General features: G+C 68.0%; 50 protein-coding genes, 1 tRNA gene and 2 pseudogenes (1 of these 53 only partly in view). 28 read left to right on the forward strand and 25 right to left on the reverse strand.

Translation table 11 applies throughout. The features are described 5' to 3' along the window. Positions 1–251 precede the first annotated feature (251 nt). Together ACWEWT_RS22625 and ACWEWT_RS22630 are read left to right on the forward strand one after the other, a co-directional pair. Complete coding sequence (locus ACWEWT_RS22625) at positions 252–1,574, forward strand: UDP-glucose dehydrogenase family protein (protein WP_452561703.1); 1,323 nt, start codon at positions 252–254, stop codon at positions 1,572–1,574. Between the two features lie 156 nt (positions 1,575–1,730). Next, positions 1,731–3,482 carry an Hsp70 family protein gene (locus ACWEWT_RS22630; protein WP_452561704.1) on the forward strand — a complete coding sequence of 584 codons (1,752 nt, stop codon included), beginning with the start codon at positions 1,731–1,733 and terminating at the stop codon, positions 3,480–3,482. 389 nt (positions 3,483–3,871) lie between these two features. On the opposite strand, the pseudogene ACWEWT_RS22635 reads toward ACWEWT_RS22630, so the two are convergent. From ACWEWT_RS22635 to ACWEWT_RS22645, 3 genes and pseudogenes are all read right to left on the reverse strand, one after another. Next, positions 3,872–5,140 (reverse strand): annotated as a pseudogene (locus tag ACWEWT_RS22635) (YibE/F family protein); the annotation flags it as partial. 321 nt (positions 5,141–5,461) lie between these two features. After that, a complete protein-coding gene (locus ACWEWT_RS22640; RefSeq protein ID WP_452561705.1) occupies positions 5,462–6,715 on the reverse strand; it encodes a pyridoxal phosphate-dependent aminotransferase in 1,254 nt (417 codons plus the stop codon). A 140-nt stretch (positions 6,716–6,855) separates the two neighbouring features. Next, entirely contained in the window at positions 6,856–8,178 is a 1,323-nt protein-coding gene (locus ACWEWT_RS22645; protein WP_452561707.1) for a helix-turn-helix domain-containing protein, read from the reverse strand. 292 nt (positions 8,179–8,470) lie between these two features. Between ACWEWT_RS22645 and ACWEWT_RS22650 the strand changes: the two genes are divergently transcribed. Further along, positions 8,471–8,917: a hypothetical protein gene (locus tag ACWEWT_RS22650; protein ID WP_452561709.1), complete on the forward strand. Its 447-nt coding sequence runs from the start codon at positions 8,471–8,473 to the stop codon at positions 8,915–8,917. Positions 8,918–9,083: 166 nt separating this feature from the next. Here ACWEWT_RS22650 and ACWEWT_RS22655 read toward each other — a convergent pair whose 3' ends face one another. Beyond that, complete coding sequence (locus ACWEWT_RS22655; protein WP_452561711.1) at positions 9,084–9,590, reverse strand: hypothetical protein; 507 nt, start codon at positions 9,588–9,590, stop codon at positions 9,084–9,086. Between the two features lie 95 nt (positions 9,591–9,685). Between ACWEWT_RS22655 and ACWEWT_RS22660 the strand changes: the two genes are divergently transcribed. Continuing rightward, entirely contained in the window at positions 9,686–10,255 is a 570-nt protein-coding gene (locus ACWEWT_RS22660; protein ID WP_452561713.1) for a TetR/AcrR family transcriptional regulator, read from the forward strand. On the opposite strand, the gene ACWEWT_RS22665 is transcribed toward ACWEWT_RS22660, so the two are convergent. Continuing rightward, positions 10,234–10,641 carry a hypothetical protein gene (locus ACWEWT_RS22665; protein WP_452561714.1) on the reverse strand — a complete coding sequence of 136 codons (408 nt, stop codon included), beginning with the start codon at positions 10,639–10,641 and terminating at the stop codon, positions 10,234–10,236. The two genes, ACWEWT_RS22660 and ACWEWT_RS22665, sit on opposite strands and share 22 nt — an antisense overlap. Positions 10,642–10,699: 58 nt before the next feature. Further along, entirely contained in the window at positions 10,700–11,272 is a 573-nt protein-coding gene (dcd, locus tag ACWEWT_RS22670; protein WP_452561715.1) for a dCTP deaminase, read from the reverse strand. A 144-nt stretch (positions 11,273–11,416) separates the two neighbouring features. Between dcd and ACWEWT_RS22675 the strand changes: the two genes are divergently transcribed. Then, positions 11,417–11,788 carry a VOC family protein gene (locus tag ACWEWT_RS22675; RefSeq protein WP_452561717.1) on the forward strand — a complete coding sequence of 124 codons (372 nt, stop codon included), beginning with the start codon at positions 11,417–11,419 and terminating at the stop codon, positions 11,786–11,788. 94 nt (positions 11,789–11,882) lie between these two features. Continuing rightward, positions 11,883–11,956 (forward strand) — tRNA-Gly (locus ACWEWT_RS22680). A gap of 144 nt (positions 11,957–12,100) precedes the next feature. Here ACWEWT_RS22680 and ACWEWT_RS22685 read toward each other — a convergent pair. Continuing rightward, positions 12,101–12,604: a DUF4288 domain-containing protein gene (locus tag ACWEWT_RS22685; RefSeq protein WP_452561718.1), complete on the reverse strand. Its 504-nt coding sequence runs from the start codon at positions 12,602–12,604 to the stop codon at positions 12,101–12,103. 136 nt (positions 12,605–12,740) lie between these two features. On the opposite strand from ACWEWT_RS22685, the gene ACWEWT_RS22690 reads away from it, so the two are divergent. Beyond that, complete coding sequence (locus tag ACWEWT_RS22690) at positions 12,741–13,622, forward strand: class I SAM-dependent methyltransferase (RefSeq protein WP_452561719.1); 882 nt, start codon at positions 12,741–12,743, stop codon at positions 13,620–13,622. A 498-nt stretch (positions 13,623–14,120) separates the two neighbouring features. On the opposite strand, the gene ACWEWT_RS22695 is transcribed toward ACWEWT_RS22690, so the two are convergent. Next, positions 14,121–14,414, reverse strand: coding sequence for a hypothetical protein (locus tag ACWEWT_RS22695; protein ID WP_452561721.1), 294 nt, complete (start codon positions 14,412–14,414; stop codon positions 14,121–14,123). A 72-nt stretch (positions 14,415–14,486) separates the two neighbouring features. Here ACWEWT_RS22695 and ACWEWT_RS22700 point away from each other — a divergent pair, with 72 nt between their 5' ends. Both ACWEWT_RS22700 and ACWEWT_RS22705 read left to right on the forward strand, forming a co-directional pair. Continuing rightward, positions 14,487–15,122 (forward strand): C2 family cysteine protease, encoded by a 636-nt coding sequence (locus ACWEWT_RS22700; RefSeq protein WP_452561723.1) that lies wholly within the window; start codon positions 14,487–14,489, stop codon positions 15,120–15,122. Between the two features lie 399 nt (positions 15,123–15,521). Continuing rightward, positions 15,522–15,872 (forward strand): DUF732 domain-containing protein, encoded by a 351-nt coding sequence (locus ACWEWT_RS22705; RefSeq protein WP_452561725.1) that lies wholly within the window; start codon positions 15,522–15,524, stop codon positions 15,870–15,872. On the opposite strand, the gene ACWEWT_RS22710 is transcribed toward ACWEWT_RS22705, so the two are convergent. The 5 genes and pseudogenes from ACWEWT_RS22710 to ACWEWT_RS22730 form a co-directional block, all read right to left on the reverse strand. Continuing rightward, positions 15,869–16,672 carry an alpha/beta fold hydrolase gene (locus tag ACWEWT_RS22710; RefSeq protein WP_452561727.1) on the reverse strand — a complete coding sequence of 268 codons (804 nt, stop codon included), beginning with the start codon at positions 16,670–16,672 and terminating at the stop codon, positions 15,869–15,871. The genes ACWEWT_RS22705 and ACWEWT_RS22710 overlap by 4 nt on opposite strands. A gap of 156 nt (positions 16,673–16,828) precedes the next feature. Further along, positions 16,829–17,326, reverse strand: a complete 498-nt coding sequence (locus ACWEWT_RS22715) for a flavin reductase family protein (protein ID WP_452561728.1) — start codon at positions 17,324–17,326, stop codon at positions 16,829–16,831. 10 nt (positions 17,327–17,336) lie between these two features. Continuing rightward, entirely contained in the window at positions 17,337–17,846 is a 510-nt protein-coding gene (locus tag ACWEWT_RS22720) for an NADPH-dependent FMN reductase (protein WP_452561730.1), read from the reverse strand. Between the two features lie 483 nt (positions 17,847–18,329). After that, a pseudogene (locus tag ACWEWT_RS22725) lies at positions 18,330–18,476 on the reverse strand (cadherin repeat domain-containing protein); the annotation flags it as partial. A gap of 162 nt (positions 18,477–18,638) precedes the next feature. After that, positions 18,639–18,968 (reverse strand): hypothetical protein, encoded by a 330-nt coding sequence (locus ACWEWT_RS22730; protein WP_452561731.1) that lies wholly within the window; start codon positions 18,966–18,968, stop codon positions 18,639–18,641. 279 nt (positions 18,969–19,247) lie between these two features. On the opposite strand from ACWEWT_RS22730, the gene ACWEWT_RS22735 reads away from it, so the two are divergent. Next, entirely contained in the window at positions 19,248–20,078 is an 831-nt protein-coding gene (locus ACWEWT_RS22735; RefSeq protein ID WP_452561733.1) for an alpha/beta fold hydrolase, read from the forward strand. Between the two features lie 260 nt (positions 20,079–20,338). On the opposite strand, the gene ACWEWT_RS22740 is transcribed toward ACWEWT_RS22735, so the two are convergent. Both ACWEWT_RS22740 and ACWEWT_RS22745 read right to left on the reverse strand, forming a co-directional pair. Continuing rightward, on the reverse strand, positions 20,339–21,103 hold the full coding sequence (locus ACWEWT_RS22740; RefSeq protein WP_452561735.1) for a crotonase/enoyl-CoA hydratase family protein: 765 nt from the start codon (positions 21,101–21,103) through the stop codon (positions 20,339–20,341). Continuing rightward, the gene (locus ACWEWT_RS22745; protein ID WP_452561736.1) at positions 21,103–22,623 is read right to left on the reverse strand and encodes a thiolase C-terminal domain-containing protein; all 1,521 of its coding nucleotides are present in this window, start codon (positions 22,621–22,623) and stop codon (positions 21,103–21,105) included. The genes ACWEWT_RS22740 and ACWEWT_RS22745 overlap by 1 nt, the downstream gene beginning before the upstream one ends. A gap of 308 nt (positions 22,624–22,931) precedes the next feature. Here ACWEWT_RS22745 and ACWEWT_RS22750 point away from each other — a divergent pair, with 308 nt between their 5' ends. The 3 genes from ACWEWT_RS22750 (at position 22,932) to ACWEWT_RS22760 (ending at position 26,090) form a co-directional block, all read left to right on the forward strand. Further along, complete coding sequence (locus tag ACWEWT_RS22750) at positions 22,932–24,035, forward strand: DUF4185 domain-containing protein (RefSeq protein ID WP_452561738.1); 1,104 nt, start codon at positions 22,932–22,934, stop codon at positions 24,033–24,035. 96 nt (positions 24,036–24,131) lie between these two features. Continuing rightward, positions 24,132–25,382 (forward strand): erythromycin esterase family protein, encoded by a 1,251-nt coding sequence (locus ACWEWT_RS22755; RefSeq protein WP_452561740.1) that lies wholly within the window; start codon positions 24,132–24,134, stop codon positions 25,380–25,382. 42 nt (positions 25,383–25,424) lie between these two features. Continuing rightward, positions 25,425–26,090: a class I SAM-dependent methyltransferase gene (locus ACWEWT_RS22760; protein WP_452561742.1), complete on the forward strand. Its 666-nt coding sequence runs from the start codon at positions 25,425–25,427 to the stop codon at positions 26,088–26,090. A 22-nt stretch (positions 26,091–26,112) separates the two neighbouring features. Here the strand turns inward: ACWEWT_RS22760 and ACWEWT_RS22765 are convergent, their stop codons facing one another. Next, complete coding sequence (locus ACWEWT_RS22765) at positions 26,113–26,712, reverse strand: alpha/beta hydrolase family protein (protein ID WP_452561743.1); 600 nt, start codon at positions 26,710–26,712, stop codon at positions 26,113–26,115. A gap of 287 nt (positions 26,713–26,999) precedes the next feature. Between ACWEWT_RS22765 and ACWEWT_RS22770 the strand changes: the two genes are divergently transcribed. The 3 genes from ACWEWT_RS22770 to ACWEWT_RS22780 all read left to right on the forward strand — a co-directional run bounded on the left by ACWEWT_RS22770 (position 27,000) and on the right by ACWEWT_RS22780 (position 30,602). Further along, entirely contained in the window at positions 27,000–28,835 is a 1,836-nt protein-coding gene (locus ACWEWT_RS22770) for an acyl-CoA dehydrogenase (RefSeq protein ID WP_452561830.1), read from the forward strand. A 164-nt stretch (positions 28,836–28,999) separates the two neighbouring features. Continuing rightward, entirely contained in the window at positions 29,000–29,341 is a 342-nt protein-coding gene (locus ACWEWT_RS22775) for a hypothetical protein (protein ID WP_452561744.1), read from the forward strand. Positions 29,342–29,510: 169 nt separating this feature from the next. Further along, positions 29,511–30,602: a DUF4185 domain-containing protein gene (locus ACWEWT_RS22780; protein WP_452561745.1), complete on the forward strand. Its 1,092-nt coding sequence runs from the start codon at positions 29,511–29,513 to the stop codon at positions 30,600–30,602. Between the two features lie 98 nt (positions 30,603–30,700). Here the strand turns inward: ACWEWT_RS22780 and ACWEWT_RS22785 are convergent, their stop codons facing one another. Further along, on the reverse strand, positions 30,701–32,902 hold the full coding sequence (locus ACWEWT_RS22785; protein WP_452561747.1) for a VanW family protein: 2,202 nt from the start codon (positions 32,900–32,902) through the stop codon (positions 30,701–30,703). Between the two features lie 735 nt (positions 32,903–33,637). On the opposite strand from ACWEWT_RS22785, the gene gnd reads away from it, so the two are divergent. Then, positions 33,638–34,669, forward strand: a complete 1,032-nt coding sequence (gene gnd, locus ACWEWT_RS22790) for a phosphogluconate dehydrogenase (NAD(+)-dependent, decarboxylating) (protein ID WP_452561748.1) — start codon at positions 33,638–33,640, stop codon at positions 34,667–34,669. A gap of 308 nt (positions 34,670–34,977) precedes the next feature. On the opposite strand, the gene ACWEWT_RS22795 is transcribed toward gnd, so the two are convergent. After that, on the reverse strand, positions 34,978–36,270 hold the full coding sequence (locus ACWEWT_RS22795) for an acetyl-CoA C-acetyltransferase (protein ID WP_452561750.1): 1,293 nt from the start codon (positions 36,268–36,270) through the stop codon (positions 34,978–34,980). Between the two features lie 287 nt (positions 36,271–36,557). Here ACWEWT_RS22795 and ACWEWT_RS22800 point away from each other — a divergent pair, with 287 nt between their 5' ends. The 5 genes from ACWEWT_RS22800 (at position 36,558) to ACWEWT_RS22820 (ending at position 41,862) form a co-directional block, all read left to right on the forward strand. Beyond that, positions 36,558–37,916 carry a 3-oxoacyl-ACP reductase gene (locus ACWEWT_RS22800; protein ID WP_452561752.1) on the forward strand — a complete coding sequence of 453 codons (1,359 nt, stop codon included), beginning with the start codon at positions 36,558–36,560 and terminating at the stop codon, positions 37,914–37,916. Then, positions 37,916–38,782: a MaoC family dehydratase gene (locus ACWEWT_RS22805; RefSeq protein WP_452561832.1), complete on the forward strand. Its 867-nt coding sequence runs from the start codon at positions 37,916–37,918 to the stop codon at positions 38,780–38,782. Before ACWEWT_RS22800 ends, ACWEWT_RS22805 begins: the two co-directional genes overlap by 1 nt. 492 nt (positions 38,783–39,274) lie before the next feature. Continuing rightward, positions 39,275–40,303 (forward strand): hypothetical protein, encoded by a 1,029-nt coding sequence (locus ACWEWT_RS22810; protein ID WP_452561754.1) that lies wholly within the window; start codon positions 39,275–39,277, stop codon positions 40,301–40,303. A 467-nt stretch (positions 40,304–40,770) separates the two neighbouring features. Beyond that, complete coding sequence (locus tag ACWEWT_RS22815; protein ID WP_452561755.1) at positions 40,771–41,331, forward strand: flavoprotein; 561 nt, start codon at positions 40,771–40,773, stop codon at positions 41,329–41,331. 84 nt (positions 41,332–41,415) lie between these two features. Further along, positions 41,416–41,862, forward strand: a complete 447-nt coding sequence (locus ACWEWT_RS22820) for a hypothetical protein (RefSeq protein ID WP_452561843.1) — start codon at positions 41,416–41,418, stop codon at positions 41,860–41,862. Here ACWEWT_RS22820 and ACWEWT_RS22825 read toward each other — a convergent pair. The 3 genes from ACWEWT_RS22825 to ACWEWT_RS22835 all read right to left on the reverse strand — a co-directional run bounded on the left by ACWEWT_RS22825 (position 41,752) and on the right by ACWEWT_RS22835 (position 45,064). Further along, positions 41,752–42,105 (reverse strand): DUF6915 family protein, encoded by a 354-nt coding sequence (locus ACWEWT_RS22825; protein WP_452561756.1) that lies wholly within the window; start codon positions 42,103–42,105, stop codon positions 41,752–41,754. The two genes, ACWEWT_RS22820 and ACWEWT_RS22825, sit on opposite strands and share 111 nt — an antisense overlap. 68 nt (positions 42,106–42,173) lie before the next feature. Then, on the reverse strand, positions 42,174–43,595 hold the full coding sequence (locus ACWEWT_RS22830; protein ID WP_452561758.1) for an ATP-binding protein: 1,422 nt from the start codon (positions 43,593–43,595) through the stop codon (positions 42,174–42,176). A 287-nt stretch (positions 43,596–43,882) separates the two neighbouring features. Beyond that, complete coding sequence (locus ACWEWT_RS22835) at positions 43,883–45,064, reverse strand: DUF3068 domain-containing protein (protein ID WP_452561760.1); 1,182 nt, start codon at positions 45,062–45,064, stop codon at positions 43,883–43,885. A gap of 203 nt (positions 45,065–45,267) precedes the next feature. Here ACWEWT_RS22835 and ACWEWT_RS22840 point away from each other — a divergent pair, with 203 nt between their 5' ends. Then, positions 45,268–46,512, forward strand: coding sequence for an acyltransferase family protein (locus ACWEWT_RS22840; RefSeq protein WP_452561762.1), 1,245 nt, complete (start codon positions 45,268–45,270; stop codon positions 46,510–46,512). A 9-nt stretch (positions 46,513–46,521) separates the two neighbouring features. Here ACWEWT_RS22840 and ACWEWT_RS22845 read toward each other — a convergent pair whose 3' ends face one another. The 3 genes from ACWEWT_RS22845 to ACWEWT_RS22855 all read right to left on the reverse strand — a co-directional run bounded on the left by ACWEWT_RS22845 (position 46,522) and on the right by ACWEWT_RS22855 (position 49,799). Continuing rightward, the gene (locus tag ACWEWT_RS22845) at positions 46,522–47,709 is read right to left on the reverse strand and encodes a DUF5685 family protein (RefSeq protein ID WP_452561834.1); all 1,188 of its coding nucleotides are present in this window, start codon (positions 47,707–47,709) and stop codon (positions 46,522–46,524) included. 121 nt (positions 47,710–47,830) lie between these two features. Continuing rightward, positions 47,831–48,463, reverse strand: a complete 633-nt coding sequence (locus tag ACWEWT_RS22850) for a TetR/AcrR family transcriptional regulator (RefSeq protein WP_452561764.1) — start codon at positions 48,461–48,463, stop codon at positions 47,831–47,833. 154 nt (positions 48,464–48,617) lie between these two features. After that, positions 48,618–49,799, reverse strand: coding sequence for a glycoside hydrolase family 3 N-terminal domain-containing protein (locus ACWEWT_RS22855; protein ID WP_452561766.1), 1,182 nt, complete (start codon positions 49,797–49,799; stop codon positions 48,618–48,620). Between the two features lie 103 nt (positions 49,800–49,902). On the opposite strand from ACWEWT_RS22855, the gene ACWEWT_RS22860 reads away from it, so the two are divergent. From ACWEWT_RS22860 to ACWEWT_RS22875, 4 genes are all read left to right on the forward strand, one after another. Then, positions 49,903–50,415 (forward strand): universal stress protein, encoded by a 513-nt coding sequence (locus ACWEWT_RS22860; RefSeq protein ID WP_452561768.1) that lies wholly within the window; start codon positions 49,903–49,905, stop codon positions 50,413–50,415. 30 nt (positions 50,416–50,445) lie between these two features. After that, positions 50,446–51,546, forward strand: coding sequence for an isochorismate synthase (locus ACWEWT_RS22865; protein WP_452561770.1), 1,101 nt, complete (start codon positions 50,446–50,448; stop codon positions 51,544–51,546). A 153-nt stretch (positions 51,547–51,699) separates the two neighbouring features. After that, the gene (locus ACWEWT_RS22870; RefSeq protein ID WP_449903731.1) at positions 51,700–51,870 is read left to right on the forward strand and encodes a DUF2613 domain-containing protein; all 171 of its coding nucleotides are present in this window, start codon (positions 51,700–51,702) and stop codon (positions 51,868–51,870) included. Positions 51,871–51,938: 68 nt separating this feature from the next. After that, positions 51,939–56,219 (forward strand): alpha-(1->3)-arabinofuranosyltransferase, encoded by a 4,281-nt coding sequence (locus tag ACWEWT_RS22875; protein ID WP_452561772.1) that lies wholly within the window; start codon positions 51,939–51,941, stop codon positions 56,217–56,219. Here ACWEWT_RS22875 and ACWEWT_RS22880 read toward each other — a convergent pair. Next, the gene (locus tag ACWEWT_RS22880) at positions 56,176–57,390 is read right to left on the reverse strand and encodes a polysaccharide biosynthesis protein (RefSeq protein ID WP_452561836.1); all 1,215 of its coding nucleotides are present in this window, start codon (positions 57,388–57,390) and stop codon (positions 56,176–56,178) included. The genes ACWEWT_RS22875 and ACWEWT_RS22880 overlap by 44 nt on opposite strands. A 113-nt stretch (positions 57,391–57,503) precedes the next feature. Between ACWEWT_RS22880 and ACWEWT_RS22885 the strand changes: the two genes are divergently transcribed. Beyond that, positions 57,504–57,671 carry the start of a hypothetical protein gene (locus ACWEWT_RS22885; protein WP_452561774.1) on the forward strand. Its footprint extends 1,683 nt past the window's final position, so the window shows 168 of its 1,851 coding nt (coding positions 1–168); it begins with the start codon at positions 57,504–57,506; its stop codon lies off the right edge, out of view.

Genomic DNA, 57,671 nt, shown 5'->3' on the forward strand with positions numbered 1-57,671 from the left:
GGTACGCACGGCCGCAGCGAACGCGAAGGTACGCACAACGCGCACGGCCGCAGCGAACGCGAAGGTACGCACAACGCGCACGGCCGCAGCGAACGCGAAGGTACGCACAACGCGCACGGCCGCAGCGAACGCGAAGGTACGCCCTGGTCGCCGCCTTCCGGGGAACCGTGTCGTCGGGTGTACATCTGCTGTTGCCCAGCACCTCGCCTCGGTTTTCTGGTGTGTGCACCGGCGGGGATTACCAATCGATCATGCGATGCACAGTCTTCGGAACCGGGTACCTGGGGGCCACGCACGCAGCGTGTATGGCCGAACTCGGACACGATGTGATCGGAGTTGATATCGACCCGGGTAAGGTCGCGAAACTCTCCGACGGTGTCACTCCCTTCTACGAACCGGGCCTCGAGGCGGTACTGCGCCGCAATCTCGATTCGGGGCGACTCAGGTTCACCACCTCCTACACCGAGGCCGCCGAGCACGCCGACCTCCATTTCCTCGGCGTCGGAACTCCGCAGAAGAAAGGCGAGTACGCCGCCGACCTGAAATACGTGCACGCCGTCGTGGATAGGCTCGCGCCGCTCATCACTCGTCCCTCGGTGATCGTCGGCAAATCCACCGTCCCGGTGGGTACCGCCGCCGACCTGGGGCGCCGCGCCCGCGCCCTGGCCCCGGTGGATATCGAGGTGGCCTGGAATCCGGAATTCCTGCGCGAGGGCTTCGCGGTGAAGGACACCCTGCGACCGGACCGCCTGGTGCTCGGTGTGGATCAGGAGCGGGAGCGGTCGGCCTGGGTGCGTGAGGTCGTCGAGGAGCTCTACGCGGATCTGCTCGCCGCCGAGGTCCCGTTCCTGCTCACCGATCTGGCCACCGCGGAGCTGGTCAAAGTGTCGGCGAACGCGTTCCTGGCCACCAAGATCTCGTTCATCAACGCGGTTTCCGAGGTCTGTGAGGCCACCGGCGCCGATGTCACGGTGCTGGCCGACGCACTCGGCTACGACGCCCGTATCGGCCGCCGCTTCCTCAACGCCGGAGTCGGTTTCGGCGGCGGCTGTCTGCCCAAGGACATTCGGGCCTTCATGGCGCGGGCGGGGGAACTGGGGGCCGACCATGCCCTGGCCTTTCTGCGGGAGGTCGACAACATCAATATGCGCCGCCGCACGAAAATGGTGGATATGGCGGCCCGCGCCTGCGGGGGCTCCCTACTGGGCGCGAATGTGGCGGTGCTCGGCGCCGCCTTCAAACCCGAATCCGACGATGTGCGCGATTCCCCCGCGTTGAACGTGGCCGGCATGATCCAGCTGCACGGTGCCGTCGTCACCGTCTACGATCCGAAGGCCCTGGAGAATTCCCGTCGCGTCTTCCCCACCCTGAACTACGCCACCTCGGTGGTGGAGGCCTGTGAACGCGCCGATGTGGTGCTGGTGCTCACCGAATGGAACGAATTCGTGGAGTTGCGGCCGCGGGATCTGGACGGTGTGGTGCGAGCCCGCTCTGTCATCGACGGTCGCAATTGTCTCGATCGGGCCGCCTGGCGCTCGGCCGGATGGGTGTACGCGGGGCTGGGCACCCCGTAGAGTCGTGGGGCCGGTCGGCTCACGGTGGCGGTTGCTGCCTCCCGCGGCGACGGGACCGGGCGGTACTGTCGACAAGAGTGGTTCGGGGGATGAGCCGTCACCATCGACCGGGCGACGCTCGCATATCGTGAAGCGGGAAGTACGGATGGGCTGCCGATGAGTTCAGCACTGGGAGTGTCGGTGGGGACCGGCGCGATCCGCTTGGCGCGTCCACCTGCGGGCGCGGCGACGCCCGACCCGCAAGCCTTCGAGCTGCGGACCTTCGTCGTCCCACCCGAGACACCGAGCGCCGAACGGGCCGCGTTGTCGGTGGCCGCGGCACTGAACTCCGATCCCGGGATCGCCCGCACCGTACTGGCCTGCCGAGACGAACTACAGGCCGAGGCCGTGCATGTCGCGATGGCCGAACACGGTCTCGACGATTACGAAATCGTGGCCGATATCGATGCCACGCTCGAATTCGCCACCGCCTCCGGTGCCCTGGCCGGAATCACCACTCTCGGCGTCTACGATCTCGGCGCCTCCGGACTGTCGGTCACGGTCGTCGATATCGCCGACGGGCAGGTCGTGCACACCGAACGCACCTGTGATATCAGCGGCGAATACTTCGACTCGCTCGTCCGGGAGCAGCAGATCAATTCGGGCCGTATCGCCCATCCGCCGGATCCGGCCGGTCTGGCACGGCTGGACGCGTTGTGCCGCTCGGCCAAGGAGAAGCTCTCGGCCACGTCCGCCGTCGCCCTGCCCAGTGATTACGGGCCGGTGCTGCTCACCCAGGAGAATTTCACCGCGCTGATCACCTGGGCCGTCGAGGCGTCGGTTCGATCCACCCGTGAGGTCATCGGTCGTTCGGGCCGGACGGTGCAGGCCGTGCTCGCGGTGGGTGGCGGCGTACGGATCCCGCTGGTCAGCCGCACCTTGCGCGATATTCTGGAAATGCCGGTGCTGGTCCCTCCGGAACCCGAGGCGGCGACTGCGCGCGGGGCAGCGCTGCTGGCGCGGCGAGCACCGGATTCACGCCCGACCGCCGCCCCGGCCCGGGTGAGCGAGCCGGTGCCGCTGCCCGCCGCGGCACCGGCGGGTGATCTCTCCGGGCCGGCGGACGGGCCCGGTATCTTCGGTCCGGATCCCGAATCCCACACCGCGGCAGCGGACGACCCCGCGGCGCGGACAACCGTTCCCACCCCGGCCGTTTCCCGGCCGAATATCCCGATGCCGCAACCGGGGATCTTCGGCCCGCCCGCCGGTACCGCGGTCGGACTGCCGCCCACCGCTGTTTCACACAACGACTCGGCCGGTGCCACCATCGGTCCGGCGACCAGCGCACTGTCACACAATGGTCCGGCCACCCCGGCTCCGCCGACTGCCCCGGCCGGCACCGACAAGTATCCGAGTAATGCCACGCCTGCACCGCAGGCCGCGGTAGCGCATCCGGGGAGTTCGGCGGTACCGCAACTCTCACCGGAGGAGGATCCGCCGACCATCGCACTGCGGATCCCGCAGAAACTCCTGCCTCGCCGTTCCTTCGGCGAACCGCCGCCGCGGCGGCGCCGGGAACTCGGCGCCGCGGCGGTCGCGGTGAGCGCTCTGGTGGTGGTGGCCGCGATCGGCATCGGTCTCGGCTACGGCCAGCACATGTTCCGCCAGGAATCGACCACTGTCGAAGGTACGACGCCGCCGCCGCCGACCGCGGCGGTCACACCCACGGTCCGGCCCGGAGCGGCGGGGGCACCGTCGACCACCCCACCGGAACACGCATCGCTGGCGGAGCCGCCGCCGGTGGCCGCACCTCGGGAGACCGAGACACCGACAACCACCAGCGGCCCGAACACCTTCCAGGTCCCGGGCCTACCGCCGATCGTGGTACCGACGATTCCACCGCTGCCCTTCCCGCCACCCAGTCGCTGACCGAGCGGGTTCGGAAGTCAGTCTCCGCCGTATCCGGGCCCGGGCCGCCGCGGCCGCCGTACCGCACGCTGCTCGCCGCTCCACGGACGCTGGTTTTCCGGACGAGGTGGGCCGGCCTGCTGAGGCCCGCCATCAGGAGAAGCGGGGTATCGCCGCGCGGACCGCGGCGGACCGTACTGTCCGCCCCGTGCGGGCGGCGTCTCGCCGGAGCGGGGGCCGCGGCGTTGTTCGCCGGCGCGCGGCACCTGCGGCTGGTCCCCGGTGGTCGGCCACGGCTGATAGCCGCGCCCGGCCCGGTCACGCGCGGGGCCGCTGTCGGGGCTCGCGCTCGCCCGTGAAACCTTGCGATGGGTACCGGTATCCGAGCGACCGGTATCCGAGCGCCGGGCCGCCGCGGCCCGCCGGGCGGGAGCGGCCGGGTCGCCGGCGGGTTTGTTGCCGAAGGGCCGGGCCAGCATGACCGCGATACCGGTGGTCAGCGGCACCGACAGCGCCAGGCAGATACCGCCGACCGCGGACCGTGCGATCTCGATGGCCACCGCGTCGCCCACCAGCACATCCCGGATCGGCCGTCCCGCCACACTGAACAGCAGCAGCAGCGGCAGCGCGCCACCGGCATAGGCGAGGACCAGGGTGTACACAGTGCTGGCGATATGGTCGCGCCCTACCCGCATCGCCGCCGCGAACACCTCACGCCGCGTAGCTTTCTTGTCGAGTTCGGCGAGTTCGAATGCCGCCGACGCCTGGGTGATGGTCACATCGTTGAGCACACCGAGCGAACCGATGATGAAACCGGCCAGCAGTAGACCCGTGATACTGACGTGCTCGATATAGGTCGCGACATTGGTGTTCTGTTCCTCGGACAGACCGGTGAGCGAGGTCGCCTCGATGGTGAGCCAGGAGAGCACGGCCGCGACCACCATGGAAGTGAGGGTGCCCAGCAGCGCGGAACTGGTGCGCAGATTCACCCCGTGTGCCAGATAGAGCACGGCGTAGAGGATCAGCGAGCCCGCGACCAGGGCGACGGGTATCGCGGGTTTACCGTCCAGCAGCGCGGGGAGCAGGAACCCGACCAGCACCGCGAACGCGAAAACCAGTCCGAGCAGCGCCCGCACCCCGCGCCAGCGCGCGACCACCACGATCACCACGACGAAGGCCAGCACTATCAGGCTCAGCGGGAGACCGCGCGCATAGTCGTCGAAGGAATACAGGGGTGTTCCGTCGGGTCCGGCCTGCCGCACGATCCGCAGCTCGTCACCGGCCGCGAGATCGGGTTGCCCAGGGCCCGGTGCGATTTCCAGCAGCGTGTGCTTTCCTTCGTGCGGACCGGATTCGATGCGGATCAGGCTCCGCTGGCAGTCGTAGACCTGCATCGCGGGCTGCTGCGGTTCACCGTCGAAGACGCGGCCGATGGACGCACTGCCGCACGTGCCGAGATCCTGCCGGATGACGGTGCCGGCTTCGGTGACCACCGCGGAACCGTCGGCGTTCTGCATGGGGAGCGGAATCTCGACCTGTTGACGGTCGGGCCACAGGGCGATCGTCGCGACGACGACTACGATCCCGATGGCGACCAGCAGACCGACCACGACACGGGCGGCGGTCGCGCCGATGGCGATCGGCCGGGAGTGGTCGTGATGGTGATGATGGTCGCTCACCCCGGTCAGCCTAGAGGATTCGCCGATCGGCCATGTGACCGGCGGATGGGGCTTACGCTGCGATTACGCGGAATTCCGAGAACCTCGGGAAGGGGCGGCGGAGAGCAGGGGGATGTCTCCGCCGCCCGCGGGCAGGCGGCCCAGGGGGGTAGGCGGCCTAACCCGAGGACCAGGTTGCCCAGGGGGGGTAGACAACCTGGCCGGGCACTTTGAGTGCCGAGGACCACTGTACACACAGGATCCTCTTTTGTGCCAGTAGGTTCAGAAAATTGGGTTTAATCCGGATGAAGAGTCTGTTTTAACCCAGAGTTACCCGCCCCGCTACTGTCGATAGCTCGCGAGGAAATTGCCGAAACGCTCTATGGCAACGGCCAGATCGCGGGCCCAGGGCAGGGTCACGATGCGGAGATGATCATGGTGCGGCCAGTTGAATCCGGTCCCCTGCACCATCAGGATCTTCTCCTGCAGCAGCAGGTCCTGAACCAGCTTCTCGTCGTCGTGGATCTCGTGGACTTCGGGGTCCAGCCTAGGGAATGCGTACAGCGCGCCTTTGGGTTTCACGCACGACACGCCGGGAATCGCGTTCAATCGTTCCCAGGCCACGTCCCGCTGCTCCAGCAACCGCCCGCCGGGCAGGATCAGATCCTCGATGCTCTGGTACCCACCGAGTGCCACCTGGATGGCATGCTGCGCGGGCACATTCGGGCACAACCGCGACGACGCGAGCAGATCCACCCCCTCCAGGAACCCGGCCGCATGCTCCTTCGGCCCGGTGATGGCCAGCCAGCCGGACCGGTAACCGGCCACCCGGTAGGCCTTCGACAATCCGTTGAAGGTGAGGCACAACAGATCCGGCGCCAGCGTCGCCAGCGATATATGTTTGGCGTCGTCGTAGAGGATCTTGTCGTAGATCTCGTCGGCCAGCAGCAACAGTTGGTGTTTGCGAGCCAGATCCACCAGCTGCTGGAGCACCTCGGCCGAATACACGGCACCGGTCGGGTTGTTGGGGTTGATCACCAGCAGCGCCTTGGTGCGTTCGGTGATCTTCGATTCGATATCGGCGATATCGGGCTGCCAGCCGCTGGCCTCGTCGCACAGATAGTGCACCGGGGTACCGCCGGCGAGGCTGGTCATCGCAGTCCACAGCGGGTAGTCGGGGGCCGGGATCAGCACCTCGTCCCCGTTGTCCAGCAGGGCCTGCATCGTGATGGTGATCAGCTCGGATACCCCGTTACCGAGGTAGACATCGTCGACGTCGAGTTCCGGGAAACCCGGTACCAGTTCGTAGCGGGTGACGATCGCGCGTCGCGCGGGCAGGATGCCCTTGGACTCGGAGTAGCCCTGCGCGGTCGGCAGGGCGGCGATCATATCCCGCATGATCACATCGGGTGCCTCGAATCCGAACGGCGCGGGATTGCCGATATTGAGTTTCAGGATCCGGTGGCCCTCGGATTCGAGCCGTGCCGCGTGTGCGTGTACCGGTCCACGGATCTCGTAGACGACATTCTGCAGCTTCTTGGACTGCTCCAGAATCCGGGGCGCGGGGTGCGAATGGCCAGTACTCACCCGATCCATGGTGCCACCAGGGGCAAGCGGATATCCGGCCCGCCCCGGCCCGCTGCACGACCGTTACCCCTGAACAGAGCGCAGAGCCGGGGTCCGGCCGCCGGTCGGGGCTCCGCCCGGTACCGGTACGCAGGCGCCGCGGCGGCGCTTCACCCGCTCCCCGGTGGCAGGCTGCGGGTGGCGGTCGATCCGCAGAACTCCTCGATCCGCTCGTCCAGTGCCCTGGCTTCGGCGACCCCGCGGAAGGCGGGGGCACAGATCCGCCGGCGCACACCGGTGAGCCGTTCCTCCAATTGCGCGATCCGTTTGTCCTCGTCGAGGGCCAGCACGGGCAGCAGGGCGGCCTCGGCGCCGTCGAGGCTGCCGTTGATCAGGTGGGCCGCGGCCGAATCGACACGGGCCAGCGATTCGGCACCGTAGGATCGCTGGCGCGCCGGACCGGTGCGGTAGAGCTCGATCGTGCGTTCGGTGGCCGCCAGCGCGGGTTCGGCCAGACCGAGGTGGATATAGGTCGCGCCCGCGTAGTAGCTGGCTTTCGCGTCGGAGAACCCGAAAACGCCACCTACCTCGTCGTGCAGACTGTCGGCAGCGGCCGCGGCACTCGCGTCGGCCGCCGCGTGGATGGCCCGTTCGGTATCGGCGGTGCTACCGATCTTCGACCAGATCCGGGCCTCGATATTGTGCAGCCGCACCGCGGCGGTGGCCGAATCCGCGTACTGCTGGCCGTTCTGCGCCAGCTGTAGCGCCCGGTGTGGACGCTCGGACCAGTACTCGATGAGCGCGTGCATACCGCGCGCCCAGGCCCGTAACCCGTTGTGGCCGGAGATTTCCGCATACGCCCAGGCCGCGCGGATCTGCTCCCCGGCGGCATCGAGATAGCCGAGATCGGTACTCGCGTTGGCGAGCAGTCCCGACAGCGACCCCGCGAGCAGGTATAGGTGGCTGGTGTCCGACGGCCGCTGATGGCCTTCCAGCAGGCGGTACACCCGGCGCCGCACCCGCAGCATCTCCACCATCATCGGCATCGGCGGGGTGTGCACGTAGTCGTTCGCGATCCGCGTGACATCCGCGTCGAGCTGATCCAGCGTGCTCGGACCGATATTCGTCCCCTCCGCCCGGCCCGCGTGTTCGCTCGCCTCGTGCGCTGCCGCCATGATCAGATCCCTCTCCGAAATCGCCGCCAGCCCCTCCCCACGGGCCGCACCGGTATCGATGAGGGCCAGGAGTTCGGCGTCATTGGAATATCCGCCGGGCACGGCGGACCGGCCGGCCTCCGGGCGCGGACCGGGAACGGGTTCCGGAGCGGTCAACGCCGCGAACCGCGTCCGTTCGATATCGTCGGACCTGGCGAGACAGGTATCGAGGGCAGCCTGATTGACCGGACGTGGATGCACCCGGTCGCCCCCGGCCTCCCATTTGGACACCAGTCGTTCGTGCACACCCAGATGTGCCGCGAACTCCCGGATACTCATCCGCTTGGCCTCGCGAAGCGCCCGGGCCTCCCTTCCAGACCACTGGCCGACCACGTTGTCACCCTTTCCGAACGATTTCCTTCTCCAGGGTACGAGCCGAATGTGACTGCAACCACAGGGAATTTCGCCACCACTGCGAATGGCAGCGCAAGGGCAGTGGAACGCGAGCGTATAGGCGTTCCCGACTCGCCGGTCCGGGCGGGATCCTGGAAGCACAGGTCGGCGAAACCGGCACAGGGCCGTGGCTCGGCACGCCAGGGAGGCTCGGCAGCAGGAGGCAAGGGGATTCACCGTGAACGTGGAAAAGCTCAGAACGGTCGACGACTGGGCCGCTTACTATCGTCACGAATTCGGGTTATCGGCCACCGAACGCGGCGGCTTCGTGATGCTGCCGATCACCAGCCGGGCCTGTGTCGTCCATCTACCCACCGAACGCGCGAAAGCTGTCCGCGATCTGCTGGATTCGCGGGAGATCCGCGTTCCCATGCTGGCCCGGCAGATCCGCTGGAGCTTCCTGGCATACCCGGATCGCCGCCCGGATCCGGAAGTCGTCGAGATGCTGCAGCGCATCGATATCGATATCCCGGGTATAGGCAGCGCGGTCATGCTGCCCACCGGCCTGGGCCGCTGGAACCGCGAGGGCTGCAACTGGGTGGTACCGCCGGAACGCGACGGCCTGCTGCCACCACTGTCCTCGGTGATCAACGCGGCGCTCCTGGCCGGCGACGCCGTGGAATGACCGGGGATGGGGCTGTGTCCGGCAACCGGGTCTGCCGGACACAGCCCGCCCGATCCACCGGCACGAATCCGATACGGCCGGCGCACAATACGGCCGGCCACCGGATCTCCGGCCACGACGCCGGTGCCACGGGGCGGCGGAATGGATTCCCCGAAAGGGGATCTCGTCACCTCCGTTCCGACAGAATCCGGGCCGCCTCCGTCAGCAACACCGGCGCGAAGCGTCGATGCCGCGGGGACACCACCGTCCAGACCCGTGCACCCAGCCCACGTTCGTAACGGAGAAAGGTAGCAATGGAGACGGTTTCACCGGCCAGTTCGAGCACCAGACGGCCGCTGAGCAACCAGGACCGTGCCCCCAGTGTGATCCACGTGGCACCGCGTTCGACGATCGGCCAGCCGGCAACCTGACCGGGCGCAGATCGCCGCCACAATCGCAGACCCAGTACGATCCGCCAGACGAACTGCCCTCGTATGCCCGCCACCTCGTCGAGGGCGGTACGCGCCCACTCTTCCGGTGTCGCGGACCGGCCGGGCGCCGGGACGATCGTGAACTGATCGGCGTAGTCGTATGCCGCCGGACCGCCGTGTGCCCGGATCGACTCGTCGATATCGTGCCGCCGGAAGGCGACCGGAGCGCCGGTCGTCGGGCGAATTTCGGAATCCTCGGTCATCTCTGCACCCACCTCCTGTTATACGCTGGCGTATAACAACGCTAGCGCGAATATACGGTGGCGTATAGATCTGGGGCTGTGAAGGGAGACACAACGTGGGTGCGGTACGGACGACGACCGCCGGCTGGATCGACGAGGGGCTGCGCGCCCTCGCCCGCGGCGGCCCCGACGCGGTCCGCGTCGAAGCACTCGCGAAATCGCTCGGCGTCACCAAGGGCGGGTTCTACGGATACTTCGCCGACCGCAACGCACTGCTCGAGGCGATGCTGGACACCTGGGAACGGCGCAGTATCGACGATGTACTCGAAAGCGTCACCCGCGAAGGAGGCGACGCCCGGACCAAGATCCAGCGAGCGGGCGCGCTCACCCTCTCTCCCGAACTGCTGCCCATCGATCTCGCGATCCGCGACTGGGCCCGGCGCGACGACGAAGTCGCCGCCCGTCTGCGCCGGGTCGACAACCAGCGCATGGCACTACTGCGCGAGATGATCGGGACTTATTTCACCGACCCGGTCGAGGTCGAGGCCCGGAGCCTGCTCGCCTTCTGCGCGCGAATCGGTATGCATTTCCTGGCCGCCGACCCGCTCGGCGGCCTCGATCGCGGCGAGGTGCTGGCCCGGACCACCGATCTCGTTCTCGGCCCTCACCCCACCGAGACCCCCTGACCGCCCGCTCGGCGATCGGCCACCCAGCGGCCGTCCGCGGGCCGGGACCCCGTGGCGACGATATGTTCCACCATCCCGAACGCCGCGGCGATCGGCACGGTATCGGCATCCGGATACTGGTCCTGCTGCCCGCCGGCGAGCACGAACCCCTCGCTCCAGCCGTCGGCGTCCGGGTCCACGGCATGCTCACCGGGATCACCCGGCCCGGCCGGCAGCATCACCATCGCGCGCTCGGCATCGGTGACGAAGGCCGGCGACCGCCCGGCCGAACTGGTCAGCCACGTCTCGAGCTGCCCGGCATCGATCCTCGCCCGCAGCGAAGACCGCACCGCCACGGCCGGCACCACCCCGGCGCCGCCGTCATCGACCGTCCAGTACTCGGACACAGGTCGGACGCTCCCGTCGCCCGCCTCACCGAGCGCGGCCCCCGACTCGATATCGGCCCTAACTCGATACCGGGAAATTCAGATACGCCCGCGACGGCGTGGGTCCGCGCTGCCCCTGGTACTTCGACCCGGTGCCCGCGCTGCCGTACGGATTCTCCGCCGGACTGGTGAGCCGGAACAGGCACAGCTGTCCGATCTTCATCCCCGGCCACAGCGTGATCGGCAGATTCGCCACATTGGACAGCTCCAGCGTGATGTGACCGCTGAATCCTGGATCGATGAACCCCGCCGTCGAATGCGTGAGCAGCCCCAGCCGCCCCAGGCTCGACTTGCCCTCGAGCCGCCCGGCCAGATCGTCGGGCAGGGTGCACACCTCGAGCGTGGACCCGAGCACGAATTCACCGGGATGCAGCACGAACGGTTCACCCGCGGCGGGCTCCACCAGGCTCGTCAGCTCGTCCTGGCGCTGCGCCGGGTCGATATGGGTGTAGCGAGTGTTGTTGAAGACCCGGAACATCCGATCCAGCCGCACATCGATACTGGACGGCTGGACCAGGCCGTCCTCGAACGGTTCGAGCCCGAGCCGTCCGGCGGCGAACTCCGCCCGGATATCACGATCGGAAAGCAGCACGCCACGAGCGTAGCGACCGCAACGAGCGGCGTCGCCCCCGGTCCTCGGGGCCCGTTTCCTGTCGTATCCCGCGGGCATACTCCACTCGGCGGGCGCGGCCCACCGACGCCCCGCACACAGCCGCAGCGACGAGGAGGTACGCCCATGTCCGAAACGAGCGCCCACACCCATCACGGCATCGACTACATCGAACTCGCGGTCACCGATCTGGACGCCGCCAAACGCTTCTACCGATCGGCGTTCGGCTGGGAATTCAACGACTACGGCCCCGCCTACGCCGGTATCCGGCGTTTCGACGGTTCGGAAGGGGAAGCGGGCGGTTTGGCCTCCACCGACGAAGTCTCCACCGGTGGCCCGCTGGTGCTGCTCTACTCCGAGGACCTCGACGGCACTCTCCGCACGGTCGCGGCCTCGGGCGGCACGGTGACCGAAGGTCCCTTCGACTTCCCCGGTGGCCGCCGCTTCCATTTCACCGATCCCAGCGGCAACCGGCTCGGTGTCTGGTCCGAACGCTGACCATCGAGGAGTCGGACGGCCGGAGCGGGAACCGAGAAATTTAGGGCTCACGCCCGGCCTCTGCTAAGCTGCCCTTCGCGCCTGTGGGCGCAAGGCCGGTGTAGTTCAATGGCAGAATCTCTGCTTCCCAAGCAGATGGCGCGGGTTCGATTCCCGTCACCGGCTCCACGGCATATTCGCTGGTCACCCGCGACATGCACATCATCTTTCCATTATCGGTTCCCGGCATGCCGGAGGTTGTGAGAGTGCACGCCGACCAGCCCGATACGCGCCATCATCTTTTCGAAACCCCCGCTCCGACACCATTCGGCGCTACACGCCTTTGTTCGTTTTCATCGTTGCCAGATTCTCGTGTTCGGTCTTGTCCTCGACCGGGCAGACTGGAGACGAACGATGGTCCCAGAGGCTCTTGATTCGAGGGCTGCGCCAGGAACGTCTCAGCAGCCCGCGACCGACAGTAATCACGTAATTGTCGGAAACTCGGTCGTTGAGCATCGGCTCCCACTTCGAGTAGGCCTCGAAGTCACGGAAGTGGCGTGAATACAGGTCACCGCCCTCGGACAGGTCGTCGATCAATGCTGCCACGACGTCGACCACTGCGGTAGGAGTGATGGTGACGTTGTGGCCGTCTGCGCTCTTGTAGGTCCCCTCGTCGCTCCGGAAGTTCTCCTCGGCAAGCTCACGCGCTTCCGCTTCGGTCTCCGCATACAGAAGGGTCATATCCTCCCTGTACAGAGGCACGTAGTCTGGAGCATCGGAGGTGAACTCGAACAGGAAGGCCGGACATCGTGATGTCCGATGTGATGGACCGAGCACCGAGATGAAGGATCATCGTCACAGCCGTCGTGGATATCCGACGGTCACGGGCCGCCACGACCCGATCGGCCCGGATGGGGCGGATGTGGGTGAGTTCACGGGTTCTCGCGCAGTATTCGCGAGTAGCTTCTCGACTATGGACAATGCGGGACCCAGCCGGACGGCGCTCGTAACTGCTTACGCCCGTGCCTATCATCAAATTGCCGACCGGCCGCGGATTCTCACCGATCCGCTGGCGGCACGTCTGCTGGGTGTCACGGTGGATGAGCTGACCGAACTGGGCCGGCCCGCGGCGGATCGTCCCGCTAGCGGTGTGGACTCCGGAATCCTGCGGCTGGGTGTCGGTGACCGGCCGCGCCGCCTGTTCTTCGCCGCTCGTGCCCGTTTCGCCGAGGATCGGGTGGCCGCGGCCGGCGTGCGGCAGCTCGTGATCCTCGGCGCGGGCCTGGATACCTTCGCCTACCGCAACCCGCATCCCGGTCTGCGCGTATTCGAGGTCGACCATCCCGCTACCCAGGCATGGAAACGCGAACGCCTCGCCGAATCCGGTATCGACCGGCCCGAGCAGCTGACTTTCGTACCGGTCGACTTCGAAACAGACACCCTGGCAACGCAATTGGAGGAATCCGGATTCATCCGGACCGATCCGGCCGTGTTCGTGTGGCTCGGGGTCGTCTACTATCTGACTCCCGACGCCGCCAGCGCCACCCTCGAATACATTGCTGGGCAATCGGAGCCGGTCGAGGTGATCTTCGACTACCTGCGGGCGGCGGACACCGACGAGGACCGTGCGAAACTGCAGGCTCGTGCACAGCGGGCGTCAGCTGTCGGCGAACCCTGGTTCAGCTATTTCACGCCCGACCGCATCGCCGCACAGCTGCGCGGGCTCGGCTTCACCGACGTGGAAGACCACGCCGCCACGGACCTCATCGCTGGATACCTCGATGGATCTGCGGAATTCGAGGGCGAACCATCCGAAGCACTGCGTCCGGTCCGCCTGCTACGGGCGAGCCGCTGACAATTTCCGCCTCGAACGCCTCTCCACGCCTGCCGCTATTCGCCGCTTCGTGAACGCCCCGGGCCAGCGTCCAGGTCCCGCATCAGGACATCGAACCTGGGCGCGTCGTCCCAGCTCGGACGTTGCCAGCCGACCCGGTACCAACCCCATTTGCGATATCGGGCGTAGGCGCGCTCGTTGCCGCGAAACGAACTCGCCGAAAATCCTTTTCGGAAAGTCTTTTTCGGGTCACAGCCCGCAGCCGAGCAGTGCCCGGATGGGGGCCACCCGGCCCGGACCACCCGTCCCGGCGGTAGCCGATCCACCGGCCCGGTGGCCGAGGTTTCGCAAATATGCTTCCCGGCCGAGGCCGGGCCGCGCCGACCGGTCCGACGCGGTTGCCCTCGGTAATCAGGACAGGCCGGGGCACACCCGCGGAATCAACCATCGTCAGCCGCGCAATCTCCGCCATAGGACTCCCCTCCGCCAACGGGTATTCTTTCCGGGCGGCGGCACAGATCAGAACGCCAGCAAGGGGTCACCGAAATTCATCCCGATCGTATGGTGCAGCAGTGCATGGAACTCGTGCAGCGGACGGTCCTGGCCACCGGAAGTGTCAGCCGCGTCGCAGCCGGTCGTACCAGTGCTTTCGGACGCGGTGCCGAGAGCGCCGCTACCGCATTCCAGAACGCTGGTCGAACGAGCGTACAGACCCTCGATGGTCCAGGGCGGGCACAGTTCCTCGATACCTTGCACACCGCCCGTAACCAACTCTGGTATCGACCGGCTCTGCAGGACCCGCGCCGTGGTCATTTCCGGGAGTACCGGGCCGATGGCGAACCCGGCTTGCCGGACGGTCGACACTATCGGCCCGTCCCACTGGTCATGCCGACCGATACCACCCGCATCACCAGCCAACAGGGCCCCTGGGGCGACTGTTACGTCGTCGCCGGGATCAACGCCCTGGGAACGACGCAGCCGCAGAGCCTTCTCGCGATGGTGTCTCGATCCGGTCAGCAGGTGGTCGTCCGCACCCATCTCGGTACCTACCGGATGGACGCGACACTTCCATACCTATCCGACGGGAGGCCGGCCTACGCATCCATGTCGGACGGCTCCACTCTCGCGGCCTATATCGAGAAAGCGACAGCAGCGCATTTCGGCTCCTACGAGGCTGTGGAGGTCGGCCACTCGGCCGGATTTCTGTACTGGGCTGTGGGAGACCGCTATCCCGAGGCGAAGATCGTCGATGTCCGCACCATGGGCGTAGACGAGATCCGCCGGGTGATGGAATCGGGCCGTCCCGCGACTGTCGATATCGTGCCCATGGAACGTCGTGACGATATCCCCGCCAACCTCGGGGAACACAATCTGAGAAATATGCATGTCTACGTGCCGGAGAATCTCGACAGCGATGGCGGGCTGGATCTGAAGAACCCCTGGGGTCTCGACGACTCGGTCGGGATGACTCTGGATATCCTGCAGCGTATGAATGCCAGCCTGCACTGGGTGGACTCCTGACCGGCATCTGCCATTGATCGTCGGTGACGAAGACTCCCGAAAAACAGCCCGGGATCTTCGCGACCGCGGCATCCCTCACCACATCACTGAATCGCTCGATCGCGGAGTGCGCCGCGCGCGAGAGAGTTGCGGCCGTGATGTCCACCGACCCGCTCGCCGATCGCAGCCGGACTCGGAACTCGTATTCGCGTTACGCCGCATCACCCGGATCCGCGCCCGAGCACGCCACGATATCGGCGCACTGGAGCCATTTTCGCGCAATGTGTTCGGATTCGCCGGATCCAGTGAATCATCTCATTCGTGATAAGGCGGGATCCGGCCGAACAGCCGGCTCTCGCCATAACCGTGACGGCCCGGCCCCTCGGGCCGCTTGCGATTTCACGAACCGAGGAGATCGTTTTGCTCAGATACTTGTCGGCCGGTGCCTTCGCCGTGCTGTCCGGGGCGGCACTGGCCGTCGGTGGGGCTGTTTCCGGGGCGCAGGCCCAGGCTGCCCCCATACCCGGTGTCCCGGCCGAGTCGGTGTTGCACACTCGCCTCGCGATCGCGGGCGCCGACCGCGCCGATGCCGCTGTCCTCGGTGAACAGGTTTGCGGAGCGCTCCGCGCCGATCCCACCCCGAGCGGTAAGCGGGCCGCGCAGCGGCAGCTGGTGGGGGCGGGCGTGGCGCCCGGTGTTCAGGAGGGCTGGGTACTGGGCACGAGCGTGGACGTGCTGTGCCCCGAAATGGTGCCGGTCCTGCGAGCCTAGTACAGGAAGGCGGCGAGTGTCCCCGCCACGGTTTCGGGGATCGTCGACGGCGCGAAATGCGTCTGCCCGGGAAAAGTCTCGAGCTTCGCATGCGGCATACCCGTCGCCAGCCGCTCGACGGTTTCCGGCATCGGCTCCCAGGTGTCCGAACCGCGCATCAGCAGTGTCGGGGTGGTGACGCTCGACCAGCGGTCGAGATAGGTCGTATCGGCGATCATCGATTCGAGATCCCGGCTCCAGCCGTAGGAATCGTCGGGTTCGTTCTCGTCCGGTTCCGCCTCGCCCGCGGCCGCCAGCAGTGCCGCCGGGACCCGGGAGACCTGCTCCGCCAGCACCCGGACGGCCCGGCCCCGCTCACCGTTCGCTACGAGTTCCTCGAACCGGGTCAGTACCGGCGCGAGTTCCGCGCCCGCCGCGTACAGCGGTGGCTCCCACAGCGCCAGCGAACGGACCGGGAGTCCGGCGGCCGCGGCGTGCAGGGCGACCGTGGCGCCGTAGGACATACCCACCAGATGTGCCGGGCGGCCGATCAGATCGATGATCCCGCCGAGATCCCGCACTTCGTCGGCGTAGTGTTTGGGCGCGTGACCGGGCCCGCTCGGCGCATAGCCGCGACGCGCCGGTAGCCACAGCTCGAACCGGTCGGCCAGATATTCGGCCACCGGCTGCCACGAATGCAGCCCGCCGCCGGAGCCGTGGATCATGATCACCGGTGATCCGGCCCCGACCCGCCGGTAATAGATCCGGGTCCCGTCGAAGGATTCGAAGGATGCCGGCGGCTCGCTGGTGAATATGGCCATGCGGCTACTCTCGCAAAGCCGGACGCACTCCTCCAGCGAATTGCCGCCGTTTCGCCCACTCCGCCGCCGAGTGTCTCGCGAATCCCGCGACGACCCCTGCCGGAGCAGGGTCACCCGGTTCAGAGCGTCCGGGCCCGCCCCTGGTCGCCGGTGCCGTCAGCTGGCGTGCAACAGGCGGAAGCGGGAGCCGTGGAAGACCAGGGGTTCGCGATCGGGGTGGATGGCGAGCCGGTTGACCCGCAGGATCACCACCGTGTGATCACCGGCCGGGACGTGCGCTTCGGGCGTGCCCTCGATCCATACCGACGCGCCCTGGATGAATACGGCCTCGCCGGTCCCCTCGTGCAGTTCCAGATCGCGGAACCGGTCACCGGTGCGGGAGCTGAGCGAACGCGCCGCCTCCTGCTGATCGGTGCCCAGCAGGCTCAGGCCGAGATAACCCGCATCGACGAGTTTGGGCCAGGTCGACGAGCTGTTCTGGATGCAGAACGAGACGAGCGGCGGATCCAGGGAGACCGGGACGAAGGTACTCACCGCCAGCCCGACCGGCTTTCCGTCGATATCGGCGCAGACCGCGACGACACCGCTCGGGAAGTTGGCGAAGGCACGACGCAGGCCGGTGCCGTCGGCGGGGGTTTCGAAGATCTCGTTCATGATCGGCCCTTCACTTCGAATGGGTTGTCGTCGCCGTCAGCGCCCGCGTCACCGGGCGCCACCGGTCGGCGTACGCGTCGAGCACACCGTCCTCGGCGAACGTCCGGTCGGAGAGATACAACCCGGGCAGGGCGGTGGTCGCGCCCAGCTCCACCAGAACCGGTTTGAGCAGCAGATCCGGGGCGAGCGCATGCGCGGGACCGGCACCCAGCATCAGCGGCACGGCCAATACCCCGGCCAGGCCGGTACCGCCGTCGAACTGCTCCAGGAACAGTTTCAGCAGACCGGTGTAGGTGGCCTTGAAGGTGGGGCTGGCGAAGACCACCAGTTCGGCGGCGGCGACGGTATCGACCGCTTCGGCGACCGCCGGATCACCCCAGTTGAGCAGGCCGGGCCCGAACTCGACCAGATCGATGACCGCGGGCTCGGTATCCGGCCGCAGCGCGGTGGCGAGGCCGACGGCCGCGGACAGAGTTCGAGATGCCGGTTTCGGGTTGCCGACCACCACTGCCACGGTCACGCCGGAGCCTCCTGTCCCCGGCGCACGCCGGACTCGACTGGTGCTGTGCCTTCAGTGCACCATCCGCGGCCCGGCGACGGGAGGGTTCGGCTCGACGCGATCGGAACCGGCGGTCCGGGTGAGTACGTACAAACCCTTCAGTGACCGGGGCGAACCCCGGTGCACCGGCCGGTCCGCGGCGGCCGGGAAATATCCGGCCAGGCGTCCCCGGCCGGTGGCGACCACGGTGAGATCGGTGGACGCGGCGATCGCGCCCAGCGATTCGGGCGTCACCGATTCCACCAGGAACGCTCCGCCACGCTCCACGAACGAGGAGATCCGGCCCGCTGTCTCGAACGCACTGTCCACCGTGACGCCGAGATAGCCGTCGAAGGCGATACGACCGGTGGGCCGGGGCGTACGGCCGGGCCGGCGACTGCTGCCGGGTGGGCCCGCCGGGTGCGGAGCCACCGCGGCGGCCCGGACACCCGGCCGCGTTCGATTGCGCAACGCGTTCTGGTCGCGGTCGCTGTAGAGAGCGACATCGAAACCCGCGTCGAGCAACCCCAGCGCGGCGGTGACGCCCGCCGGGTCGGCGCCGATCACCGCGGCCGTGCGGGCCGCGGTGAAGGGCGGATTCTGTGGTGTCATGCAGGCATGCTGCTAGGAGGTGATTCCCGAAAGCAGTATTGCGCTCAGCGAGAATCATTTCCGGCGGTCCGGCTGCTCGGGATACCGCGGCCGGTCCGACGGCTCGGCCCCTCGGCGACCCGTGCCGCGCTCCGCGCGACAGCCGGTGCCGGCCCGGGTCGGCTACTGGGTCTTACCGAGGCATTCGCTCGCGATCTTGGGGCTGGCCGCCCGTGCCTTGTCGGCGTCTTCCTTGCTCATACCGAGGGTCTCCGGGTCGGCTATCCGGGTATCGAATTCATCGCCGACCATGGTGTGCAGACCATCCTGCGAAATCCCCTCCGCGATGTAGACTTTCGCGGCGCAGTCCGACAATGCCTGTGGCAGACCGGTCTTCTGGAATTTCTGGGACAGATCCGCCGCAGTCACGTCGGGAGCAGATTCGGTATCGCTACCGCAGGCCGCCAACAGCGGCAGAATGACGAAGGTCGCGGCAATCAGGGTCTTCCGCACCGGGTTCCTCTCTCAGCTGTATCGCACGAACGCTGCGCCGGCCGGGGAACAGTCTCCGCGGCCGCCCGCGTGACGTCCACGCATGTGTGTAGTCGCAGTCACACTCGGCCCGCAACCCGGGGCCCGGAATTCCGACGCGTTTCACAGCCACGACATCGCCCGCCACGTACTCGCGACCCGGCGCGAATCTGCCGACGACCCGCGCGAAGCCAACTGAGGGCTGGCGCCTGCTGTTAGTCTGAGAGCCCGGAATCGGGACCCGAGCGGAGAGCGGCGAACATGACGAGCCTCAACCACCATCGCGAAGGCCGCGGTGAACCATTGGTGCTGGTCCACGGGGTCGGCAGCCGCTGGCAGGTCTGGCAACCGGTGATCGGCGCCCTCGCCGAACGGTTCGAGGTGATCGCGGTGGATCTCCCCGGTTTCGGCGATTCCGCACCGCTGCCGTACACCACCGTCGCCACCCTCACCGACGCGCTCGCCGAATTCCTCGCCGACCAGGGCATCCAGCGGCCCCACCTGGCCGGGAACTCCATGGGCGGCGGAATCTCGCTGAACCTGGGCGCTCGCGGCCAGGCCCGTTCGGTGACAGCCTTCTCGCCGATCTTCTTCTGGGACACCGCCGGCCGTATCTGGTGCCAGCAGTCGCTGGGGCAGGCGGCGAAACTCGGCCGCATCCTGGGGCCGGCCCTGCCGAAGGTACTCGGCAGCCCGATCGGCCGGTCCGCGTTCCTGAGCCTGGTCTTCGGCAAACCGTGGGCGGTCGGCCCGCAGGTCGCGCTGGACACCGCGCGCGGCGCGGTCGACTCGCTGGGTTTCGCCCCGGCGCTGGCCTCGTTCGCCGACGCGAAACTGGACGATCCCGCCGCCCTCGCGGAACTACCGGTGACGATCGCCTGGGGCAACCGCGACGTCCTGCTCACCTACGCCACCCAGAGCCGCCGGGCTCGTGAAGTTCTGCCCACGGCCCGGCACCTCACCCTCACCGGTAGCGGCCACACACCTTTCTACGACGACCCCGAAGGTTGCGCCCGCGTACTCCTGGACTGGCTGCCCACGCTGGGAGACGAGCCGGCCACCGGCTCGGGCGCTGCGACAGAACTCGGATGAGGCGTAGCTGCCGGATCGGCGTCGCGGGGCCGACCGGTTGCGGCCGCCCGGAATGCCACCGGACTCACCGGCATTCCGCTGAGGGGGACCGGTAGAAGATCACCGGCAGGGAACACCCCCGCGGCGCCGGGCCACCGCGACGCAGGCGCGCTACCAGAACTGAGCGCTGTTGCGGTACTCGTCCCGATCGATCGGGCCGCCGGGGTCCGGATCCAGCGCGACCACTGAACCCGGGCCCGGGCTGCCTCTCGGCAGATCGCTCAGCGGCCCTGCCACACAGGGTCGCGCTTCTCCGCGAAGGCCAGCGCGCCCTCGGCCGCGTCTTTGGAAACCAGCGCGGGCAGCGCGATCTCGCCCTGCTTCGCGAAACCCTCCGCGGCAGTCCAGTCGGGGGTCTCGTCGATGATCCGCTTACTCGCCGCCACCGCGAGCGGAGCGGCGGCCGCGATCTCCCCGGCCAGCTCCAGCGCGACCTCCAGCGCCTCCCCCGGTTCGGTCACCCGGTTCACCAGACCCAGCTGGTAGAGACGTTCCGCGCTGATCCGCCCACCGGTGAGCGCCAGCTCGGCCGCGATACTGCGCGGCAACCGCTGGGTCAGCCGCATGACACCACCGGCCGCCGCCACCAGACCGCGTTTCACCTCGGGCAAACCGAATTTCGCGTCCCGCGCGGCGACGATCAGATCGCCGGAGAGCGCGAGTTCGAAACCACCGGCGAGGGCGAAACCCTCCACCGCGGCGATCATCGGTTTGGCCGGCGGGTTCGAGGCGATCCCGAGCGGGCCGCGCCGTTCGGTCACCGGCACCTCACCGCGCGTCATCGCGATCAGATCCATTCCGGCGCTGAAGGTTCCCTCGGCCCCGGTGAGCACCAGGACCCGAGCGGAATCGTCGGCCTCGAACTCGTCGAGCGCCGCCTCGATCGCCCGGGCCGTGGCCAGATCGATGGCGTTACGCGCCGCGGGCCGGTTCACCGTGAGCACGGTTATCGCATCGCACCGGTCCAGGAGCACGGTCTCGGTCATCAAGCGGTCCTCTCGCTACGCAGAATGAAACGGTCGGCGGCGGTGATATCGATGGCGGCGCCCAATCGGTCGCCCGCCTCGACAGCCGCGATGGTCTCGCTGTCCGTCGCCCGGACAAGTATGCGGGCGCCGCCCGGGTTCAACGCACTCACCACAACGGCTTCGGGTTCGTCACCCGCGCTGCCCTTCCGGTACGGAACCGTATAGGCCTCCACCACCGCCGGGCCCGTGTAACCGGGCGCCGTCTCCCGGCGCGCCACCGGGACCTCCGCTTCCACCGGCCGGAACAACCGGGCGGGCGGTTTCGCGGAGTAGACGCCCACCCCGTGCTTGGTGATGTACCAGCCCAGAGCCGTGGTGAGGCCGTAGTCGGCGGGCTCGCGCCGCAGGATCTCGACCATGGTCGCGATGCCGTGGGTGCTGTAGTTGTTGCCCGGGCCGCCGCCGAAGGTCAGGCCGCCGGTGACGGTCAGCGGCCGCGCCGGATCGTCGATGCACAATCCGAGTGCGGCCGCGCCGACCTGGACGGCCACCGGGAAGCACGAGTACAGGTCGATATGGGCGATATCGTCGATACCGATTCCCGCACTGCCGAGCGCCGCCCGGCCGGCCGCGGCGATCGCCGGGGACGCGGCCATATCGGTACGTTCCGAGAGGAACCAGGTATCGGTCGCGGTGGCGCCACCGTGCGGGAATACCCACAGCTCCCGGGGGACCCCGGCCGCATCCGCCGCGGCGGCACTGCACAGGATCAGCGCGGCGCCCTGATCGACCGTCAGATTCGCCATCAACAGCTTCGGATACGGAGTGGCGACCATGCGGTTGTCGGGTCCGGTGGTGATCAGTTCGGTCACACTGCGTTCGCTCGGCAACCAGGCATACGGATTGCGCGCCGCGACGGCGGAGAACCGCGACCACAATCCGCCGATCCGGGCCAGATGGGCCTGCTCGTCGAGTCCCAGCCGGTTGCGCATGGCCGATTCCATCAGCGCGTACACATAGATCGGGCCCCACAGGCCGGCCGCGGTCTCCATCTCGGTGCTGGGGGCGTCGTCGGCGCCGATGATCCGGTCGGGCCGCGCGTTCTCGTCCTGGTCCGGCCAGCCCGGATCCACACCGGATCGTTTGGCGGCGTTCCAGGAGGCGACCGATTCGGCGCCGCACAGCAGCGCGATATCCGACCGGCCTTCGGCGATCTCGCTCGCCAGCAGATTCAGCAGCCGCTGCGGAGCGTCCCCGCCGTAGGGCGCCGATTGCAGCGTCCGCTTCGGGGAGGCGCCCAGCTCGGCCGCGACCAGTGTGCCCAGGTCGGCGTACTGGCGGCTCACCGGCGCCACCGACGCGATCACATCCGCCGAACGCAGCAGCGCGTCCCCGGTCCCGCTGTCCGTACCGGCCCGGCGCAGCGATTCGACCGCGAGCTCGACCGGGCCGGGCAGGCCCGGTTCACCGGACCGGTGCACAACCTGTCCTACGCCGACGAGCACCGGTGTGCGCGGATCCATTCCGGCTGGCAGCATGCGTCCTCCGCTTCCTCACTGAAGTCTCCCGCTGAAATCCGCGGTTAACTTTCGATTAGACCATGGAGCGGTCTATGTCGCCCGCGGACGGAAGCTCTGCCGTAGTGCCGCCGAACCCCCGGCAGTACCACTACCGGAGTCGTGAATGACACCTGCGCGGAACCGCCGACAATGCGTCTGATCAGGCCGAACCCACTGGTAACATGTCCGCGTTCTGCCAGCCAGTCGAAATGTTCCGTGTATCCATCGAGGCGCCCCGCATATGACCGTGGGTGTCTTTGACATGACCCGGAGGTCCGACGGACTTGATGAGAACCCGATCGATACTTATTTCTGTGCTGGCTGGCGCATCGGCCGCACTGATCGCCGCCACCACACCGGCCACCGCTAATCCCAACGCTATCAATCCGATTCCCGTTCTGAACGGCACCAACGGACTCCCCCAGTTACGCGGAGATACCCGGGCCGTTTTTCAGGTGACCGGTATGGCCAGCCCGAACGGAACCCAGAACTACAACATGCTCGGGACCGACCTGGGCATCATGTGGGATAACGGTCAGGGCGAAATGCTGACCGCGTTCGGCGATACGGCCGGGGTCGGTTTCCCCAATCTCCTCGCGGGCAGTATGTGGGCGTGGCGCAGCAATGTGCTGGTCCGCAGTCATACCCAGGATCCACGCCAGGGAATTTTCTTCGACAGCGTCGTGCGGGATATATTCGGCCAGGCCAGAGACCTGATCCCCAGCCCGAAGATCCCCCTGCTGGAGATCAGCCGAATTCCCACCGCCGGTATCTCGGTGGGTGGTGTGCAGTACATGAGCCTCATGTCGGTGAAAACGTGGGATACCCCCGGAGATTGGACGACGAATTACTCCGGCCTGGCCGCTTCGGCGGATAACGGTGAAACCTGGGCGGATCTCGCCTTCACCCGGCGCCCGAACGAGGGTGCCGACCGGAACTTCCAGATGAACGCTTTCCTGAAGGACGGCGGCTGGGTCTACGTCTACGGCACCGCTTCGGGGCGCGACAATGCCGCGTACATCTCCCGGGTCCGGGAACCCGATATCCAGAACCTGGCCGCCTACGAATACTGGGACGGTGGCGGCTGGAAACGCGGCGATGTGAATGCAGCCCGGCCGATCATGCACGGTGTCGGCGAACTCTCGGTGATGTGGAACGACCATCTCGGGCAATTCGTCTCCCTCACCACCGACCCGTTCAACTCGGTGGTGATGCGAACCTCTTCGGCACCGGCGGGACCATGGAGCGAACCGCGGGTGTTGATCGATACTCGTGAATTGCCCACCGCCTACGCACCATCGATTTTCCCGTATCAGACCGGAAGCGATCTGTACTTCATGACCACCTTGCACAATCAATACAACGTGGTGCTGATGCGCACTCGGTTGTGAGATTTCCGGTTCGGCCGGCAGCCACGGCTTGACCTGAACAATGGTTCAGGTATGAGGCTGGTTCGTGTAACTCCACTCGAGACACCAGGAGTCCACGTGACCATCACCTCCGCCTCGACCGGCGCCACCGAAGCGGTGCACGAGTGGCTGCGCAGCGCGGCGCAGCCCATACTCGGCACCGATGCCGCCGATACCGGACCGGACCTGCGGAAACTGACCGATCGTCTGGCCACGGCCGCGGTGGCCGGAATCGGCGAATCCACCCGCTTCTCCCGGCAGACCTACGGCGTGCGCGACCGGATCTTCCGGATACTGGTCACCGAACACGGTTTCCGGACCCTGGCCGTCCAGGACAGCGCCCGATCCGGTGCCCGGCTCGATGCCTACGTGCGCACCGGAGGCGATCCGTACGCGGCCCTCGCCGGTGCGTGGCGGCCCCTGCGTACCGGTGAAACCGTCGCCACCCTCGAATGGATCCGCGCGTACAACCTCGCGCACCCGGACGATCCGGTGGGCGTGATGGGCGTGCAACCTCCGGCGGCCGAACCGGCCGACTACGACGCGGTGCTCGCCTTCGCCCGCCGCTGGGCACCCACCCGGCTGACCGAACTGGAAACGCATCTGGCACCGATCCGCACCGCGCACCGCATCGACGAGCACGTCCAGCGCCACCGAGGCATACATCCCGGACGCCCGTTCGCCGAGGACGCCCACGACGCGCTCGCACTGCTGGAATCGCTACCGGCCGATACCGGCCCGGCCGGCGAATTCGCCGCCGCCCACACACTCCTGCGCTCGATCGTGGCCTTCCACGAGCACAGCGTGGCCGGACGTGGCAGTTTCGGCGGCGGCGAACCGGCCTCCGCGCAACTCCTGATCGACCATTACGAACGTACCGGCGCCCGGATCGTCTACTGGGACGGTATCGGCCACACAGCAGCCGCCGGCCCCGCGGTCGCCGGCGGCGCGACGGAGCGGACGCATACCGAAGGCAGCCATCTGCGCGCTTATTTCGGCTCCGCGTATCGGTCGGTGGGGATAGGTTTCCACCACGGCGACCTCGGCGTCGTGCATGCGCCCGCGCCACAGCCCGACCTCGTCGACGCCACCTTCGGCACCGTCGATCTGCCGGCCTGGTTCGTCGACCTCGGCGGCGAACTGCCCGCCGCGGTCCGCGCCTGGGCCACGGCACCCGCCCGGCTCCGGGTGATCGGCGGTGTATACGACCCGGACCGGGACGACGAAGCGCTCTTCCGGGTGCAGTCGCTGCGCGCCGCCTTCGACACACTGGTCCACATCCGTGAAACCACACCGGTGCGCTGGCTGCCCGAAGCCGACGCGGGCTGAAGCCGCGCGCCCGGCCCCGGCCGCCTCCATACACTTGGCCGTATGAAGGCGGCCGAATGGGATGCGCGCTACGTGCAGAGCGAACTGGTGTGGGGTGCACCCCCGAACAACACGGTGGTGGAGTTCGTACACGGCCTGGAGCGGCGCGTACCACGCCTGCCGGGCCCCGACGGCGAGATTCCCGAACTGCCGCGTGCGCTGGATCTGGCCTGCGGAGAAGGACGGAACGCGCTGTGGCTGGCCACGCACGGCTGGCGGGTACACGGGATCGATTTCTCGCAGGTCGGTATCGACAAGGGACGGACGGTGGCCACCCGGCTGACCCGGTCGATCCGGGAACGGATCACCTGGCAGTGCGATGATCTCACCGATCCCGGGCTCGAGATCGGCGGCCCGTGGGAACTGATCCTGCTGGTGTTCCTACATCTACCGGCCGACGAGCGTCGGCGGCTGCTGCACCGGGCCGCCGATGCGCTCGCCCCCGGCGGGATGCTGCTCGTACTCGGCCATCACAGCGATAATCCGGCCCGCGGGTACGGGGGTCCGCAGGATCCGGCGATCCTGTTCACGCCCGAGGAGGTGGTGGCGGATCTGGGTACCGGGACCGGGCTCGATATCGAGACGGCCCGGGAGGTGCTGCGCCCGACCGAGGGCGGAGACGCGATCGACGCCCTGGTGGTGGCGCGGAAACCCGTTCCGGGACAGTAGGCGGCCCGGAATCCGGGCCCGGTCACGAACCCCAGCGGCGGAACCAGGGCGCGAGGGTTTCGGCGATGGTGTCGAAACCTTTCCGGAAGGAATGCGGCTGGCCGGGTATCACCCGTACCTCGGCCGCGTCGGCGGCGTCCGGGATACCGAACGGGTCGCTGCCGCCGTTGATCACCACCACCTCGGCAGCGCCGGCGGCGAGCAGTTCGTCGCGCCGGGACTTCTCCGGTTTACCGGGTGGGTGCAGCGGAAACGATACGGCGACCACACCGCGCGCACCGAGCTCGACCGCCGTCCGGCAGGCCACTCGCGCTCCGTTGCTGCGCCCACCCTGTACCAGCGGCAGTTCCGGCCCGATCCGCGCGCGCAGCGCGGCGGTCAGTTCCACCCAGGCGCGGTCCTGGGGCTCGGGTTTGCCGGGTGCGCGGCGCCCGGCGACGCGGTACGGCTGCCGGACCCGGGCGACCACCCCACCGGCGGCGAGCGCCGTATCGCGGACGGTCAGGATATCGGCGGAGTCCACACCGCCGCCCGCGCCGTGGGTGAAGACCAGCAGGAACGCCGGAGTATCCGGGTAGTCGATCTCGGCCTCCGCGGGCCCTGAGTCCGTCTCGATCCGCACGCCTCACCCTAACGGGCACAGCCCGGCGGAGACCGTCGGCGCCCACCGCGAGATCACCCTCCCGAACAGCCGAGACCGATCCGAAACCGCTGGTGAGGGGCTGCCGCCTGTTCCGCGCGTCACAAAGCGGCGCCGCACCGTTGCCGACTGCCTTACCCGCCAGTAATATAATCAATAAGTTACCCGCGAGTAGCCTGCCGTTATGCGTCAGCTACCCGACGGCAACCGACGGGCGGGAACGGTATGAACACCGACCGCACCCGACTCAACGGAGAGTGAGTATCACAATGGGTCACTACAAGAGCAACGTCCGCGACCTGGAGTTCAACCTCTTCGAGGTACTCGGCCTGGGCAGCATCCTGGAATCCGGCGCGTACGGCGATCTCGACGCCGACACCGTCAAGGAGATGCTGAACGAGGTCCGCCGGCTGGCCGAGGGCCCGCTCGGTGAATCCTTCGCCGACGCCGACCGCAACCCCCCGGTCTTCGACCCCGAAACTCATACAGTCTCCATCCCCGAATCCTTCAAGAAGAGCTACCGCACCCTGCAGGACGGCGGCTGGGACTCCTACGCCGTCGATCCCGAGCTCGGCGGTATCGCCTTCCCCCGCGCCGCCTACTGGGCCATCGGCGAACTGGTCCTGGGCGCCCAGCCCGCGGCCTTCATGTACGCCGCCGGCCCCGGCTTCGCCAACATCTTCTACAACAACGCCACCGAAGAGCAGAAGAAGTGGGCCGAGATCGCCGTCGAGCAGGGCTGGGGTGCCACCATGGTGCTCACCGAACCCGACGCCGGTTCCGATGTGGGTGCCGGCCGCACCAAGGCGGTCCGGCAGGAGGACGGGTCCTGGCATATCGAGGGCGTGAAACGCTTCATCACCTCGGCCGACTCCGACGACCTGTTCCCGAACATCATGCATCTGGTACTCGCCCGCCCCGAGGGCGCGGGTCCGGGTACCAAGGGCCTGTCGCTGTTCTTCGTACCGAAGTTCCACTTCGACCACGAGACCGGCGAGCTGGGCGAACGCAACGGCGTCTTCGTCACCAATGTCGAGCACAAGATGGGCCTGAAGGTCTCGGCCACCTGTGAGGTCACCTTCGGCGGCCACGGTGTGCCCGCCCAGGGCTGGCTCGTCGGCGAGGTCCACCAGGGCATCGCGCAGATGTTCGAGGTCATCGAACACGCGCGGATGATGGTCGGTACCAAGGCGATCGCCACCCTGTCGACCGGCTACCTGAACGCACTGGAATACGCCAAGCAGCGCGTCCAGGGTGCGGACCTGACCAAGATGGCCGATAAGACCGCGCCGCGTGTCGCCATCACCAACCACCCGGACGTGCGTCGCAGCCTCGCCACCCAGAAGGCGTACGCGGAGGGCCTGCGCGCGGTATACCTCTACACCGCCGCCCACCAGGACGCCGATATCGCGGCCGCCGTCTCCGGCGCGGACGCCGATACCGCCGCCCGCGTCAACGACCTGCTGCTGCCGATCGTCAAGGGTGTGGGTTCGGAGCGGGCCTACCAGTACCTCACCGAATCGTTGCAGACCCTGGGTGGTTCCGGGTTCCTGCAGGACTACCCGATCGAGCAGTACATCCGCGACGCCAAGATCGACTCGCTGTACGAGGGCACCACCGCCATCCAGGCGCAGGACTTCTTCTTCCGCAAGATCGCCCGCGATCGCGGCGTGGCCCTGGCACATGTGGCCGGCCAGATCCAGAAGTTCATCGACTCCGAGGCGGGCAACGGCCGCCTCAAGGGCGAGCGGAAACTGCTGGCGACCGCGCTCGAAGATGTCCAGGCCATGGCGGCCACCCTCACCGGACACCTGATGGGCGCGCAGGAGCAGACCGACGAGCTCTACAAGGTGGGCCTCGGTTCGGTCCGCTTCCTGCTCTCGGTCGGTGACCTGCTCATCGGCTGGCAGCTGCTGCGGCACGCCGAGATCGCCGGTAAGGCCCTCGACGCCGGCGCCGAAGGCGCGGACAAGAACTTCTACCAGGGCAAGGTCGCCGTGGCACAGTTCTTCGCCCGCAATATCCTGCCGGAACTGACCGCCACGCGTACCGTCCTGTCCAACCTCGACAACGACATCATGGAGCTGGACGAAGCAGCGTTCTGAGGCTTCGACCCGGCACACTCACGCCGCGAGCGGCCCGGATTTTCCGGGCCGCTCGCGGCGTTCCGGGCCGGCCTGGTCATTGCGGGTAACTCCCACTTCTCGATCCCCTCCCAATGGCGGCAACAGCGGCGGCCCCGGTACCCGAACTCTGTCACTCTGAATCGGTGGCCACCGGCGGCGGTTCCTTCCAATACATCAATACAGCCGTGCAGAACATGTGCCTCCGGATCGGCGCGGCCGGCAAGCAGATCGGTGAGCTCGGGCACCACAACCTCGGCGAATTCGTACATCGGCTGCGACGAACAGAATTCCCCGGTCACGGCCGAATCGCCGGACGGGGTGAAATGCGTGATGGTCGTGACGGCCGAGGTGCACAAGCGACGCCGCCACGCGGACCGCTGGTGGGAAGCACATTGCCGGATATCGTGCCTGCGGGGGCGGACATACTGGTGAACCCCTCGGGGCCGGCGCAATTCAGGCTCCGGACCGCAGCGCTACGAATATGACGGATCGATCGGACCGGTTACGATCCCCGCACTTCGCCGGCGATCCGCACGACAGGCACGTCCACCGGTGGCGGCGAATCACGCACCCCGACCGGCCCGCCGCCCGGCGATGATCATGGCAAGATGGGCCATCGAACCGCCGCCGTGCCGCCCAGCAGGAGGACATCGAATGACTCACCGCCCGCTGTCCGTCCTGGTGCGTACCGGGGTCGCCGGTGCCGTCGCCGCGCTCGTTCTGGCAGGCCCGGCTGTCGCGGATCCGAACAATGTGAATCCGATCCCCGGTATCAACGGCGAACCCCGCGGGTTGCCCCGGCTGCCGGGCGATACCCAGGCCGTCTTCCAGGTGACCGGTCTGGACAGCCCCAACAAGACCCAGCAGATCAACGTGCTCGGCACGGATCTCGGTGTCATGTGGGACGACGGTGCCGGCACCATGCTCACGGCGTTCGGTGATTCGGCGGGGCTGGGGGTGCCGAATCTGCTGGCCGGCAGTGTGTGGGCGTGGACCAGTAATGCGCTGTTCTTCAGCCACACCAAGGATCCGGCGCAGGGCATCTTCTTCGACGGCGCGGTCCCCAATCCGCTGCCGAGCCCGAAGATCCCGGGTATCGAGATCAGCTTGATCCCGACCGCCGGTATCGCGGTGGGCGGGGTGCAGTACATGAGCATGATGTCGGTGAAGGAATGGGGTGACCACGGTCTGTGGAACACCAACTTCTCCACCCTCGCGGCGTCCGGCGACGGCGGGCGGACCTGGGCCCAGCTGCCGAACACGCGCCGGGCGAATGTGGACGGGCACGAACGGTTCCAGCAGAACGCCTTCGTGAAGGACGACGGGTTCGTATACCGGTACGGCACTCCGGCCGGGCGTAACCATCCCGGGTACGTATCGCGGGTACGCGAACCCGATATCGCGAATCTGGACGCCTACGAGTACTGGGACGGTCACGGCTGGAAACCGAACGACGCCAAGGCTTCCGTGCCGGTGGTCGACGGGGTGGCCGAGCTGTCCGTGCAGTGGAACGACCATCTGCGCAAATTCGTGATGACGACGACCGACCCGTTCAACTCGGTGGTGCTGCGCACCGCGGATTCGCCCGAGGGGCCGTGGAGCGCTCCCCGGGTGTTGCTGGAGGCGGGTGCGCTGCCCACGGCCTACGCGCCGATGATCTTCCCTTACCAGACGGGCAGCGACCTGTACTTCTTGCTCACGGTCCACCGCCAGTACAACGTGCTGCTCATGCGGACCCCGCTGTAAGGCACACACCGGCACAAACGACACCGCCCGCCCCGACGATCGGGGCGGGCGTTTCGGTATCGGATCCGCGGCCGGCTCGGCCGGGCGGTGTCGCTGTGTCAGCGAGACCCCGGGCGGCCGGGCCGGCCGGTGGTCGTCGGACTACTGCTGGGCCGGCTGCCGCCGCTCGGTTCGTCCGCGGATTCCTCCGGCTTCTTGTCCGGTGATTCGCATTCGACCTCGGGTACCGGGTCGTACTTCACGGTGCGGGTGTGCCGGGAAACCTCCGCGCCGGTATTGATATCGGTGATCACCCGGGTGTCGGAGATGGTGAAACCCGGCGCACCCGTCGAGGCGATACAGTCGTCGCCCTCGGGCAGCTTGATGGTTTCCGGTTCGGTCGGCTTGGTCTTGTCCCCGGTGATGGACTCCACGTTCACCGTTTTGGTGCCCCAGATACGGACCGTCACATCGGAGCTGTCCGCGACCGCTTGGATGTATATGCCGTGTGGAGTGTTGTTGCGGAACTGCAGATCGATGGCGCCGTCGAACACGGTCGCTTCCCGGGCCGCCGGGTAGCGGGAGATGTAATAGCTGTGTTCGGTGTGGCCGGCGTCCTCCAGGCCCGCGAAATAGGCGGCGTTGTAGAGGGTCGTGGCGAACTGGCTGATCCCGCCGCCGACGGCTTTGCTGGGGCGACCGTGGTCGATGATGCCGGATTCCACATAACCCTCGGCAGCGGTCCGCGGACCGGTATGGGTGTTGAGCGAGAAGGTGTCACCCGGTTTGACGACCGCGCCGTCGACCTCCTGCGCGACCGTACGGATGTTCACCCCGGACGGACCGGTGAAACCACTGGTGGTGAACTCGCCCATCGTCTCGGTGATACCGAGCGCCTCGGCGGCCTGGGTGGTGAGCTTCGGTTCGATCCGCTCGTAGATACCGGGCGTGGTGCGCTGCGCGCCGGCCGCGGCGAGCATGGCGGGCAACTGTTCCAGCGATTTCGCCCAATTGATCTTGTCGCCGACCACGGCCGGGACGACCGTGGGCGCACCGGAGAAGGTGAAGGTCGCGTCCTCGGGTTCGACCTCGGTCGAGGCGAGTTGCGGCGCGAGTAGATCGGTGGCCACCTTGTGGTCGAACTCGACCCGCAGCCCCCCGTGCCCGTCGGGTACGAAGCCGACGATGGTGGCGATCTGCTCCGGACTCAGGGTGGCGTTCGCCGCCCCTTTACCGGTGTAGACGATCGGCGCGCTCACCGCGGGCTCGGCGATCTGGTGCATCGCCTGATCGATGGCGTCCTGGCGGACGGCGGGCGGCGCGGTGGCGACGGGCAGATCCAGCGTGCTCGCGGTCGCCCACTGTTCGGTGAGAACGGTGCGGGCGGCGGGCAGGTCCAGAACACGTCCGGACGTGGGATTCACCTCGACCGGACGGGTGCCCTCGAAATGGATACCGCCTTCGACCGGCGGCTGGTCGTGCACCTTCAATTCCTCGAAAGTGCTGTTCAGCGCGGCTTCGTCGACCGAGCTGGCCACCGTGACCTTACGCGTGGCGACGAACGACAGCAGGCGGGAGGCCGGGTTGAGCGGCTGACCGCCGATTCGCTCCCAGGTCGCCTCCCAGTCGACTCCGAGACCGGCCGCTGAGGGCACCAGCTCGGTCTGTACATCGGCGATCTTCACCGGGACGACCGCGCCGGCGCGCGGATCGAGTGTCTCCTGCAGCTTCGCGCGAGCGTCCGCTTCGTCCATCCCACCGATGGCGACCCCGGCGACCTCGACCCCGCGCGGGATCTTGCCGGAGGTCATCGCCAGGTCGGCGATATATCCGACGAGCGCGACACCGAAGGCGATAGCGGCGACCAGCAGTACGCGCCGGGCGTTCGCGGAATCCCGCAGCCAGGTGCGGGCGGCCGAGAAGCGGCCCTCGTCGTCGCCACCCCCGCCGGTACCGCGGCCACGGCCCGGGCCGCGCGGCGGGTCGGGCGGACCGGATTCACCCTGCGACAGGATATCGGCGCTGGTCGGGTTGTTGGGATGGCCGGGCCAGGAGGACGGGCCCCCGGCGAGCCGCTGGTTCAGCGCGGTCGAATCGAAGACCTCTGTCGGCGCGTCGTCGGGGTCCGAATCGGCGAAGGTGGCGGGCACCGACGCGGCCGTGGGCAACGGGAACTGCTGGGTGGCGTAATCGGGGCCGGCCGGGTCGCTCGGGCCGGGGCCGGCGGGCCCGGACGGGCGGGGACCGCCGGGGGTGTCGGGTCCGCTGGGCCGAGCCGGACCGCCGGAACCACCGGACGGCCCGGGGCCGGGCGAACGCACAGGACCCGTCGCCGGGGCTGATCCGGGGCCGCCGGGCCCGGGCATCCCGGGAGCGGCCGGGCCCCGACCGGCCGGCCGCGGTTCCGCGGCCGGCCGGGAGACCTCCGGGGTGTGCGGCGAGGTTTGGGGAGGGGCGGTGCCGGAAACAGAACCCGATGACGGTTGGGCCGGATCCGGCTGTTCCTGCTGCGATCCATCTCCACCGGCGCTGGGGTTCAGCCAGGAGCTGCCGCCCCGCCAGCCGGACACGACTTCGCCGACCGGTCCGGTCTGGTCGGGTGGCTGCTGTCCCTGCTGGACACGGCCGGTATCGAGCAGCTGACGTAGGCCGCCGTCGATCGGCTGTGGACGGCCGGAATCGCGTCTGTCACCTCGGTCGGTGTTCGATTCGCTGCTCACGAACCGTCCTCCCCAATCGGTACTTCGGGGACTCGCGGGTGCGAGCCTTCGCCAACGATAGTTGTCCGAACTGTAATCTTCAGTGCCGGATCGATCACAGCTGCGCCATCGGCTACCCAGCGACGTCCCAGTTGGGACATATCGCCCGAACCGAACCCCGGACAGCAAAGTGGCCCCGTGCAGTCGCCGGGTCGGGGGTCAGGCGAATGCACGGAGCCGACCGGTATATCGGTACCGCGCACAGGTCGTTACACATCGAGGTGCGGGATTTTCTCGCCGGGCGGGCACAATCGGTGACGACCTGCGATACGGACTCCTATCAGAAGGAGACGCGAGATGCAGTTGGGCATGATCGGGCTGGGCCGGATGGGCGCCAATATCGTGCGACGGATCGTCGCGGCCGGGCATACCGCGGTGGGGTGCGAACGCCACGCCGATGTGATCGCCGACCTCACCACCGAACTCGGCGCGGGCTTCCGGGGGAGCACCGATCTGGCGGAGTTCGTGGCCGATCTCGACACCCCCAGGGTGGTGTGGGTGATGATCCCGGCCGGGCTCACCGGCGCCACGGTCGATCAACTGGCGCGGCTGCTGGAACCCGGCGATATCGTCATCGACGGCGGTAACAGCCGGTACCACGACGATATCGCCCGCGCCGCGCAACTGGCTCCGCTCGGTATCCACTACCTCGATATCGGGACCTCCGGCGGTGTGTTCGGGCGTGCGCGCGGATTCTGCCTGATGATCGGGGGCGAGGCAGAACCGGTGCGGTACGTGGAACCCCTGCTGCGAGCCATCGCCCCCGGAGTCTCGGCCGCACCGCGGACGCCGGGCCGGACCGGGGATCCCGGCCCGGCCGAACAGGGATACCTGCACTGCGGGCCCGCGGGGGCCGGTCATCTCGTGAAAATGGTGCACAACGGGATCGAGTACGGCATCATGGCGGCCTACGCGGAGGGTCTCAACATCCTGCACAAGGCCGATTACGGCAATCGGGCCGGTAGCCGGTACTCCGCGGAGGAGACCCCGCTCGAACATCCCGAGTACTACCGGTACAACATCGATATCCCGGAGGTCGCCGAAGTGTGGCGGCGCGGATCGGTGGTGGCGTCCTGGCTGCTGGACCTGACCGCGGCACAACTGCACGCCGACCCGGATCTGGATTCCTTCGGCGGCCGCGTCTCCGATTCCGGAGAGGGCCGCTGGACCCTCGACGCGGCGGTGGATATCGGCGTACCGGCACCGGTGCTCTCGGCGGCGCTGTTCCAGCGCTTCGCCTCGCGCGGAGAATCCGCCTACGCGGACAAAGCGCTCTCCGCCATGCGGGAGGCCTTCGGCGGGCATCACGAACTACCCGGCTCGGGCTAGGTCCGGCAGATCCTTCGCCCGCGAACCCGCCGACTGCCGGGTTCACCCGTCGACCGGGTCGCCCGAGCGGCCGGTACAGCCGGCGGATACCGCCCGGACCGTCCCGTTCGGACGTTTCCGCCGCGTATGGAAACCCGACGTATTCGTGCTCGACGTCCCCGCTGGAAGGGGGAAAGTGGATGGACGAGTATCCGACAGCCGAGTGCGGAGGTGCCCCGACCTTCTCGATCGGGGCACCTCCTGTCCCCTGGCAGTCCGTCTCGGCTACGGGCGCTTCCCTCACCCGCCGGACGGACCCGTCGTACGGCTCAGCGCTCCAGAATGGCTACCACACCCTGGCCACCCGCGGCGCAGATCGAGATGAGCGCGCGGCCCGACCCCTTCTCCGCCAGCTGTTTGGCGGCCTGGGCGACGATCCGGCCACCGGTCGCGGCGAACGGGTGCCCGGCGGCCAGCGAGGAGCCGTTGACGTTCAGTTTGGTGCGATCGATCGAGCCCAGGGCCCCGTCGAGACCGAGGCGCTCCTTGCAGTACTGGTCGGACTCCCAGGCCTGCAGGGTGGCCAGGACCACCGAGGCGAAGGCCTCGTGGATCTCGTAGAAATCGAAATCCTGCAGGGTGAGGCCGTTGCGGGCGAGCAGCCGCGGTACCGCGTAGGTGGGGGCCATGAGCAGGCCGTCGGGGCCGTGGATGTAATCGACCGCGGCGACTTCGCTGTCCACCAGATGCGCGAGTACCGGCAGCTTGCGCTCGGCCGCCCATTCGTCGCTGGACAGCAGCACGGCCGACGCACCGTCGGTGAGCGGCGTGGAGTTGCCCGCGGTCATGGTGGCGTCGCCCAGTTTCACGCCGAAGACCGGCTTCAGCGTGCCCAGCTTCTCGAGCGAGGAGTTCGGGCGCAGATTGTCGTCGCGGGTCAGCCCGAGGAACGGGGTCACCAGATCGTCGAAGAAACCGCGCTCGTAGGCGGCGGCCATATTCTTGTGCGACAGGTAGGCGAGTTCGTCCTGCGCGTCGCGGGCGACGCCGAATTCCTTGGCCGTGACGGCGGCGTGCTCACCCATGGAGAGACCGGTGCGGGGTTCGGCATTGCGCGGGATCTCGATCCCGACCATGCCCGGCCGCAGCTGGCCCACCAGTTTGAGCCGCTCGGCGTTGGTCCGGGCCCGGTTGATGTTCAGCATCCACTCCCGCATCCGCTCGCTGACCCCGATGGGCGCGTCGGATGTGGTGTCGGTGCCGCCACCGACACCCACCTCGATCCGGCCGGCCGCGATGGCATCGCCGACGGTGACGACGGCCTGCAGGCCGGTGCCGCAGGCCAGCTGCAGATCGTGGGCGGGGGTGTAGGGGCTGAGCCGGCTGCCGAGCACGCTCTCCCGGATCATGCCGTGTTCGCCGACCCGTTTGAGGACGGCGCCGCCGGCGACCATGCCCAGCCGTTCGGACTGCAGGCCGAATCGGCTCACCAGTCCGTCCAGGGTGGCGGTGAACATGTCCTGGTTGGAGGCGTGGGCGTAGGCCTTGTCGGAACGCGCGAACGGGATGCGGTTACCGCCGAGGATGGCTACCGGACGGGTCGTGCGGGATGTGGTGGTCACTCGGGTCTCCCAGGTTGTCGAGTTGGCGAGAGGGTCGGGTGCTCCGGGCCCGGACCGCGGCTCCCCGCCACGGCGTCCGACGCCCGCCCGCGCTCGGTTTACGATAAACTTACTCCGGAGTAAGTTCAATGTCGACACCGCTCCCGGCGACTGTGCGCCGCCCGGCTTCCGGACACTGCGCATCGCGCAGGTCAGGTCCGGCGAGCCGGCGCGACGGGTACCGGAACGAGCGGTATCGGGGACTACCTGTACCGACACCACATCGAGCAACAGAAAAGGTGGGAACTGTGGCAGCCAAGAGCAAGGGTGCACCCAACCTCTACGGATCGTTCGTCAATTCCGCGCCGGGCGGGTTCCTCGCGAACAAGCTGGGTCTGCCGAAACCGGAGAAACTGCGGCGCTACGTGGCCGGCGAACCGGCACTGCCCGGACCGGTGCTGCTGGGCGGTAAAGGCCGTATCGCCGAACCACTGCGGGCACTGCTGGCCGACGACTACACCTTCGCCGATTCCCTCACCACGGGAACCAGATACGGCGCCCTGGTCTTCGACGCCACCGGTATCGGCAGCATCGAGGATCTGTCGCAGCTGTTCGAGTTCTTCCAGCCCGCGATGCGCAGTATCGCCCCGTCGGGCCGGGTGCTCGTCGTCGGCACCACCCCCGAACTCGCCGGCGGAGTAGACGGTCAGATCGCCCAGCGGGCGCTCGAGGGCTTCACCCGGTCCGTGGGTAAGGAACTGTTGCGCGGCGCCACCGCGCAACTGGTGTACCTGCACCCCGACGCCTCACCCGCCGCCACCGGCCTCGCCTCCACACTGCGTTTCGTCCTGTCCGCCAAATCGGCATTCGTGGACGGCCAGGTGATCCGGGTCGGTAAGGACGACGCGGTCGCCCCGGCGAACTGGGACAAACCCCTCGACGGCAAGGTCGCCGTGGTGACCGGCGCCGCGCGCGGTATCGGCGCCACCATCGCCGAGGTCTTCGCCCGGGACGGCGCGAAGGTCATCGTCGCCGATATCCCGGCCGCCGGTGAAGCACTCGCCGAGACCGCCGACAAGGTGGGCGCCACCGCGCTGGCACTGGATGTCACCGCACCCGACGCCGCCGATCGGCTGGCCGAATTCGCCACCGAACGTTTCGGCGGTATCGACATCATCGTGCACAACGCCGGGATCACCCGGGACAAACTGCTGGCCAATATGGACGAGGGCCGCTGGAACGCCGTACTGAACGTCAATCTCGCCGCGCCGCACCGGATCACCCAGGGCCTGGTGGCCGCGGGTGCGCTGAAGGAAGGCGGCCGGGTCGTCGACGTCTCCTCCATCGCGGGTATCGCGGGTAACCGCGGGCAGACCAACTACGGCGCCTCCAAGGCCGGGGTCATCGGCATGGTGAACGCCGAAGCGCCGGAACTCGCCGCCAAGGGCATCACCATCAACGCCGTGGCCCCCGGATTCATCGAAACCGCCATGACCGCCGCGATCCCGCTGGCCACCCGTGAAGGCGGCCGGCTGATGGCCTCGCTGAACCAGGGCGGCCAGACCGTGGACGTCGCCGAAACCATCGCCTACTTCGCCAGCCCGGCGTCGAACGCGGTGAACGGCAATATCGTCCGCGTCTGCGGCCAGAGCATGATCGGCGCGTGATGACGGAGACCATCACCCTCGACGCGCCGCCGAAGAACGGCAGCCTGTATGTGAAGGCAGCGCTCGGCGCCGTCCCGCTACCGCTGGTGTCGAACCGGAAGTCGACGATCCCGGACCGCGAGGTCCGGCTCGACGGTTTCCGGGTGGACCCGGACCATCTGGCCGCCTACTGCGCGGCCACCGGCCTGCGCTTCGGCGACACCCTGCCGCTGACCTACCCGTTCATCGTCACCTTCCCGCTGGTGATGAAACTCGTGGTGCAGCGCGATTTCCCGTTCGTGGCGGTCGGCGCGGTACACGCCGAGAACCTCATCGAACGCACCCGCGAGATCTCGCTGAGCGAACCGCTCGATATCACCGCGCATATCGAGAACCTGCGCGAACACCCGAAAGGTCTGCTGGTCGACGCGATCAGCGAGATCCGGGTCGGCCGGGAACTGGTGTGGCGGCAGGTCACCACCTTCCTGCACCAGCAGAAGACGTCGCTGTCGGGTGGCCCCAAACCCGAACCGAAACCGGACGAGGTACCGCCGCCCCCGCTGCGGACGCTGAAGGTGGATCAGCAGACGATCACCCGCTATGCGAACGCCTCGGGCGACCAGAACCCGATCCACACCTCGGCATTGGGTGCCAAGGCGTTCGGGTTTCCGCGGGCCATCGCGCACGGGATGTGGTCGGCGGCGACCATTCTCGGCACGCTCGAGGGCCGGGTTCCGGACAAGGCTTCCTACGCTGTGAAATTCGGCAAACCGATCCTGCTGCCGTCCACCGTCAACGTGTACGCCGACCAGGTCGAACAGGGCTGGGATCTGGCGCTGAAGCACCCGAAGAAGGGCTACCCGCACCTCACCGCGACCCTGCGCTGAGCCGCTCGGGGCCTACGTGCGAACCCCGTTCCGAAACTCTCCGGAACGGGGTTTCCCAACCCCCCCATAGCCTGGTATTCACGACCTGAGCGCAGAGATTCTCCGGTTCAGTGACCAGGGCAAGCGCCTGGATGCCGATGGTGCCCGAAGGCGGCCCCCGGAATCGGTGTTCCGGGGGCCGCCTTCGTTCATGTCTCACATCTCGCGAGCTCGACGTCCGGGCTCACAGTTCGTCAGCACGACAGAAAGTACACATCCGTTCCGTCGCGCTCCCGAATGTTCCGGGCGGGAGTGTGGTTCGGGCGAGAAGATTTGACGGCAGGGCACACCGGCCGTGCGACATCAGCGCTGCTCGAAGCCACCGCACGGTTCGATCGTGGATATGGAACGTCGGCGCGGTCGCGGAACCTATCGGGCCCCAACTGGTATTGCAGGGGTTCACGTGCTCGTAGGCTAGGTGCCGGTAGCACTCCCCCTTCAGGAGAACTTGTCGTGAGCAACCCGATTCGCCTTGCCGCTGCGGGCGACGATGCCGTCGTTCTCCGGGACGCGGCCCGGCAGTACCTCCACACCGTGGCCCGGTCCCGTGGCGAGGAGTACGGCGTGGAATGGGCCTGGAACTCCTTCGGCCTGTGGACGCCTCCAGAGGAAGCATCCACAAGGTTCGAGGAGATGCAATGGATCTTCGGGGACTGCAGCCCCGAAGACCCCGTAACCGTCGAGATTCTCTGGAAAAGCCGGCACGATGCCACACCGGCTTGGTACCGCATGTACATCGTGGAGACCCTGCCCGACCGGCCTCGGCCGGCGATGCGCGGTTTCTGGGCGAACCCGGCGACCGACTCGGTGGAACTCGATGATGTGGTTGCAGTGCGACCCTCGATCAAAGGCTTGCCACTGAGCTGTACCGGGGTAGATAGTCCGCAGTTCAACCCCTCGACGATGCGCGCGAGCATCGATCCGGAGAACCTCCTACCCGAGCTCACCATTACCCCGCCGGAAGCAGCAGCGCTGGTCGACCTCTATCTCCACCTCGAGAGTCATCGAGTCGGGCCACTGTGGACCACCATCGATGCACAAGCAGTGGCGACCCGCGACCGGCTTCTCGATATCGTCAGCACCACGGCCGCAGCCGGCATACGCACCGAAATCAACATCGCAGTCGCAGTCCGCGACACCTCACTGACACAGTGCACGCATCACCTCTTCGACCCACCACCGGCCTACACCGATATCAACGAAACACGGACAATCGGCCTTCACGAAGTCGCACACACCCACACCGACGGGACCGTGAGTCTGGAGAAGCACGGGCACCAGCATCTGCGGGCGGTCCTGAGCTGCCTGGCCCTGTACGGGGGAACCATCCACCTGGCCACTGTCCCCCTCGAAGATGCCGCGGTGCCGGTAGCCACCGAAGTCCTCTACCGGGTCCATTACGACTGGCGGTGCGAACTCGTCGAAAACGCCGAGCAGCGGGACCTGAACAGCATGATCGCCACCCGCGGCCGCCCCCACTGACCCGAGCGGCGATGCGGGCAGCGTCCCGTGCCGGAAACCATGGCTCGCTCGCCCAGGTGCGCGGTCACGCAGGCTGCACCACCGACTGCTGTCACGGGACACATCCAGGCCCACTACCGGGGTGAGCCTCACCGAATCCACCTGATGCGTCACATCGCCGGCCGTGCTTCGATCCGAGCAACTGGATTGCGCTACCGGAATTCCTGCACCACTTCGATGCGGCCGATGATGTGGCGGTTGAACTCTTCGAGTTCCTCGGCGGACACCCACAGTTCGAGGATCGTTTGCCCGCCTGCCCGGCGAATGGGATACCTGGCCGCGAAGTCTCCAGAGGAAACGTCGAGCCTCGACAGAGGCCAAAGCGTCGATCATCACCTGGACCTCGACACTCCCACGAGGTGTATGTCGTAGTTCGACTGATGGTTGGCTACGGCACCACACCGACGCGCTGCTGACACCATGGGGCCATGAACGATCAGGGAAAGCCCGTCCTGTACGCCATCGTGACCGGTTCGTCCGCCGCGCGGAATATCGGCGAACTCGTCGACCTGGCCCAAGCGGACGGCTGGGATGTGTGCGTGATCGCTTCCCCGGACGGGCGCCGGTTCATCGACCCTGCCGTGCTCGAAACCAAGACCGGGCATATCGTGCGCAGCCAGTACAAGGAACCGGGCACCCCCGATGTGCTTCCCCCGGCCGACGCGATGATCGTGGCCCCGATCACCTGCAACTCAGTGGCGAAGTGGGCGGCCGGAATATCCGACACCCTCCCGCTCGGCCTGCTGGTCGAAGCAGTCGGCAAGGGGTTGCCTGTCGTAGCTGTGCCGTTCTCGAACCGGGCACAGATCAGCTTTCCCGCTGTGCAGGACGCCATCCGTAAGCTCTCCGGCTGGGGTGTGACCATGCTCGTCGATGAGGTCTACGAACAGCCCGAACCGGGCACCGGCGAACGGTATATCGACCGCTTCCCGTGGGAAATGGCCTGGCGCGCGGCACTCGATCACCCGAGACTCTCGATATCGAGCTGACCATCGACGGTTCGACGTGAACCGTTCGATCCCTCTTCGGCTCACGGAGAGAGATCCTGTTTCCGGGACACGCCAGCGTCAATCGTGTTCGTAGAACTCGACGTCGAAACCCACGCGGGTGGCGATCACCTGCGCGGGGTCGCCGAAGTGCTCCAGCAAGTCGGTTTCGTGCGCACCATCGATGATTGCCGCGTCGAAAGCATTCATGGCGGTGAACAGCGCGTCGCTGATCTGCGGATACTCCGCTGCATTCCGTTGACTCCGATCATCGGCGGACCTGATCAGCCAGATATCTATGCAGCCGTCCTCGTCGACGGCACCCTCGTCGACCTCGTCGATCCGGAAACCGACATTGTCGGCGCTGAACTCGCAGGGTTCACCGTCATTGAAGTACGGCGTGTACTGCTCCCATCGAATCGACTACACCTCCGGGAAGGCGAAGACCGCGTCGAGGGCAGCGATGAAATCGGTCAATGGTTTCTGCTCGACCGGTGCGGTGTCGTACCCGGACTCTTCATCGGCCGGCCATAACTCATCGACCAGCGAGCTGTGCGCCATCCACGGACCGTGCGAATTGTGCCGGTACTGACGATGGGTCACGTCACCGACGATCGATTTGAAAGCATCTATCCACTCGTGAATGGCGATGTAATCGTCGGGGGAGCCACCGAAGTGTCGCGCGGATGCTTCGGCGTGCAGCCATGATTGAGCCATCGAACTCCTCGGTTCGAGCATTCCCGACCCCGCCTGGGACGGTGCGCAGGATTGTGCCATGCCGGGGTGACAGGTCCGGGTGAATCAGGTAGCTGCGGTATCGATCTCGGGTTCCGCGGTCGGATTCGTCAGGCCCAGGCTGTGAGCAGTTCGTCCGGTGTCAGCACTCGCACGCCCGCCGTCGAGCCGCCCGCCCGCGCTACCGCCAGCATCGGGGTATCGGCATCGGCGCCCGGTAGTTGTGACCGGTGGGTGACGAGAGCGGCGAGATCTCGCTGATCGAACGGCTTCTGCTCGAGCCATTTCACCGATCCCACACAGGTGATCCGTTTCGCTATCGGGCCCCGATCGGCGGCGACGATATCTATCTCCGGGTTGTTCGTTCGTGTCCAGTAACCGCCGACCGCTCCCGTCTCCTCGGGCAGGTACCTGTCCGCAGCCCGCCATAGCGCATCCCGGATCACCGGCTCCACGGCCCGGCCCCGCCACGATGTCCAACCGGTCCGGATCGCCTCGAGCACACGATCGCCCCGGCCGCGTTCTATGGCGGCCATACCGGGACCGAGGAAGTACAGCCAGAACCGCAGATACGAATCTTCCACGCGGTAGCGGGTTTCCCTGCTCGCCCGCACCGACAGCGGCCGCTCGGCCGCCACCATGCGCCGCTCGGTGAGCATCCCCAGTGACCGAGTGACCGAGGTCGGGGGCAGGTCTCCGGCCGCCCGGCCGATCAGACTGAAAGTCCGCTCACCGTGACCGATGGCGCCGAGAACTGTGCGTGCCTGCACTTCGCTGGGGAATTCCGCGGCCAGTGCCCGTTCGGCGCTGACCAGCAACGCCGAGGTGGGACGGCGGAGTGCGTAGTCGAGGTAATCCCACAGCCCCGCCCCGCGCGGCCATTCCCCGAGAACGAGGGGCAAACCGCCGCTCACGAGGTACGCGTCGAATGCATCGGCCGGAGACAGGTCGAGCATGGTTGCGACATCGTGCGGATTCATCGGTGGCACAACCATTTCGGTGCCGCGTTGATAGAAGGGCCGCCCGTAGGTGTTGAGCTTCTCCATCATCGCGATATCGGATCCGATGAGCACCAGCAGCACCGGCAGCTTCGACAGGGTTCGGTCGAACATCTTCTGCAAGGTGCCTTCGAACGCCCGATCCTCCCGCACCAGATAGGGCATTTCGTCCAGCACGACAACGCTCGGACGATCCGTGGGCAACACGGTGGCGAGCAGGTCGAACGCGGCCCGCCACGTCTTCGGTGCCGCGAACTCCGTCACGCTTTCGCCGCCGGGCAGCCCCGAATCGGCGATCTCCGAAACGAATCCCGCCAGATCCTCGTCACGAGACCCACCCACCGCCGTGAAGAAGACGTGCGGTACCCGCGCCCGCTCCAGAAACTCCTCGACGAGCCGCGACTTCCCCACCCGCCTACGCCCCCGGATCAGTACCGCTCGGCCGGGCCGACCCGACCGGCCGCCCCGGCGCACCGACTCGAGCTGTTCATCGAGAAGGGCAAGTTCCGCGCGTCGCCCGATAAACCCGTCCAACCCGGCCTCCCATAGCCCGAGATACTATCGCTGATGAGAGTATCTCATATGAAACTATCATCAATGATAGTTACTGGGCCGCAGCGGCTCGTCGTCAGCATATGATCAACCGCCCCGAAGCCGACACCGACCAGACGGTGTCCCGCTCGACCGTCACCCGGACACCGAACGAACGAGAATCGCACCCCGGAAACGACACGATCGCCGCATCCTCTCGGTCGAGAGTGTCGCGGCGATCGTGTGTGCCCCGGATTCCGGTCCGAGGGCCTTGCTTGTTGTTGTGGGGCTCAGAGGTTCTTCGGGAGCTTGATGGTCTCCGTCGGAGCGTCGGCGTCCCCGGTACGCGGCAGCGTGGTGGTCGGAGCGTCGGCGGCCGAGGCCGCGACCGGTGAAGTTCCGCCGGGACGGCGGCCCGTCGGGCCGGTGGGCCGGGCCGGGCTACCACCGCGGCCACCCGTCAGCCCGAGGGCGATACCGGCGATCAGCGCGAGTACGCCGAGGATGCCGAAGACGATGGGCAGGACGCGGCCGAACAGCGACAGCTTGTCGATATTGTCCTTGGCCACCGCCAGCTGCGATTCCACCGTATCGGTATCGAAGACCATATTGGCCTTGAGTGCCTGCACCTCGACCTTGTCGGCGCTGCGGCCGTAGAAGATGTTCAGCTGTTCGCCACCCTTGACGATGGTGCCGGTCTCCGGCTCGACCCACACATCGCGGGTGTTGCCGTAGAAGCGGTACATGGTGACCGGCTCCTCGCCGCCCTCGACGCCCCATTTGGCGGCGGGCAGTTCCAGCTTGTTGGTCGGCGCCTTGGAGACGTCGTTGAGGTTGGTCACCGGGACGTTCTGCCGGAAGTGGTAGACCTTGGTGCCGTTGATCTCGGTCTCTTCCTGGAACTCCATATCGGTGGTGGTCCGGGCGAGCACGTCGAAGTACGGGTAGGTCTTCTTCTCGGTACCGATCGGGAACCGGTACTGCAGCCCCGTGTGCTGAACCGGATCGGCGAGGGCCTCACCCTTGGAGTTGGTGGTGATCGCGATCGACCCGTTGGGATCGGCGGCGACCGGCTCACCGGAGACGCGATCGATGGTGACCCGGTCGACGTAGGCGGTCAGCACACCGGTGTCACCGGATTTGTCGATCCGGCGCAGGGTGTTACCGGCCTGGATGGTCATTTCGTCGGCATCGGAGGGGTCTTCGACGGTGAGAAAGCGCTGCGATACCAGCGGCACATTCTTGTTGACCTCGGCCGAGCGGCCCTCGGCGGTCAGCGACGAGGAGTCCAGGACCAGGCTGTCCTGATCTTTCTGGTTGACCGCGACCGTGGTGATCTCGAGATCGAGAGGAGTCTTGGCCATTTTGCTGACGGTGTACGTCGGGATCATCAACGCGGCGACGATCAGCAACGCGCCGAGACCCACGAGCACGCAGGCAACCGTCCTTCTGGTTCCGGCACTCAGTGCCATGCAAAGTCTCCTCGTCGTAGAACACAGGTCGTTCCGCGGGTACAGCGGGGCGCCGCGGCACTCGTGAGCCCTGACACTAACAGCCGGAGGGTTACCCGGGCGTTGGCGAGGCCGGAATCGGACCCGAAAACGGGGGGAGTCTAACCCGCATTGTGAAATACCGGCTTCCTCCACGTACGAGCGGCCCGGCAGACTGGACACCGATGACGACCACCCCGACCACCGATACCGGCTCCCGGCCCCCCGTCGAACCGTCCGGTCACGTCGCTGACCAGGCACAGCCCGACGGCGGCTCGCATTCGTCCGGGCCGCCGCCCGTACCCGCGGCGCGTCAGCGGGGCTTTCTTCCCGCACTCGAGGGAATGCGCGGCCTGGCCGCCCTGGGTGTACTGCTCACCCACGTGGCCTTCCAGACCGGCGCCACCGGTATTCCCGCGCTCGGCCGGCTGCTGGAACGCTTCGATATGGCCGTCGCGGTGTTCTTCGCGCTGTCCGGTTTCCTGCTGTGGCGGCCGCACGCGCTCACCGCGCGCGGGCTCGGCGAAGCGCCCACCATCGGGTACTACCTGCGGCACCGCGTGGCCCGGATCGTCCCCGCCTACTGGATCGTGGTCTGTGCCGTCCTCATCCTGGTTCCGGCCGCCTCGAAGACCGCCGGCTTCCAGGTATGGATATCGAACCTGCTGCTGCTCCAGGTTTTCATACCCCTCACCCTCACCGACGGACTCACCCAGATGTGGAGTCTGTCGGTCGAGGTGGCCTTCTATATAGCGCTGCCGCTATTGGCATGGCTGCTGCACGGATTGCGCGGCCGCGCGGCGGTGGCGCGGGTACCTGCCGTCCTGATACTCGGGCTCGTCTTCCTGAGCTGGAATTTCATCCCGGTCCCGACCCTGGACGCCATCCACGCGGACAACTGGCTACCGGCCTATATCCCCTGGTTCGCCGGTGGCATGCTGCTCGCCGAACTGATCTGCGACGACCGGTGGCGGCAGCGCCTGCGCCTACTGGGCAACCAGCGGGTCATGTGGACGATCGCCGCCGCCGCGTTCGTGGCGTCGTCGACCCGGCTGGGCGGGATCGCCGGGCTGACCCGGGCCGAACCCTGGCAGTACGCCGCGAAGATGGGACTCGGTGCCGTGATCGGCTTCGCGCTGCTGGCCCCGCTGGTGCTCGGCCCAGCGGACAAACCGCACCGCTGGCTCACCGCGGCGCCGGTCGCCACCGCGGGACGCTGGTCCTACGGCATCTTCATCTGGCATCTCGCCGTACTGTCGGTGATCTTCCCGGTATTCGGTATCCTGCCGTTCCAGGGGAATTTCGGTGTCGTACTGGTACTGACGGTGGCGTTCACGCTGCCGATCGCCGCGGCCAGTCACGCTCTGGTGGAGGAGCCGTGCCGGCAGTGGGCCCGACGGTGGGACCGGCCCCGGCCGGCCGGATCCTGACCCGGCGATTCAGCAGTCGCAACCGCAGCCGTCACAGCAGCAGCCGTCGCAACAGCACCCGTCACCGCAGCACCCCCCGCAGTCGCAGCAACCCCCGCAGCCGTTGCCGTCGCATGGGGACTCACAGTAGCGATCCGCCCAGGACTGCTTGCGATCACCGCTGCACGGACGGGTGTGCTCGGAAAAGCAGGCGTAACCCGTGCAGTACTGGGTGAATATCAGCTGGATCGATTCGCCGACACCGGGCTCCCGGTGCGGGCCCGGGGGCGGCGGTGGCCAGGTGGGCTGCACACTCACCGGGTACTCCGGTGCCGATGCGACCGGAGGTGGGGCGATGGTGCGGCCGATCCGGCGCACGGTGGATTTCAGCGGATCCAGCAGCGCCCAGCGCAGGGCCGGCAGGCCGGTCAGGCCGGCGGACCGCAGCGATGCCCGCAGGGCGTGTTCCGATTCCCGGACCAGGGCGTAGCCCTCGGCCGGTGCGGTATCGGTGGCGGCGAGCGGGTTGAAACGATCCGCGGCGGCGTCGGCGTGGTAGTCGGTGAGCGCGTCGGTCAGATGCGCGATCCGGCCGAATTCGGCACCCGCGTCCCGCAACGCCGCCACATGGTCCGGCCGGTCGGCCAGCACTGCGGTATGGGCGAAGAACTGGGCGGCGCAGATACTGCTGGCGCGGGTCAGATCGTCCAGGGCGGACGCGCCCGCCGGACCGTCACCGGCGGCGATCCGCTGTTCGGTCGCCGCCTGCGCTTCGATAGCCGCTACCAGCGGCGCGATATCCAATCCGATGGCGGCGGCCCGCGTGTACGCGCCCGCCGCCCAGCCGGTCGCCACCCGCCGCATGGGACGGTGCAGTCTCGGGCGGGTATCGCCGTCGTCGATATGGTCGGCCACCTTGGCGGAGCCGAGCAACAGCGAGGCGGTGGCGGCGAGCTGGACCGGCGCCGAGGCACCGACCGGTACCCGCGCCGTGCGCATTCCGCGCAGCGGGCACGGTCCGGCCGTGCGCCGGGCGGCGGGGGCCGCGGCCTGGGCCTCGGTGAGCACCGCGAGTACTACCGCATCCGTATTGGTCGCGCTGCGTGCCAGCTGTCCGTTCCCGTCGCGCAGGCCCAGGCAGAGCCCGCACATATGGGACTGCCAGAGCCCCGGGTCCACTCCATATTTCGCGGCGCCGTGCCGGCACGGCCGCAACATTCCGAACACTTGCCCTCCCGACCGGATGACGTCCTCCGCGACATCCGTTGCGCGCATAGAAATTACGGAGTCACCGGACCCTGCGCAACAGGGAGGAAATCCACTGAGCGGGCAATTCGTACTATTCGGGCGAGTCCACCGGGTCGGCGTTCTCGGCCGCATCGGGTTTGCGGCCGGACAGCCCGCGCCAGGCGAGCGCGTCCAGCAGATCCACGGCTTCGGCCACATCGATCCGGCCGTCGGCCACGGAATCGGCGATCGCCTCCCCCGCACCGATCACCGCGACAGCGACGATATCGAAGTTGGTCCCCGGCTCGGCGTGTTTGGCGCTGGACTCCAGTAGTTGCGCGGTCAGCTCGATGACCCGCTCGCGGGCGTTCTCGATCTCCGACGCGAACGCCTGCTGCCCGAGGGCCTGCCGGTAGAGGACCTGCCAGGAATTACGGTGCGTATCGACGAAACCGAGAAACCCCTCCAGTGCGGTACGCAATTGTTCGTGCGGACTGAGCAGCGGGTTGCCGGCGGGTGCGACGGATTCGAGGAAGCGCAGGCCCTCGCGCTGGATACAGGCGCGGAAGAGCTCGTCCTTGGAGCCGTAGTACAAATACAGCATCGGCTTGGAGATCTCGGCTTCGGCGGCGATCGCGTCCATGGAGGTTTCGTGAAAGCCCTTGCGCGAGAAGACCTCGACAGCGGCATCGAGCATCTGCTGCTCGCGCACCGCTCTCGGAAGTCTTTTCGTACCGCCCGCCATCACGTCTCCTAGCCGCAGTGAGCTCTTTATATTACTCCAAAGTAAGTTCCGCAGGACCGGAACCACCGGCCGCGATGCACTCGCGCCGGAGTTCTTCCGGTGGACGGCCGGAAACCCGGGCCGGCATCACCGCCCCGGGGCACCGTACGCACGCTCAGCAGGCGCGCGGCACTCGCTTGTAGTCGGCCATCCGCAGCACCGAGGCGTCCACCTGCGCCATCGGCAGTCGCCCGGCGGCGACGGCCTGCTCCAACTGATCGAGGACCCGGCCCACCGCGTCGGTACTGATCCAGAGAGCATTGTCCACGCCCGCCACGAGCGCGGCCTCCACGGCCTGCTCGATGGACAACCGCTCGGTGATCGCGGCCATTCCGCTCAGGTCGTCGGTGAAGATCGGGCCGTTGTAGGGAGCCGCCCCGTATCCCGAGCCCTCACGCAACAGCTTCATCACCTCCGGGCTGATACTGGCCGGAACGCCGGGAGTCGTCAGCCCGGGAACGTCGAGATGGCCGACCATCACCGCCGAACCCGAATCGATCAGCTCACGGAACGGCACCAGATCGCTGTCGCTCAGCTCCGACAGGGGCGGCACCGTCACAGCACCGAGATGGGAATCGCCGGTGCTGGAACCGTGGCCCGGGAAATGCTTCAGCACCGTGCCGAGACCGACCTCGTGCATCGCCCGGATATAGGCGTCGGCGTATTCGGTGACCACCGCCGGATCGTCGGAGAACGAACGATCACCGATCACCGAATCGTCGGGCTGGGAGCTCACATCGATATCGGGGGCGAAATCCACCGTGATCCCCAGGTCCTGCATCGCGCGCGCCCGATCCAGGGTCGCGGTGTAGAACTCCTGCGAGGTCATGGTCTGCGCGGTCTCCCGAGCCGACGGCGCGGTCCCGATCAGATTGCCGAGGCGCGACACCCGGCCACCCTCTTCGTCGGTGGTCACCATGAGCGGCGTTTTCGCCGCGGCCGTCACCTGTGCGAGCCCACCGCCGGTGAGCATCGACTGATCGGTCCAGCTGCCGACGAAGATCCCGCCGACCTGATGGTCGCGGACCACCGTGAGCGCGTCGTCGGTACCGGTCACCCCGACGGTGAGCAGCTGCGCCAGCTTCTCCCGGGTGCTGAACTGCCCCAGGAACTGGGCAGCGCAATCGCCCCCGGTCGTGGTGGTGGGGCCGGCCTCACCACTGGCCGCGGCCCCGGGGCCGGTCGCATCACCCGGGGTCGTGGTGGTCGCTGTTCCGGAGCCGCCACCGTCACCGCCGGAACAGCCGGTGAGGGCCACGGCGAGCACCGCGAGCAGGACGAACGGTATCTTCCGCATCGTTCGACGTTAGCCCGCGCACCCGCGACCGGGAAACCTCGGCTCGGCAACCGAGCGGAGGTAATCTGGTAACACCGGTCAGGATCCCCTGGAGGTCGCCGCTATGCCCTGCGATCTGATGCTCATCGCCTACGACGGGTCCGAACACGCCAAACGCGCGATCGAATACGCCGGACGCTTCCTCGCCGCCGACCGCGCGGTCGTCGTCACCGCGTGGGAGCCGATGGTGCGCCAGGCGGCGCGAATCTCGGGGATCTCCGGGATGGTGCAGCCGGAATGGGTGCCCGACGAGGAACTGGAGGACATCGCCTACACCACCGCCCGCGCCATCAACGACGAGGGCGTCCACCTGGCGGGACTGGCCGGGCTGAACGCCGAGGCACGCATCCAGGAGTACGCGGCCGGTGCCTGGCAGGCGGTCGTCGAGGTCGCCGACGAACTCGACGTGGACATCATCGTGGCGGGCACCCGCGGCGCCACCGGGCTGCGCGCACTGATACACAGCAGCGTCGCCGACGCCGTGCTCAAGCACTGTCATCGTCCGGTTTTCCTGGTGCCCCCGGTACAACCGGCCGGAGCGCGCGGGACCGGGCGTGACGATCACGCCGCGAAGTAGGACCGGCGCGGTCGTGGTTACTGTCGGATCATGACCGGGTTCCTCCTGGCACGACCCGACAGCGTGGTGCGCGGCACCGGCGTGCGCGCCGTACACCGCGACCCGTGGCAGGCCGCGGCAGCCCTCCGGGCCGGCACCGTGGCGGCGATCGCCGGAGCGCTACCGTTCGATCCCCGCCGTCCGGCCGCGCTGACCGAACCCGGTGAACTGCGCGAGACCGCGGGACCGTGGCGACCGGCCGCCCTCCCGGAGCTACCCGCCGTGCGGGTGGTCGAGCAGATACCGGAACCTGCCGAACACCGCGCGCGGGTGGCACGGCTGGTGGAACTGCTCGGCGAACCCGGCGCCCGCCTGCGCAAAGTGGTCGCGGCCCGGTCCGTACGCGTGGAAGCCGAGGCAGCCCTGGAACCCGAGGTGGTCGCCGGATATCTGCTGACCCGGCATCCGCGCGCGAATGTCTTCGCGGTCGACCTCACGCCCGCCGGGCACCCCGGCGCGACGCTGCTCGGCGCGAGCCCGGAACTGCTGATCCACCGCCGCGGCACGACGGTCGAGTTGTATCCGCTGGCCGGCACCCTGCCCCGGCTCGCCGATCGGGCGGCCGATACCGCGCAGGCCGACCTGCTGGCCGCGAGTGCGAAGAACCACGCCGAACACGCGTTCGTCGTGGACTGGATCGCCGAACGGCTGGCCCCGGTCTGCTCCGGGCTCTCGGTACCCGAGCGGCCGCGGCTCGTCGCCACGCACGATGTATGGCATCTGGGTACGCCCATCCACGGAGTGCTGCGGGAGCCCGCGCCCAGCGCGCTCGAACTCGCACTGCTGCTGCATCCGACCCCCGCCGTATGCGGCACCCCGACCGCCGACGCGCTCGAATACATCACCGGGCACGAGGCGGACCGGGGTTTCTACGGTGGCGCGGTCGGCTGGTGCACCGCCGACGGCGACGGGACCTGGGTGGTGGCCATCCGCAGTGCGGAACTCGCGGCGGACGGACGGGAATTGCGCGCCTACGCCGGCGGCGGAATCGTAGCGGCCTCCGATCCCGCCGCCGAACTCGCCGAGACCACCGCCAAACTGCGCACTCTGCTCGGTGCCCTCGATTGCGCCGTACCGCCGGACGGCGAATGAATCCACCTGGTCCGGGTGGGCGCGTCCGGACCGCGGTCGGTACCCGGGCGGACGCAACCGTTAGGGTGAAACACCCGACGTTGCCTATCCGGACCCCGCCGGTCCTGCTAGGTTGGCCCAGATATCTGCCTGCTTCGAGTTTGGAGTGCTGCGATGAAGTTTGCTGTCCCCGGTGTTGCGAGTGCGGTCGGCGGCGCCCTGCTGGGCGCGATCGCGGTCTTCGCCATCACCGCCGCGCTGCAGCAGAACACCCGCCCCGAGGTCGACCGCAGCGGCAATGCGGACAGCTCGCTGCTGAACAGCGTCGAATACGGCAAGCGCTGAGACCCGGCCCGATCTCGTCCCGTCCCCGCCGGTTCCTTCCGGCGGGGACGGTCAACGCCTGACCCACGGTGCCCGTCCAGTCCGAACCCGTCGAACCCGCCGGCGCGGCCCCCCGTTCCGTCCCGGATCCGGCACCCACCGCCGAACTGGGCCGCCGGTGGTTCTTCGGATCGGCCTTCGCCGCCTTTCTGCTGACCTTCCTGCAGGCCCCCGGCCTCACGGTCGCCGACACCAAATACGATCTCGCCGAGAATCCACTCGGCTTCCTCGCCCGCGCCGCCCACCTGTGGAGCAGCCAGGCCCCGATGGGCCAGGTGCAGAACCAGGCCTACGGCTATTTCTTCCCGCACGGCGCGTTCTTCGCCCTCGGTGATCTGCTGCAGCTGCCCGCCTGGATCACCCAGCGCGTCTGGTGGGCACTGCTGCTGCTCGCCGGATTCTGGGGCGTGGTCAAACTCTGCGAAACCCTCGGGATCGGCAGCCGCGGTTCGCGGGTCGTCGCGGCCGCGGCCTACGCACTCTCGCCCCGGGTCCTGACCACCGTCGGCTCGATCTCCTCGGAGACGCTGCCCATGATGCTGGCACCGTGGGTACTGCTCGCGCCCGCCGCGCTCGGCACCGCTTACCGCCGGCACCGGCGCGGCGGAGTACGGTCCCCGGCCGGCAGCGCCGTGGCGCTCGCACTGATGGGTGCGGTGAACGCGGTGGCCACGGTGGCCGCCTTCCTACCGGCACTGCTGTGGTGGGCCAGTTTCCGGCCCGACCGCACGTGGTGGCGGTTCACGCGGGCCTGGGTACCGCTGCTCGCGCTCGCGGTGGCCTGGTGGGCGGTGCCGCTGCTGCTACTGGGCCGGGTGAGCCCACCGTTCCTCGACTACATCGAATCCTCCGGTGTCACCACCCAGTGGGCCTCCCTCGGGGAGGTGCTGCGCGGTACGAACAGCTGGACTCCGTTCGTCTCCCCGGAGCGGATCGCGGGGGCGGTACTGGTCACCCAGCCCGCCGCAGTCCTGGCCACCGGCCTGATCGCGGCGGTGGGGATGGCGGGCCTGGCACTGCGGTCGATGCCGTCACGCGGGCGGCTGGTACTGATCCTGTGCGTCGGGCTGACCGGTATCTGCGCGGGCTATGTGGGTCAGCTGGGCGGACCGTTCGCCGAACCCATCCGGATCTTCCTCGATTCCGGCGGCGCCCCGCTGCGCAATGTGCACAAACTGGAACCGCTGATCAGACTGCCGCTGGTACTGGGGATCGCGCAATTGCTGGCCCGGGTCCCGCTACCGGCCTCGGTGCGGCCGGAGGTCTGGCGCGCGGCTTTCGCCAATCCGCACCGGGACCGCCGGGTCGCGGTCGCCCTGCTGGTGCTCGCCGCACTCGCGCTGTCCAGTTCCCTTGCCTGGACCGGCAAACTCGCCCCGCGCGGCGCCTACGACGCGGTGCCCGCCTACTGGCAGCAGACCGCGGACTGGTTGCACGATAACGCCGCCGATACCCGCGCCCTGGTCGTCCCGGGCGCTCCATTCGGCAGTCAGGTGTGGGGACTGACCCGGGACGAGCCCCTCCAGGCGCTGGCACAGACGCCGTGGGCGGTCCGCGACGCGGTCCCCTTGAATCCGCCCGGCACCATCCGGGCGATGGATTCGGTGCAACGGTTGATCGCCGACGGTCGGCCCTCCGACGGTCTGGCCGCCACCCTGCGCGGTCAGGGTATCGGGGTACTGGTGCTGCGCAACGACCTCGATCCGGACACCTCCCGTTCGACCAGGCCGCTGCTGGCGCACCGCGCGGTGGAGGGGTCACCGGGCCTGCACAAGGTCGCCGAGTTCGGCAAGAAGGTCGAGAACGAACCCGACCGGGATGATTTCGTGGTCGACGCGGATCTGCGACCCGATTATCCCGCGGTGGAGATCTACCGGGTCGACGCCGCCGCCCCCGGTACTCCCGCCGAGGTACACGGCGGAACCGGTGCGCCCGAACAGTTCCCGGGCGCCTATACGGTGCCGCTCGATTCGGTACCGGTGGTCCAGGGCGGACCGGAGGTCCTGGAACGGCTGCACCGCGATCCCGCCACCTCACACGAACCCACTCTGCTGGCCGCCGACGCCGCCACCGCGGGGCTACCGGCCGGCCCGGTGACGGTGACCGACACCCCGATGAACCGGGAAACCGATTTCGGCAGGGTCGACAACCACAATTCGGCCCTGCGCGCCCCCGGCGACGCCCGCCACACCCACAATCTCGTCCCCGACTACGACGTCCCCGGTGCCGAACTCGTGCAGGGCGGCTGGACGGGCGCAACCATCACCGCATCCGGTTCGGCGGCCGACGCCACCCAGATCGGTGGCGCCGCCCCCGGGAACTCGACCGCCGCGGCGGTGGACGGGGATCCCGCGACCGCCTGGATCAGCAATGCGGGCGAATACGCGCTGGGCCAGTGGATCCGACTCGACCTCGACAAACCCTTCGAATCCGGACTGCTGCGGTTCACCACCACCGCCGCCGCCATCGGCGATCCGGTGAAATGGGTGGAGGTGCGTACCGACAACGGCAGCGTCTCGGCCCGGATCAGCGAACCGGGCGAACCGGTATCGGTCGCCCTTCCGGTGGGCTCCACCGAATGGGTGAAGATCACCGCCATCCGCACCGAACGCGGCAGTACCGGTGGACAGTTCGGGATCAGCGAACTCGGCCTGGACGACTACACCGTGCGCGAAGCCCCGGTCCCGGTCGACATCCGCCATCGGACCGTCCTCCCACCGACCCCGCCGGATGCCACCGTGACGAGCTGGGACCTGGGCCAGGAATTCCCCGGCCGCAGTGCGTGTTTCGACAGTCCCGACCGGGTTCGCTGCGGTAAGGGCCTGGCCCTGGCACCGGAGGAGATGGGGCCTTTCGGGCGCACCCTCTCGGTCCCCGCCCCCGCCACCGTCGATCCCCATCTCATGGTCCGGCCACGGCAGGGCCCGGCGCTGGAGGCATTGCTCACCGACCCCGCGCGCCCCGTCGCGCGCGGCGCCTCCGATGTCGGTGATCTGCGCGGGTCCGCGTTCGCCGCCACCGACGGTGATCCCCGCACCAGCTGGACCGCACCGGAGGACACCGTCCGCGACCCGCTCGGGCCCAAACCGTCGCTGACGATCGAACTTCCGGCGCCCACCCTGGTGACCGGACTCGAATTGACGCCCTCACTGGGCGGGCTACCCGCCGCGCCCACCTCGGTGACGGTGAATCTGGGCAACGGGCCGCAGGTCCGTGAACTGGAGGAGCCCGACGAGGTCTCCCGGATCGACCTGCACCCCACGGTGACCGACCGGATCGAATTGAGCATCCGCAGCTGGGAATCGGTACTGGACCGGACCGCACTCGGCTATCACCAGGCGCAGCCACCCGGACTCGCCGAGGTCGGCGTGCTCGGCCCGGACTATCCACCACCGGCCCCGCCGGAACGGTCGGTGACCGTCGGCTGCGATACCGGGCCGACCATCGCGGTGGGCGGACGGCTGGTGCACACCAGCGTCACGGCCACCGTGGGCGAACTGCGTTCCGGCGAACCGGTTCCCGCCCAGGTGTGCCCGGACCTACCGCAGGACACCGGCGCGTTCCCCGCCACCGAGCCCGGAGCTGTACAACCGGTCGCCCTGCCCACCGGCGAGGTCGACGTCCTGGTCGCGCCGACGGACCTCTTCTTCGTCGACCGGTTGCGCCTGGTGGATACCCGGGCACCGGTACCCGTCCCGAGCGACGGGACACGACTGCTGGTCCTGCCGCTGAGTACCAATACCGGCTGGTCGGCACATACCGCCGACGGGAGCGAACTCCGGCCGATCGTGGTCGACGGCTGGCAGCAGGGCTGGCTGCTTCCCGCCGATACCACCGGTCCGGTCACCGTCTCATTCCCGCTCGACACCTGGTACCGGATCGCCATCGGTCTCGGCCTGCTGTTGCTGATACCGCTCCTCGCGCTCGCGGTCCCGCGGGGCCCCCGGACCGATCCGGTCGCACCGGCGCCGGCCGTATGGTCACCGCGGATACTCGCGGCGCTCGGCCTGACGGCCGCCGCGACGCTGATCGCCGGGGTGACCGGCACCGTTCTCACCGTCGCCGGCCTGGCCGCGCTGCGCTACGTGCCCCGCGTACCGCGCCGCGTCCTCCCGGCGGTCGCCGGAATCGGTACGGCGATCTCGGCCGCCGCGCTGTCGACCGGTCCGTGGCGGATGCCCGGCGGCTATATGGGTGATTCGCTGTGGGTCCAGTTCCCCGCGCTGGTGGCGGTGGTCGCGGTGGGTCTGTCGGCGCTGCCGCGGATCAGGCGGGAGCCGGAGTCCGGCGACGCGCCGCCGTCCGGATGACCAGTACCGCGACCAGCGTCGTGGTCACCGCGGCCACCGACGCGGCCGTCGCGATCAGCCCGGTGACACTGTTCGCCAGGGTGAGCATGAGGACCACCTCCAGCACCAGACCGGCCCAGGCGAGTACCGCCAGGGCCGTCCGCTGTACGGCGATCGCCGACAGCAGCGCACCCTGGAGAACCGCCAGGATCGCGCCGTGCAGCGCGAATACCCACAGCAGCCCCTGGATCGGCGCGTAGTCCTGCCCGGCGAAGAGCGGGGCCAGCGGTGCGGCCACCGCCGCGCCCGCGACGGCGAGCACGCCGATTCCGGACAGTACGGCGAGCGCCGAGCGGACCGCCGAACCCGACGAGCCCGGTTGCGCCATCCGCGGATACAGCACCACCCCGACCGCCTGCGGTAACCAGAACGCGATCTTGGTCGCGATAGTGCCCAGGGCGTATCGGCTCGCGTCGGGTTCGTCCAGCACGATCCGGACCACGATCAGATCCGCGGAGGACAGCGCCATCAACGCCGCCTGCACCTGAGCGGCCTGCAGGACCGCGAAAACTCCGGCGAGACCGCTCGCGACACCGGCCGGACGGTCGTCCGCCGGCCCGGGTTCACCGGCCACCGGGCGCACCCCCGGCCGGCCGTCACCCGCCACCGTCCGCGCGTACACCGCGGCCGCCGCGATACCGGCGGCGGCGGCCCACAGCGCCGGCGTCGCGCCACCGCCCGCGGCCAGCACCACCAGCGCCGGAAGTACTTTGGCGATACCGGCGGCCCCCAGCACGACGGCCAGCCCACGGAATCGCCGCGCTCCCTGCAGTACCCCCTGCTCTCCCGCCAGCACCACCAGCGCGGGCGCCGACCCCAGTGCCGCCGCCGACGCCGCGATCCCGACCTCGAGCACCAGACTCACCACCGGCACCAGCACCACGACCGCCGCGGCCACCAGGAGCGCGCACCGTAGGCGCAACGCCCGCAGTGCGGCGATATCGGCCCCGTGCACGAGCTCGCGCGCCACCACGTTCTGCAACGCCAGCGCGGGTACCGCGCACAACAGTTGCACGGCGAGCAGGCTGGCGAACTCGCTGTACCCGGCGACCCCGAGCCAGCGCCCGGCCAGCAGCTGCAGCAGATAGCTCGCGACGTTCGCGGTCATCGCCCCCGCGGTCACCAGGGTCATGTCCGCCACGGCGGGGAGACGGCGAACGAACGGCACGTGGGCAAGTGTCCCACCCGGCTCGGCGCGGATACCGGTCCGCCCCGGCGCGCCGGGCGAACGTAGGGTGACTGGCCGTGAGCACGCAACGAGCAGGCCGGTGGGCGAATGCGGTACCGGCCGGTTACAGCCTGCTGCTCACCCTTCTCATCACCGCACCGCTGCTGCGTCCCGGATATCTGTTGCTGCGCGATGCCGTGAGCACCCCGCGTTCCTATCCCACCGATGCCGCGCTCGGCCTGGGC

Source organism: Nocardia sp. NPDC003963 (assembly GCF_053605105.1).

What these genes read in the sequence shown, in the direction of transcription:
- ACWEWT_RS22865 (WP_452561770.1), top strand. Translation starts at nt 50,446, where the DNA reads ATGACCGGGTTCCTCCTGGCACGACCCGACAGCGTGGTGCGCGGCACC.
- ACWEWT_RS22825 (WP_452561756.1), bottom strand. Translation starts at nt 42,105, where the DNA reads ATGGCACAATCCTGCGCACCGTCCCAGGCGGGGTCGGGAATGCTCGAA.
- gnd (WP_452561748.1), top strand. Translation starts at nt 33,638, where the DNA reads ATGCAGTTGGGCATGATCGGGCTGGGCCGGATGGGCGCCAATATCGTG.
- ACWEWT_RS22870 (WP_449903731.1), top strand. Translation starts at nt 51,700, where the DNA reads ATGAAGTTTGCTGTCCCCGGTGTTGCGAGTGCGGTCGGCGGCGCCCTG.
- ACWEWT_RS22630 (WP_452561704.1), top strand. Translation starts at nt 1,731, where the DNA reads ATGAGTTCAGCACTGGGAGTGTCGGTGGGGACCGGCGCGATCCGCTTG.
- ACWEWT_RS22835 (WP_452561760.1), bottom strand. Translation starts at nt 45,064, where the DNA reads ATGGCACTGAGTGCCGGAACCAGAAGGACGGTTGCCTGCGTGCTCGTG.
- ACWEWT_RS22740 (WP_452561735.1), bottom strand. Translation starts at nt 21,103, where the DNA reads ATGACCGAGACCGTGCTCCTGGACCGGTGCGATGCGATAACCGTGCTC.
- ACWEWT_RS22855 (WP_452561766.1), bottom strand. Translation starts at nt 49,799, where the DNA reads ATGCGGAAGATACCGTTCGTCCTGCTCGCGGTGCTCGCCGTGGCCCTC.
- ACWEWT_RS22645 (WP_452561707.1), bottom strand. Translation starts at nt 8,178, where the DNA reads ATGAGTATCCGGGAGTTCGCGGCACATCTGGGTGTGCACGAACGACTG.
- ACWEWT_RS22625 (WP_452561703.1), top strand. Translation starts at nt 252, where the DNA reads ATGCGATGCACAGTCTTCGGAACCGGGTACCTGGGGGCCACGCACGCA.
- ACWEWT_RS22760 (WP_452561742.1), top strand. Translation starts at nt 25,425, where the DNA reads ATGAAGGCGGCCGAATGGGATGCGCGCTACGTGCAGAGCGAACTGGTG.
- ACWEWT_RS22845 (WP_452561834.1), bottom strand. Translation starts at nt 47,709, where the DNA reads ATGTTGCGGCCGTGCCGGCACGGCGCCGCGAAATATGGAGTGGACCCG.
- ACWEWT_RS22750 (WP_452561738.1), top strand. Translation starts at nt 22,932, where the DNA reads ATGAGAACCCGATCGATACTTATTTCTGTGCTGGCTGGCGCATCGGCC.
- ACWEWT_RS22675 (WP_452561717.1), top strand. Translation starts at nt 11,417, where the DNA reads ATGTCCGAAACGAGCGCCCACACCCATCACGGCATCGACTACATCGAA.
- ACWEWT_RS22805 (WP_452561832.1), top strand. Translation starts at nt 37,916, where the DNA reads ATGACGGAGACCATCACCCTCGACGCGCCGCCGAAGAACGGCAGCCTG.
- ACWEWT_RS22700 (WP_452561723.1), top strand. Translation starts at nt 14,487, where the DNA reads ATGCCGACCGATACCACCCGCATCACCAGCCAACAGGGCCCCTGGGGC.
- ACWEWT_RS22735 (WP_452561733.1), top strand. Translation starts at nt 19,248, where the DNA reads ATGACGAGCCTCAACCACCATCGCGAAGGCCGCGGTGAACCATTGGTG.
- ACWEWT_RS22690 (WP_452561719.1), top strand. Translation starts at nt 12,741, where the DNA reads ATGGACAATGCGGGACCCAGCCGGACGGCGCTCGTAACTGCTTACGCC.
- ACWEWT_RS22815 (WP_452561755.1), top strand. Translation starts at nt 40,771, where the DNA reads ATGAACGATCAGGGAAAGCCCGTCCTGTACGCCATCGTGACCGGTTCG.
- ACWEWT_RS22880 (WP_452561836.1), bottom strand. Translation starts at nt 57,390, where the DNA reads ATGACCCTGGTGACCGCGGGGGCGATGACCGCGAACGTCGCGAGCTAT.
- ACWEWT_RS22860 (WP_452561768.1), top strand. Translation starts at nt 49,903, where the DNA reads ATGCCCTGCGATCTGATGCTCATCGCCTACGACGGGTCCGAACACGCC.
- ACWEWT_RS22850 (WP_452561764.1), bottom strand. Translation starts at nt 48,463, where the DNA reads ATGGCGGGCGGTACGAAAAGACTTCCGAGAGCGGTGCGCGAGCAGCAG.
- ACWEWT_RS22710 (WP_452561727.1), bottom strand. Translation starts at nt 16,672, where the DNA reads ATGGCCATATTCACCAGCGAGCCGCCGGCATCCTTCGAATCCTTCGAC.
- ACWEWT_RS22715 (WP_452561728.1), bottom strand. Translation starts at nt 17,326, where the DNA reads ATGAACGAGATCTTCGAAACCCCCGCCGACGGCACCGGCCTGCGTCGT.
- ACWEWT_RS22780 (WP_452561745.1), top strand. Translation starts at nt 29,511, where the DNA reads ATGACTCACCGCCCGCTGTCCGTCCTGGTGCGTACCGGGGTCGCCGGT.
- ACWEWT_RS22840 (WP_452561762.1), top strand. Translation starts at nt 45,268, where the DNA reads ATGACGACCACCCCGACCACCGATACCGGCTCCCGGCCCCCCGTCGAA.
- ACWEWT_RS22655 (WP_452561711.1), bottom strand. Translation starts at nt 9,590, where the DNA reads ATGACCGAGGATTCCGAAATTCGCCCGACGACCGGCGCTCCGGTCGCC.
- ACWEWT_RS22640 (WP_452561705.1), bottom strand. Translation starts at nt 6,715, where the DNA reads ATGGATCGGGTGAGTACTGGCCATTCGCACCCCGCGCCCCGGATTCTG.
- ACWEWT_RS22695 (WP_452561721.1), bottom strand. Translation starts at nt 14,414, where the DNA reads ATGACCACGGCGCGGGTCCTGCAGAGCCGGTCGATACCAGAGTTGGTT.
- ACWEWT_RS22770 (WP_452561830.1), top strand. Translation starts at nt 27,000, where the DNA reads ATGGGTCACTACAAGAGCAACGTCCGCGACCTGGAGTTCAACCTCTTC.
- ACWEWT_RS22745 (WP_452561736.1), bottom strand. Translation starts at nt 22,623, where the DNA reads ATGCTGCCAGCCGGAATGGATCCGCGCACACCGGTGCTCGTCGGCGTA.